This window comes from Xanthomonas hortorum (assembly GCF_011305375.1).
GTDB classification, from domain to species: domain Bacteria; phylum Pseudomonadota; class Gammaproteobacteria; order Xanthomonadales; family Xanthomonadaceae; genus Xanthomonas; species Xanthomonas hortorum_E.
The window spans coordinates 1-57671 of record NZ_VCME01000002.1 but is presented as its reverse complement, the minus strand read 5'-3'; the positions used below and the strand labels follow the sequence as shown (position 1 = coordinate 57671).

Annotated in this window: 38 protein-coding genes, 1 pseudogene and 1 riboswitch (1 of these 40 running past the window's edge); of the genes and pseudogenes, 17 read left to right on the top strand and 22 right to left on the bottom strand. The window is 63.9% G+C overall.

Going from position 1 to position 57671, the window contains the following annotated elements; genetic code table 11:
• A protein-coding gene (locus tag FFY45_RS01800) for an acetylornithine transaminase (protein WP_176339138.1) crosses the window boundary here: on the bottom strand, window positions 1-1110 show its 5' portion. Its footprint begins 117 nt before the window's first position; 1110 of the gene's 1227 nt are visible here — the first part of the coding sequence; its start codon is at window positions 1108-1110; the stop codon falls past the left edge of the window.
• A 72-nt stretch (window positions 1111-1182) separates the two neighbouring features.
• Here FFY45_RS01800 and FFY45_RS01795 point away from each other — a divergent pair, with 72 nt between their 5' ends.
• Window positions 1183-2055, top strand: coding sequence for an ion transporter (locus FFY45_RS01795; protein WP_176339137.1), 873 nt, complete (start codon window positions 1183-1185; stop codon window positions 2053-2055).
• Between the two features lie 524 nt (window positions 2056-2579).
• On the opposite strand, the gene FFY45_RS01790 is transcribed toward FFY45_RS01795, so the two are convergent.
• The 4 genes from FFY45_RS01790 to FFY45_RS01775 all read right to left on the bottom strand — a co-directional run bounded on the left by FFY45_RS01790 (window position 2580) and on the right by FFY45_RS01775 (window position 6435).
• On the bottom strand, window positions 2580-3521 hold the full coding sequence (locus FFY45_RS01790; protein WP_255171842.1) for a YiiG family protein: 942 nt from the start codon (window positions 3519-3521) through the stop codon (window positions 2580-2582).
• Window positions 3522-3630: 109 nt separating this feature from the next.
• Entirely contained in the window at window positions 3631-4611 is a 981-nt protein-coding gene (locus FFY45_RS01785) for a DUF3829 domain-containing protein (protein ID WP_176339135.1), read from the bottom strand.
• 220 nt (window positions 4612-4831) lie between these two features.
• Complete coding sequence (locus FFY45_RS01780; protein WP_176339134.1) at window positions 4832-5647, bottom strand: SDR family oxidoreductase; 816 nt, start codon at window positions 5645-5647, stop codon at window positions 4832-4834.
• Between the two features lie 128 nt (window positions 5648-5775).
• Window positions 5776-6435, bottom strand: a complete 660-nt coding sequence (locus FFY45_RS01775; protein WP_176339133.1) for a serine/threonine-protein kinase — start codon at window positions 6433-6435, stop codon at window positions 5776-5778.
• A gap of 162 nt (window positions 6436-6597) precedes the next feature.
• On the opposite strand from FFY45_RS01775, the gene FFY45_RS01770 reads away from it, so the two are divergent.
• Complete coding sequence (locus FFY45_RS01770; protein WP_176339132.1) at window positions 6598-8685, top strand: bifunctional DedA family/phosphatase PAP2 family protein; 2088 nt, start codon at window positions 6598-6600, stop codon at window positions 8683-8685.
• A gap of 752 nt (window positions 8686-9437) precedes the next feature.
• Here FFY45_RS01770 and FFY45_RS01765 read toward each other — a convergent pair.
• From FFY45_RS01765 to FFY45_RS01750, 4 genes are all read right to left on the bottom strand, one after another.
• Window positions 9438-10322, bottom strand: a complete 885-nt coding sequence (locus tag FFY45_RS01765; protein WP_176339131.1) for a bestrophin family protein — start codon at window positions 10320-10322, stop codon at window positions 9438-9440.
• 148 nt (window positions 10323-10470) lie between these two features.
• On the bottom strand, window positions 10471-11067 hold the full coding sequence (locus tag FFY45_RS01760; RefSeq protein WP_176339129.1) for an LON peptidase substrate-binding domain-containing protein: 597 nt from the start codon (window positions 11065-11067) through the stop codon (window positions 10471-10473).
• On the bottom strand, window positions 11067-12434 hold the full coding sequence (gene mpl / locus FFY45_RS01755; protein ID WP_176339127.1) for a UDP-N-acetylmuramate:L-alanyl-gamma-D-glutamyl-meso-diaminopimelate ligase: 1368 nt from the start codon (window positions 12432-12434) through the stop codon (window positions 11067-11069). Before mpl ends, FFY45_RS01760 begins: the two co-directional genes overlap by 1 nt.
• Window positions 12435-12795: 361 nt before the next feature.
• Complete coding sequence (locus FFY45_RS01750) at window positions 12796-13359, bottom strand: adenylate kinase (RefSeq protein WP_006451255.1); 564 nt, start codon at window positions 13357-13359, stop codon at window positions 12796-12798.
• Between the two features lie 156 nt (window positions 13360-13515).
• Here FFY45_RS01750 and FFY45_RS01745 point away from each other — a divergent pair, with 156 nt between their 5' ends.
• Window positions 13516-14772 carry a 6-phosphofructokinase gene (locus FFY45_RS01745; protein WP_176339125.1) on the top strand — a complete coding sequence of 419 codons (1257 nt, stop codon included), beginning with the start codon at window positions 13516-13518 and terminating at the stop codon, window positions 14770-14772.
• 288 nt (window positions 14773-15060) lie between these two features.
• Here the strand turns inward: FFY45_RS01745 and FFY45_RS01740 are convergent, their stop codons facing one another.
• The gene (locus FFY45_RS01740) at window positions 15061-15585 is read right to left on the bottom strand and encodes a hypothetical protein (RefSeq protein ID WP_176339123.1); all 525 of its coding nucleotides are present in this window, start codon (window positions 15583-15585) and stop codon (window positions 15061-15063) included.
• A 251-nt stretch (window positions 15586-15836) separates the two neighbouring features.
• Here FFY45_RS01740 and FFY45_RS01735 point away from each other — a divergent pair, with 251 nt between their 5' ends.
• Window positions 15837-17864 (top strand): sodium-translocating pyrophosphatase, encoded by a 2028-nt coding sequence (locus FFY45_RS01735; RefSeq protein WP_104549797.1) that lies wholly within the window; start codon window positions 15837-15839, stop codon window positions 17862-17864.
• Window positions 17865-18057: 193 nt separating this feature from the next.
• Here the strand turns inward: FFY45_RS01735 and FFY45_RS01730 are convergent, their stop codons facing one another.
• A complete protein-coding gene (locus tag FFY45_RS01730; RefSeq protein ID WP_176339122.1) occupies window positions 18058-18540 on the bottom strand; it encodes a hypothetical protein in 483 nt (160 codons plus the stop codon).
• Window positions 18541-18736: 196 nt separating this feature from the next.
• Here FFY45_RS01730 and ppa point away from each other — a divergent pair, with 196 nt between their 5' ends.
• Both ppa and FFY45_RS01720 read left to right on the top strand, forming a co-directional pair.
• On the top strand, window positions 18737-19273 hold the full coding sequence (ppa, locus tag FFY45_RS01725; RefSeq protein WP_006449843.1) for an inorganic diphosphatase: 537 nt from the start codon (window positions 18737-18739) through the stop codon (window positions 19271-19273).
• 113 nt (window positions 19274-19386) lie between these two features.
• A complete protein-coding gene (locus FFY45_RS01720; protein WP_043889416.1) occupies window positions 19387-20535 on the top strand; it encodes an HDOD domain-containing protein in 1149 nt (382 codons plus the stop codon).
• A gap of 325 nt (window positions 20536-20860) precedes the next feature.
• Here FFY45_RS01720 and FFY45_RS01715 read toward each other — a convergent pair whose 3' ends face one another.
• The 4 genes from FFY45_RS01715 to thiC all read right to left on the bottom strand — a co-directional run bounded on the left by FFY45_RS01715 (window position 20861) and on the right by thiC (window position 29440).
• Window positions 20861-23749: a TonB-dependent receptor plug domain-containing protein gene (locus tag FFY45_RS01715; RefSeq protein WP_023905020.1), complete on the bottom strand. Its 2889-nt coding sequence runs from the start codon at window positions 23747-23749 to the stop codon at window positions 20861-20863.
• Window positions 23750-23797: 48 nt separating this feature from the next.
• Complete coding sequence (locus tag FFY45_RS01710) at window positions 23798-24691, bottom strand: helix-turn-helix domain-containing protein (RefSeq protein ID WP_115040913.1); 894 nt, start codon at window positions 24689-24691, stop codon at window positions 23798-23800.
• A 110-nt stretch (window positions 24692-24801) separates the two neighbouring features.
• The gene (locus tag FFY45_RS01705; RefSeq protein WP_176339120.1) at window positions 24802-27138 is read right to left on the bottom strand and encodes a winged helix-turn-helix transcriptional regulator; all 2337 of its coding nucleotides are present in this window, start codon (window positions 27136-27138) and stop codon (window positions 24802-24804) included.
• A 424-nt stretch (window positions 27139-27562) separates the two neighbouring features.
• The gene (gene thiC, locus FFY45_RS01700) at window positions 27563-29440 is read right to left on the bottom strand and encodes a phosphomethylpyrimidine synthase ThiC (protein WP_176339118.1); all 1878 of its coding nucleotides are present in this window, start codon (window positions 29438-29440) and stop codon (window positions 27563-27565) included.
• 116 nt (window positions 29441-29556) lie between these two features.
• Window positions 29557-29654, bottom strand: a riboswitch (TPP riboswitch).
• Window positions 29655-29957: 303 nt separating this feature from the next.
• On the opposite strand from thiC, the gene FFY45_RS01695 reads away from it, so the two are divergent.
• Window positions 29958-32729, top strand: coding sequence for a TonB-dependent receptor (locus FFY45_RS01695; protein ID WP_176339300.1), 2772 nt, complete (start codon window positions 29958-29960; stop codon window positions 32727-32729).
• Window positions 32730-33034: 305 nt separating this feature from the next.
• A complete protein-coding gene (locus FFY45_RS01690) occupies window positions 33035-35008 on the top strand; it encodes a S9 family peptidase (protein ID WP_176339116.1) in 1974 nt (657 codons plus the stop codon).
• 9 nt (window positions 35009-35017) lie between these two features.
• On the opposite strand, the gene FFY45_RS01685 is transcribed toward FFY45_RS01690, so the two are convergent.
• Window positions 35018-36856 (bottom strand): methyl-accepting chemotaxis protein, encoded by a 1839-nt coding sequence (locus FFY45_RS01685; RefSeq protein ID WP_176339115.1) that lies wholly within the window; start codon window positions 36854-36856, stop codon window positions 35018-35020.
• An 80-nt stretch (window positions 36857-36936) separates the two neighbouring features.
• Window positions 36937-38645: pseudogene (gene ggt, locus FFY45_RS01680) on the bottom strand (gamma-glutamyltransferase).
• A 644-nt stretch (window positions 38646-39289) separates the two neighbouring features.
• Between ggt and ilvC the strand changes: the two are divergent.
• The 5 genes from ilvC (at window position 39290) to FFY45_RS01655 (ending at window position 45064) form a co-directional block, all read left to right on the top strand.
• A complete protein-coding gene (gene ilvC, locus FFY45_RS01675; RefSeq protein WP_115040918.1) occupies window positions 39290-40291 on the top strand; it encodes a ketol-acid reductoisomerase in 1002 nt (333 codons plus the stop codon).
• Between the two features lie 42 nt (window positions 40292-40333).
• Window positions 40334-42055, top strand: a complete 1722-nt coding sequence (gene ilvG / locus FFY45_RS01670; RefSeq protein ID WP_168958270.1) for an acetolactate synthase 2 catalytic subunit — start codon at window positions 40334-40336, stop codon at window positions 42053-42055.
• On the top strand, window positions 42039-42296 hold the full coding sequence (locus tag FFY45_RS01665; RefSeq protein WP_115040919.1) for an ACT domain-containing protein: 258 nt from the start codon (window positions 42039-42041) through the stop codon (window positions 42294-42296). Before ilvG ends, FFY45_RS01665 begins: the two co-directional genes overlap by 17 nt.
• Before the next feature lie 138 nt (window positions 42297-42434).
• Window positions 42435-43505: a threonine dehydratase gene (locus FFY45_RS01660; RefSeq protein WP_228996136.1), complete on the top strand. Its 1071-nt coding sequence runs from the start codon at window positions 42435-42437 to the stop codon at window positions 43503-43505.
• On the top strand, window positions 43502-45064 hold the full coding sequence (locus tag FFY45_RS01655) for a 2-isopropylmalate synthase (RefSeq protein WP_176339113.1): 1563 nt from the start codon (window positions 43502-43504) through the stop codon (window positions 45062-45064). The genes FFY45_RS01660 and FFY45_RS01655 overlap by 4 nt, the downstream gene beginning before the upstream one ends.
• Window positions 45065-45763: 699 nt before the next feature.
• On the opposite strand, the gene leuB is transcribed toward FFY45_RS01655, so the two are convergent.
• The 4 genes from leuB to leuC form a co-directional block, all read right to left on the bottom strand.
• Window positions 45764-46837: a 3-isopropylmalate dehydrogenase gene (leuB, locus tag FFY45_RS01650; RefSeq protein ID WP_176339111.1), complete on the bottom strand. Its 1074-nt coding sequence runs from the start codon at window positions 46835-46837 to the stop codon at window positions 45764-45766.
• 37 nt (window positions 46838-46874) lie between these two features.
• On the bottom strand, window positions 46875-47660 hold the full coding sequence (locus FFY45_RS01645; protein ID WP_176339109.1) for a methyltransferase domain-containing protein: 786 nt from the start codon (window positions 47658-47660) through the stop codon (window positions 46875-46877).
• Complete coding sequence (gene leuD / locus FFY45_RS01640; RefSeq protein WP_176339107.1) at window positions 47657-48304, bottom strand: 3-isopropylmalate dehydratase small subunit; 648 nt, start codon at window positions 48302-48304, stop codon at window positions 47657-47659. Before leuD ends, FFY45_RS01645 begins: the two co-directional genes overlap by 4 nt.
• A gap of 66 nt (window positions 48305-48370) precedes the next feature.
• Window positions 48371-49819 carry a 3-isopropylmalate dehydratase large subunit gene (gene leuC / locus FFY45_RS01635; RefSeq protein ID WP_176339106.1) on the bottom strand — a complete coding sequence of 483 codons (1449 nt, stop codon included), beginning with the start codon at window positions 49817-49819 and terminating at the stop codon, window positions 48371-48373.
• Between the two features lie 120 nt (window positions 49820-49939).
• Between leuC and FFY45_RS01630 the strand changes: the two genes are divergently transcribed.
• Complete coding sequence (locus tag FFY45_RS01630) at window positions 49940-50824, top strand: LysR family transcriptional regulator (RefSeq protein WP_176339104.1); 885 nt, start codon at window positions 49940-49942, stop codon at window positions 50822-50824.
• Between the two features lie 3 nt (window positions 50825-50827).
• Here the strand turns inward: FFY45_RS01630 and FFY45_RS01625 are convergent, their stop codons facing one another.
• Entirely contained in the window at window positions 50828-53842 is a 3015-nt protein-coding gene (locus tag FFY45_RS01625) for a two-component regulator propeller domain-containing protein (protein WP_176339102.1), read from the bottom strand.
• A gap of 286 nt (window positions 53843-54128) precedes the next feature.
• Here FFY45_RS01625 and FFY45_RS01620 point away from each other — a divergent pair, with 286 nt between their 5' ends.
• The 3 genes from FFY45_RS01620 (at window position 54129) to FFY45_RS01610 (ending at window position 56970) form a co-directional block, all read left to right on the top strand.
• A complete protein-coding gene (locus FFY45_RS01620; protein WP_006451155.1) occupies window positions 54129-54782 on the top strand; it encodes a TetR/AcrR family transcriptional regulator in 654 nt (217 codons plus the stop codon).
• Window positions 54783-54910: 128 nt separating this feature from the next.
• Window positions 54911-55567, top strand: coding sequence for a protein-L-isoaspartate O-methyltransferase family protein (locus FFY45_RS01615; protein WP_006451154.1), 657 nt, complete (start codon window positions 54911-54913; stop codon window positions 55565-55567).
• Window positions 55568-55587: 20 nt separating this feature from the next.
• Window positions 55588-56970, top strand: coding sequence for a TolC family outer membrane protein (locus FFY45_RS01610; protein WP_115040928.1), 1383 nt, complete (start codon window positions 55588-55590; stop codon window positions 56968-56970).
• Window positions 56971-57671: the final 701 nt, after the last annotated feature.

The following is a 57671-nucleotide window of genomic DNA, read 5'->3' as shown; positions in this document are numbered from 1 at the left end:
CAACAACAGCAAGCCATGCTTGGCTGCAAAATCCAGGATCGCCCCGGCCTGCCCGGCATGCGCCGGGGCCAGCACTGCGCCCAGCATCAAGCCGCGCCCGCGGATTTGCGCAAACACGCCGAACTCGTCGTTGAGCGCGTCCAGACCGGAACGCAACGCAGCCGACTGCCGCGCCACGTTCTCGGCGATCTGCGGCGATGCCAACTTGCGCAGCGCCACACGCGCCACCGCCGCGGCCAACGGATTGCCGCCGAAGGTGGTGCCATGCGCGCCGAACTGCATGGTCTCGGCCACCTTGGGGCCGGCCAGCATCGCACCGATCGGGAAGCCGCCACCCAGCGCCTTGGCCAGCGTCACGATGTCCGGGGTGACCTGCTCCTGCCAGTGCGCAAACAGCGTGCCGGTACGGCCCATGCCGCACTGGATCTCGTCCAGCACCAGCAGTGCATCGTGCTGATCGCACAGCGCGCGCACGCGGCTCAGAAAGCCCGGCTCAGCCGGCATCACTCCGCCCTCGCCCTGAATCGGCTCCAGCATCACCGCAGCGACATCGCCGGCCGCCATGGCCGTTTCCAGTGCCGCCACATCGTTGAAATCCACATAGCGAAAGCCGCCGGGCAGCGGCTCGTAGCCTTCCTGATACTTGGGCTGTGCGGTCGCAGTGACCGAGGCCAGGGTGCGCCCATGGAAGCTGCCGCGGAAGGTCACGATGACGCGCTTGTCGGCCGGGCGGCCCTGATTGCTGGCCCACTTGCGCACCAGCTTGATCGCCGCCTCGTTGGCCTCGGTGCCCGAGTTGCAGAGAAAAACCTTCTGCGCGAAACGCGAAGCAGTGACCAGTTCCTCGGCCAGCTTCAGCGGCGGTGCGCTGAAGAACACGTTGCTGGTGTGCCACAGCTTGCCGGCCTGCTCGGTGAGCGCTGCCATCAGATCCGGATCGTTATGGCCGAGCCCGCTGACCGCGATGCCGGCGGACAAATCCACATATTCGCGGCCCTGGTCGTCCCACACGCGACTGCCCTGTCCACGCTCCAGCACCACCTGGCGCGGGCGGTAGACCGGCAGGTAGTAATGCGCGAGGGACAGGGGCGAATCGGCAGCGGTGCTCATGATGGTGGGTCGCAGAAGCGGAGGGAGAACCCGCATTCTCGCGCATTCGCCGGCCTGCGGCACAATGCGCGCATGCGCCCTTTCTCCGATCCTCAGCTTACCCCTGCCACCGACGACGGCTGGCGCCGGCAATGGTTCGACATCATCTACCGGCACGACACCCGCCCATCGCGCAATTTCGATCTGATGCTGGTGGTGGCGATCCTGACCAGCGTGGTGGTGATCATGATCGACAGCGTGCCGCGCATCCACTCGCATTCGGCGCATTGGCTGGTGCCGCTGGAATGGGCGTTCACCGTGCTGTTCACCGTCGAGTACGCGTTGCGTCTGGCAGTGGTGCGGCGCCCGCTGCATTACGCGCTCAGCATCTGGGGGGTGATCGATTTATTGTCGATCCTGCCCAGCTATTTGTCGTTCTTCGTGCCCGGTGCGCAGACGCTGCTAGTCGTGCGCGTGCTGCGCATCCTGCGCCTGTTCCGCATCCTCAAGCTCACCCGCTATATCGAAGAGAGCGGGCAGTTAGTGGATGCGCTGTGGCGCAGCCGGCGCAAGGTGCTGGTGTTCCTGTTCAGCGTGCTCACCATCACCGTGATCGCCGGTGCCACCATGTATGTCATCGAAGGCCCGCAACACGGGTTCACCAGCATCCCGACCAGCATGTACTGGGCCATCGTGACCATGGCCACTGTGGGTTTTGGCGACTTGGTGCCGCAGACCACGCTGGGCCGCTTCGTCACTTCGGCCTTGATCCTGATCGGCTACAGCATCATCGCCGTGCCCACCGGTATCTACACCGCCGAACTGGCCAGCACGCTGCGCGAAGGCGGCCACGCCGGCAAGCGCGATGTCCGCAATTGCCCGCGTTGCGGGCTGGAAGGCCATGCGCCGGATGCGCGGTATTGCCGGCAATGTGCAGAGCCGCTGCCGGAACTCTCCAACGGCTAAAGTGTCTTGGAGTGGTTGGGCAGTGCGGGTGGATCAGGTGTGGAGCGGCTGATCTGTAGGTTGGCTGCAGGGTCCTTGCCCGCCCACCGGCGCGGGACACGCCGCAAGTACGTCCGTGTAGTGCCGCGTAAGGTCCCGCGACGGTGAGCGGGCAAGGACCCGTCGAGATGGTCGGTGTGTGTGGTCCAAGCAATGCATAGCGTGCGTTTTCTGATAACGGCGCATCCTGCCAACTTTCCAACACAACGCGATCAACAGGCTGGCTTTCATCCAGTCACCGACCAACTTTCTGGTGCGGTGTCCTCACCGATTGCGGGACCGTGTGGCGGCATGGATGCCGCCACCGAGCCTACATGGAGGTACTTGCGGCGTGTCCCGCGAGCGGTGAGGGCACCGCGCCCTCGATCAGTGAGCTTTTGACTACATCTGAATTCAGCTACTACTCGAAATAGCGGTGCCTTAGGAACTTGTACAATCACCTGTTCGATGCGCTTCCACAACGCGACAGAGATGCGTGCACAGCATCAATGCGACATGCGGTTACTCATGTCGATCAGATCGTTGTAGCTGGCCAGCACTGCCTGGCGTGTGCCACCTGGCGGCATCGAGCCGCTTTCCAGCAGCATCTGCTCGCTCTTGTTCAATGGTGTCTTGGTGCGGATACGCTCGACCAGCCGCCCCGACTCGCGCGCAAGCTTGTCGGCGGAACGTTCCATATGGCCCCACATCGCATCGCCCTGCCCGATCTTGGCCTTCTGCGCCTCTTCCAGAATGCCTTGGTAGCGCGCGAGCTGGGACTGCGCTGCGGCAAGGTCTGGCGCGTCGTTGTCGAGCACCTGCACCAGTTGCTTGCCTTCGCCGATGATCTTCAGGTGATACCAGGAGGCGCTGCGGCCTTCTTCCTTTTCGATCGCATCGATCTGGGCCTGGCGACGCGTATCTTCATTATGTTCAAGCGCGGTATTCATGGCTGCGCCGGCTTCGAAGAATGCCTGATAGGCCTGCATCAGCGGCGCGTGCAGCGCCTTCATGCCCTTGCCGTCGTCGCGCAGATAATCCTCGCGGTCGTAGTAGCGCACCGCTTCACCGATACGTTCGTTGAGCGTGGTGAAACGTTCTTGATAGGTCTTGGCCACCGGGTCGAGCTCGGGGTTGGCCGGCGTTTGCGCCAACGCCGCAGTCATCGGCGCGCCACAGTCGTCCACGTGATGCGACAGCACGGTGCCCGGCGCATGGATACCGCTTTCCTTGCCGGTCGGACCAGCCTCGGGGTCCTGCATCCAGCCGATATATTGCTGATAGCTCTCATGGATCGGCTGCTCGACGCCGTTGAAGCAGGTGATGTAGGCGTTGATCTTGTCGGCGCCTTCCACCGCGGCGGCGGGTGCGTTTTTCTGGCAGCCGGCAAGCAGCGCAGCGAAAGCCATCGCCGCGGCGAGCGGCGCATAACGAAGTTGATGGGTCATCTTGCGTTCCATTGATGGGTTGAAGAAGGTGGCGCCGCAGCGTGCGGCCGAATGACATCTGGCGCAGCCGATCGCCCGGCACACGAACGATGGCTTAGGACAGCAGTGCTTACTCACGATTGCTTTCGGACACCAGTGCGTTGTAAGTGTTGAGCAACTTGCGCGACGAGCCTTCGGGCGCCAGCGAGGGGCTATTCAACCAGCCCTGTTCCAGCTTGCTATAGGGCGTTTTTTCGACTACGCGTTTCACCCGCGCCTTGGCTTGTCTGCGGAAGGTTTCTGCAGCGGTTTCGAAGCTGTTCCAGGTCAGCCTGCCCGGCTCCTGGTCGGCCACCTTGGCATGCGCCTCATCGGAGAGACGGTTGAAGCCGTCCAGCAGCGCGGTGACACGTGGCACGTCGAACTGATCCTCTTCCAGCGCATCGGCGATCTTCTTGGCGTCGAGCATCATCGCCAGCCGGTAGTACTCGCGCGTGCGGCCCTCGCCCCGCTCCAGCATCTTGAGTTTTTCGCGTTGCGCCGCGTCGTTCTGCATGTCCAGTTCGGCGCTGAAGGTGGTACTGGCATCGGCGTAGGTCGCCAGCGCATCCATCAACTCCGGATGCAGCTGTTTGCCCTTGGCGAACTGGTCGTCTTCGTAGTCCTGCCGCGTGTAGTAATCGGCCACCGCGTGACTGATCGGCTGCAGCGCCTTCAATGCCGCGCGGTAGTCGCGTGCTGCCTTATCCAATGCGGACAGCGATGGTTTCGCCGCAGCGGCCGCACTGACCGGCGCATCGCACTGCTTCATGTCGTCGTGGTCGATGTCGTACGGACCGGTCATGCCGGATTCGCGACCGGTTGGGCCGGCGAACGGGTCCTGCATCCAGCCGGTGTAGTACCTGGCGCCGGCGTGCACTTTCGCGTTGACGCGGTTGAAGCAGTCGATGTAGGCGCCGAGCTTGGCGTTGACGCCTTGAAAGGAATCGAGCTGTCTTTCGGTCGTCTTGGTATCGGCACCGGTTACAGGCTGCTGCGACTTGCCGCCACAGGCGGTCGCCAGCACGGACACGCAAGCCACCAGGACAAGCACACGGAACTTCGGAGACACGCGCGGTACAACCCTGTTGGAAACGTTTTCAGCCGCGCACGATAGCAAACCCTACTGTGAACTTTTTGTGCTCACTGCAGGACGCGCATGCCTTGGCTGACACTCCAAAACGCGACCGCGTGTCTGCCACATCCACCATCCTTCGAATCGCGGTACCCCGCACGCCGATTCCCCGGCCGCCCTCCGTATCCAGCCAAGCGCGCTGCGATGTTCGCCGCCCTCAGTCGAGAAACAGATCCGGCAACAACGCACGCGACGGGTCGACCGCATAGCCGCTCAGGTCGGTGATGCCGGCCTGGGCCAGTACCTCGTCGTCGATCAGGAACTGGCCATGAAATCCTGCCGCCTCGCGCGTGAGCACTGCATGTGCGGCGTCGGCCATGATCTCCGGCCGGCGACACGCAGCGGCATCCACGCCATCGATCATGTTGATCGCATCGGTGGCGATCACGGTGCGTGGCCATAGCGCGTTGATCGCCACGCCTTGCGGGCCGAACTCGGCTGCCAGCCCCAGGGTCACCAGGCTCATCCCCATCTTGGCCAGGGTGTATCCGGTATGCGCGCCCCACCACGCCGGGTTCAAGGATGGTGGCGGCGCCAGGGTGAGGATGTGCGGATTGGCCGCCTGCAACAGATGTGGCAGGCACGCTTGCGCGCACAGAAAACTGCCCCGCGCATTGACCTGCTGCATCAGATCGAAGCGCTTCATCGGCGTGTCCAGCGTGCCGCGCAACCAGATCGCGCTGGCGTTATTGACCAGGATGTCGATACCGCCGAACGCCTCGACAGTCGCGGCCACCGCCGCACGCACCTGCTCCTCTTCGCGAATATCGCACTTGAGCGCCAGCGCCTGCCCACCGGCCGCCGTCACTGCCTCGGCCGCGCTATGGATGGTGCCCGGCAACTTGGGATTGGCCACCGCCGATTTGGCCGCAATCGCCACGTTGGCTCCATCGCGCGCCGCCCGCAGCGCAATCGCCAGGCCAATCCCGCGCGAGGCACCGGTGATCAACAGGGTTTTGCCGTTTAAGGTCATGGGAATCGGGAATCGAGAATGGGGAATCGCAAAAGCTTAGCGCCTTGAACGTTCAGCAGCCGACGCACGATCAGCTGCCGCGATGCGCCCTACCGATTCCCTACTCACGATTCCCGATTACCAGCACTTCAAGGCTTCGGCCCCTGCCCCTCGTTGTCTTCCCAATGCAACACGCGGCGGGTCACGAAGCGATAGACCGGTTTGCCAGTGGCGAACCACACCTCGCGCACCCAGGAGGTGCGCTTGAGCACGCGGCGTTCCACCGGGGTGATGGCGGCCGGGCAATACATGCGCTTGTGCTTGAGCAGATGGCGCAGATCCTCGCGTGCAAGCAGACGCATCCAGCGCGCGCGGGGATTGCCGCGCACCGCGAGCTGGAAATCGATCACCGCCGGGCTGCCGTCATCCTGCACCAGCCAGTTGGCCTCCTTGGCCAGGTCGTTGTGCGCCACCCCGCAGCGATGCAGCTGCTGCAACAACTTGCGCGCGCTGCGGAAGTAGGCCAGATCGCCTCGCGGCGGGCGCTGGTACATCGCATCGCCGGCCAGATAGCTGCGATCCAGTTGGCGTCCATCCCAGCGCAACAACCGCGGCGTCCGCGGCAATCCATCCAGCTGACGCAAGGCCAAGGCTTCGCGTCGCGCCAACCACCAGGCCACGCCGCGCAACAACCACGGCGCCACGCTCAGGTCGCGCCGCACGAACACGCGATCGCCTTCGCGGATCAACAGGATGCGCCCGAAGGTATCGGACTTCAGCGGCAGATGGCCGGCGGGATCGTCACTCATCCCCGCATTGTAGGCGGGCCGTCCGCATCCCCACACAGCGCGCGTTGCCTGCGTGTCACACAAGCGTGCAACGTTGTCCGCTCGCAACCCGAGGTGAAGCGGACAGGCCGATGTGACGACGGCGCAAGTCACCTCGTCGCCATGCCCACCTATAATCGCGGGATGAATTCATGGATCGACGCCACGCTGGAGTGGATCGGACAACACCCCACCCTGGCTGGCGTGGTGATCTTTGCCATCGCATTTTGCGATGCGGTGATCGTGCTCGGCGCCATCGTGCCGGCGCTGCCGTTGCTGTTCGCCATCGGCGTGCTGATCGGGCTCGGCCAGATCAACGGCCCGTATGCAATGGTGTGCGCGGCCTTGGGCGCCTTCGTCGGCGACGCGCTGAGCTTTTGGGTGGGCCATCGCTGGGGTCACCAGCTGCATACCTACTGGCCGTTTCGCCGCTACCCGCAATTGCTGGAACGCGGCGAGCTGCTGTTCCGGCGCAATGCCTTCAAGAGCATTTTGATCGCCCGCTACGTGGGCGCGGTGCGGCCGTTCGTGCCGGCCATCGCCGGCATGTCGCACATGCCGTTCAAGCGCTATCTGTTTGCCAGCGGCCTGGCCTGCATCTCGTGGGCGCTGCTATTTTTGGTGCCGGGCTGGGTGCTGGGCACTGCCTACGATGCGGTGGCGGCGGTGGCCGGGCGTTTGTTCGTCGTGGTTACGCTATTGGTCGCGGTGATCGGGCTGGCCTGGGCGGTGGTGCTGTACTCGTATCGCTGGTCGGCCGGCCATCTGGATGCGCTGCTTGCGCGGCTGCTGGAGTGGTCGCATCGGCATCCGGTGCTGGGCAACTGGTCGGTGGGCGTGTTCGACCCGCGCCGTCGCGAGTCGGTGCCGCTGGCGATGATGGCGTTGATGCTGCTGTTGCTGGGCTGGGGCTGGTTCGTGCTGCTGATGGTGGTGCTGGCGCATGGCGAGCCGCTGCGCGTGGACCTGGCCGTGCACGATCTGATGCTGGCGCTGCGCAACCCGTTGGCCGACTACCCGATGGTGGCGCTGGCCTCGCTGGGCGACTGGCAGGTGCTGCTGCCGGCGATCGCCGCAGCAATGGGCTACCTGGCCTGGCGCCGACGCTGGATGGCGGTGGCGCATTGGGTGATCGCGCTGGCCTTTGGCCTGGCGTTGACCCAGTTGCTGGGCGCCACCGTGCAGGTGGTGCGCCCGCCTGCGGCCAGCAGCGGATTCGGGTTCCCGTCGGTGGCCGTCACCATGGCCACGATTGGCTTCGGCTTCTTCGCATTGCTGATCGCGCGCGAGCTGCCCGGCCGGCGGCGGGTGTGGCCGTATCTGGTCAGCGGCGCAATCGTCTCGCTCATTGGCTTCGCACGGTTGTACCTGGGCGCGCACTGGCTGAGCGACGTGGTCGGCGGCATGTTGTTCGGCATTTTCTGGCTGCTGGTGCTGGGCATCGCTTACCGACGCCGCGCCACGCGCGCGTTCTGGGTCAAGCCGGTGTCGTGGATGTTCTACGGCGTGTTCCTGACCTGCGCGATCATCTTCGCGCCGCGCAATCTGGAAACCAAGCTGGCCAAGTTCGAACCGCCGCCGCCGTTGCTGATGGAGTTGCCCACCAGCGACTGGTGGGACGGCCAGTGGCGCCTGCTGCCGGCACGCCGCAACGAATTCGACGACGACCAGCGCTGGCCGCTGGACGTGCAACTGGCCGGCCCGCTCGCACCGCTGCAGCGCCAACTCGAAGCGCGCGGCTGGCGGGTGCAACCGCAGGCCGGTTGGGAGCAAGCGCTGCATCTGCTCGACGTCAGCGGCCGCCCGGACGAGGTGCCGATCCTGCCGGCCACCCTGGATACACAGGTCGAAGCCCTGCTGATGGTGCGTCATGCCGCACCCGGCCATGTGCATGTGCTGCGCCTGTGGCCGGCAGCGGCTCGCCTGCAACCAGACGCGCAACCACTGTGGGTGGGCAGCACCCAGACGCTGCGCTACAGCCGCCATTTCAGCCTGATCGGGCTGTGGTATCCGCTGCGTGGCGTGGACCCGGCGCTGAGCGCTTTGCGTGAAGCACTCGGCCCATTGCCGCATCGCGTCGAACAGCGTCGGCGCTCGCAGGTACCAGTGATCTTGATCGACAGCACTTCCGGAAATGCGGTGCGGCGAGAGGACAAAGACAACGCCGCACCGCAGACGGAAACCACTGGGTCCGATTCGACTGCATCGGATCCGTTACAACAGCGTCGTTGATCGATCGATTGATCAGCGGCGGCGAGCGGCCGGCAAACGCGCAGTCCTGTAGATAAGAGCTGCTAATAAAACGTCTTGAACGCTGTATCGATGGCGGCAACACGTTCGCGTCACTTGGACGCAGTCGAATGTTTAGGTCAACAGCCTGATTGGTCGAGTGCGCGGTGCCCTCACCGCTCGCGGGACACGCCGCAAGTACGTCCATGTAGGCTCGGTGGCGGCATCCATGCCGCCACACGGTCCCGCAAGCGGCGAGGACACCGCACCAGAGAGTTAATCGGTTGCTTTGTTCAAAACCATGCACACCGACCATCTTGATTGGTCCTTGCCCGCCCACCGTCGCGGGACCTTACGCGGCAAGGATGCCGCGTAAGAGCCTACACGGACGTACTTGCGGCGTGTCCCGCGAGGGTGGGCGGGCAAGGGCCCGGCAGCCAAACCGCAGATCAGCCGCTCTCCAATCGACTCGCAGTCTGCTTTGCTTAAAACCATGCACACCGACCATCTCGACTGGTCCTTGCCCGCTCACCGTCGCGGGACCTTACGCGGCATATGCCGCGTAAGAGCCTACACGGACGTACTTGCGGCGTGTCCCGCGAGGGTGGGCGGGCAAGGGCCCGGCAGCCAAACCGCAGATCAGCCGCTCCGCAAGTGATCTATCCACCCTGTCCAATCACTTCAAGATAAACAAGATTCCGGGTGTTTAGCGCCGTGGATGTGCACAGGCCGCATTGGTCAAGGACGCGATGCACTCACCACAACACACCATCCACCGGCTGCATCGGCTCCGGCGCCTGCTCGCCAATTGCCTGTAACGCATCGATTTCCACCGTGCGGCACATGCTGTCCAGCGGCAGATCGTGGATGGTGTTGGCGAAGGGATCGACCAACTCGTCGCCGATCTTGAGCACTGCCAAAAACATCAAGCCCGCAACGGTCGAACCCACCGGTGTGGCGTATTGCAGTGTCTCCACCAGGCCGATCGGCAGCAACACGCAGAACAGCCGCGTAAACAGGTTCGGATAGAAGCGATATTGATACGGCAGCGGCGTATTTTTCAGCCGTTCCATACCGCCTTGTGCGTTGGCGATGTCCACCAGAATGCGCTCGACACTGGCCTGCTGGATGCTGTCGATCCAGCCATCGCGACGCGCCTGCTCCACGCTGCGCCCGGTGTTATCGAGTAGCCCATTGGCGACATTGGTGCGCGTGATCACCGAGGCCACCTCATCGGCATCCAGCCGCGATTCCAGCACCGCATCCACTGGCAAACGACGTAGCTGACAGCGCAGCGCATGCACGTACGCGACCTGGCGCAACGCGATCGTGCGCCCCAGCGCCGCGGCTTCCGGCGCAGACAACACGCTGATGCTCAGACGTACCAGGTTGCGCGATGCATTGATCATCTGGCCCCACAGCACGCGCCCTTCCCACCAGCGTTGGTAGGTCGAATTGGCACGAAACCCCAGAAACAACGCCAATGCCGAACCGAAGATGGTCAACGGCAACGCCGGCGCGCGGAACGGCAGCACGTAGTAGATGATCGTGATTAACACATCCCAGACGAACAGCACCGCCAGGGTCCGCCAGACCTGGTCGAACACATCGGATACACGCGGTTTGACATCGATGATCAAGGCACACTCCATGGATCGATAACGAGTGACGCCGTTGCGCGCATCCAGTGCATGGATGCCATCGTCAGCGCACTCAAGCGTGGCGAGTGTGCCGCTGCAGCGGTGCAAGCGCGGTGATGGGTCTCACCCGCGCCACAGCATCACCGCGTTACGGCATCCACACCAGCAACTGATCCAGGCGCCGATGCGGATCGTCCTGCTGCAACAACGACAGGCGTTGTTGCTCGGTCAGCGGCAGCAACTCGGCCAACCGCCAACCCACCCAAGCCGCTTGATCCAGCAGGCCAGGTCCGGCCGATGCGAATTCGCCACCCACCTGTTCGAGCATGCGCTCGAGCACGGTGGCCAGCAGGCTGTGCTCGGGGCGCAACTCGTCATCGCTGTCAGGCTCGCACCAACTTACCTCGCCCACGACAAGCCCGTTGTCGCGGATGCGCGAACGCCGCACATGGAAGCGCCGCGTCCCGCGCAAACGCAGTACCAGCACACCGTCGGCACCAACGTCGAAATCCTCGATACGCACTTCGGTGCCGAACGCCGCCGGTGTCGCCGGTACGCCGACTTCTGCACCATCCAGTATCAGACACACCCCGAAACTGGTGCCGGTGCGGCCGCACTCGCGCACCAGATCCAGATAGCGCCGCTCGAACACGCGCAAGCCCATCGCAGCGCCCGGCAACAGCACGTTGTGCAGCGGAAACAGCGGCAGTGCGCCGCTGTCGGCAGTGGTGGTCATTTCGTTCATCAGGACAGCTGCGCCAGAAAGCGACGCGGCGCACCGTCGAAGCCGCCATTGGACATGAACACCACATGGTCGCCGGGCTGCGCAATCTCGCCCAGCGTCTGCAGCAATGCATCCACGTCGTGCGCCACATGTGCCTCACCGCGCACCTGCGCAATGATCGGCGTCGCATCCCAGGCCAATTCGGGCCGATGCAGGAACACCACCGCATCGGCATCTTGTAACGATGGCGCCAACGCCTGCGCATGCGCGCCCAGCCGCATCGAATTGCTGCGCGGCTCAATCGCCACCAGCACGCGTGCCGCGCCGACCTTCGCACGCAAGCCCTGCAGCGTGGTCGCAATCGCGGTGGGGTGATGCGCAAAATCGTCGTACACAGTGATGTCGCGTGCCTGTCCCAGCACTTCCAGTCGCCGTTTGACGCTTTGAAAGCGCGCCAGCGCCGGCATCACCGTTGCCGGATCCACGCCCACTGCATGCACGGCGGCCAGCGCCGCCAACCCGTTGAGTACGTTATGCCGACCGACCAGCGGCCAGTGCACCTGGCCGATCTCCACACCGCGATGCAACACTGCAAACGCACTGCCATCGGCCGCGATCAAGCGTGCGCTCCACTCCAGCGCCGCATCGAAACCGAAGCGCTCCACCGGCGTCCAGCAGCCCATCGCCAGCACCTCGGCTAGGCGAGCATCTTCGCCATTGACGATCAGGCGCCCGCGCGCCGGTACCGTGCGTACCAGATGATGAAACTGGCGCTGGATCGCCGCCACGTCCGGAAAGATGTCGGCGTGGTCGTATTCCAGGTTGTTGAGGATCGCCACCAGCGGCCGGTAGTGCACGAACTTGCTGCGCTTGTCGAAGAACGCAGTGTCGTACTCGTCGGCTTCCACCACGAATTCGCGCCCCTGCCCCAACCGCGCCGACACGCCGAAGTCTTCGGCCACCCCGCCGATCAAAAAGCCCGGCGCACGCCCGGCCGCCTCAAGCAAAAAGCTCAAAATGGTGGTGGTGGTCGTCTTGCCATGGGTACCGGCAACCGCCAGCGTGTCGCGGCCCGGCAGCACCTGCTCGGCCAGCCACTGCGCACCGGAGGTGTAGCGACGCCCCGCGTCCAGCACCGCTTCCACGGCGGGGTTGCCGCGCGACAAGGCATTGCCGATGACCACATCGGTGGTCTCGGCCGAAATATTGGACGGCGCGTAGCCCTGCGCCAGCGCGATGCCGAGCGTTTCCAGCTGCGTGGACATCGGCGGATAGATGGCTTGGTCGCTGCCCTCTACCGGCCAGCCCAGCTCGCGCGCGAGGGCGGCGACACCGCCCATGAAGGTCCCGGCGATGCCGAGGATGTGGAGTTTGGTCATGCCGCACATTGTCGCCGATCGCCGGAGTTGCGGGACATTCCGATCCATCGCCAACGGCGCTGTCAGGAAACCCCTACCGTACTGTCGGGAATTTCCCGATATGCGAACCTCGTCACATATCTCACTATGCTGAACGCCAGTCGCAGCACCCTTTTGGTCCTACTCCCCAAGTGGCCAAAATCCCCAGGGGGCTCATGCTGTCGGGGCTCTGAGCAAGCCCATCACTGGCGTTATTCCGCCCCGGCCGTCTAGTACGACCAGGGTTTTTCTTTTTGCGGCATCGCACATGCGAAAAAGCCGCGCAGCCTGATGGCGCGCGGCCTTGTCAACCAGGTGCGTGGGCCAGGCGTCGCGCCCGGCCCCAGCCGACTCAGCGGCCCAGCGCCTTGCTGATGCGCTCGAGCACTTCGTCCAGCGAACCCACGCCATCCACGCGCGCCAGCTTGCCGCGCTGCTCGTAGAAGCCGATCACCGGTGCGGTGGAATCGGTATAGACCTGCAGGCGCTTGCGTACCGACTCGGGGTTGTCGTCTTCGCGGCCCTCGGCCTTGGCACGACCAGCGATGCGCTCGACCAGCAACTCGCTGGCGACATCCAACTGCACCACTGCATCCAACGGCTGACCGATCTTGCCGAGCAATTCGTCCAGCGCATTGGCCTGCGCCACGTTGCGCGGATAGCCGTCGAGGATGAACCCCTTGGCGACATCGGCCTGACCGAGCCGCGCCTCCAGCATGCCGAGCAGAATTTCGTCGGACACCAGATCGCCGCGTGCCATCACTTCCTTGGCCTTCAGGCCAAGCGGTGAACCAGCGGCCACTTCGGCACGTAGCAGATCGCCGGTGGAAATATGCGGGATCTCAAACGTGTCTTTGAGCCGTGTCGCCTGGGTGCCCTTGCCCGAACCGGGCGGTCCCAACAGAACCAATCGCATCAGTGGACTCCACTTTCGAATAAAAACGCGTTGCGGTTGGCGGCGTTAGACTCAGGTCTTCGCCAGCGCTGACCGTATGGTCGTGCAGCTTACCGCATCCGGGGAATGTCCCGGCACTGTCCCCTGCGCCATGCCCCATTGAGGAGCCCGTCCCCTATGACCACTGGCAACTTGTTGTATGCCCAATCCGGCGGCGTCACCGCCGTCATCAACGCCACCGCCGCCGGTGTGATCACCGAAGCGCGCGCGCGCAAGATCAAGGTGCTGGCGGCACGCAACGGCATCCTGGGCGCATTGCGCGAGGAGCTGATCGACACCTCGAAAGAATCCGCCGCCGCGATCGCCGCACTGGCGCAGACCCCCGGCGGCGCATTCGGCTCGTGCCGCTACAAGCTCAAATCGCTGGAAGAAGACAGCGCCAAGTACGAGCGCCTGCTGGATGTGCTGCGTGCGCACGACGTGCGCTGGTTCCTCTACAACGGTGGCAACGACTCGGCCGATACCGCGTGGAAGGTCTCGCAACTGGCCAAGGCCTACGGCTACCCGCTGCACTGCATCGGCGTACCCAAGACCATCGACAACGATCTGGCGGTGACCGACACCTGCCCCGGATTCGGCTCGGCGGCCAAATACACCGCGGTCTCGGTGCGCGAGGCCGCGCTGGATGTCGCCGCGATGGCCGACACCTCCACCAAGGTCTTCATCTACGAAGCGATGGGCCGCCACGCCGGTTGGCTCGCCGCTGCGGCAGGCCTAGCCGGCCAAGGTCCGGACGATGCACCGCAGATCATCCTGTTGCCCGAGCGCGCCTACGACCAGGCCGTGTTCCTGGCCAAGGTGAAACAGGTAGTGGAAAAGGTCGGCTGGTGCGTGGTCGTCGCCAGCGAAGGCATCCAGGACGCACACGGCCGCTTCGTCGCCGACGCAGGCGGCGCAACCGACTCGTTCGGCCATGCCCAGCTCGGCGGCGTGGCCTCGTTTCTCGCCGCGCAGGTCAAGCAGGAACTCGGCTACAAGGTGCACTGGACGCTGCCCGATTACCTGCAACGCTCCGCACGTCACTTGGCCTCCAAAACCGACTGGGAGCAGGCGCAGGCCGTCGGCAAGGCGGCGGTGCAATACGCGCTCAAGGGCATGAACGCGGTGATCCCGGTGATCGAACGCGTCAGCGACGCACCGTACCGCTGGAAGATCGTGCCCGCCCCGCTGCACAAGGTGGCCAACCACGAAAAGAAGATGCCGCCCAGCTTCCTGCGCAAGGACGGCTTCGGCATCACCGAACGCGCCCGCCGCTATTTCGCCCCGCTGATCAAGGGCGAAGCGCCATTGGCTTACGGCAGCGACGGCCTGCCGAAGTACGTGACCTTGAAGAATGTGGCGGTGGCGAAGAAACTGTCGGCTTGGGAAGGCTGAGTTTCAGGTGTTGCCAGGCGGAAGAATCCATCGCTTCCATCGAGAGGACCGCATGCGCAACCTGCCCTAGCCTTCTCAGCATCCTGTTGCAGAAAGCCGAGAGCAAAAGGCATCGGTGGATTAACTGATTCCGCCAATGGAGCCTGGCAGCAAGACCTCGCTTGATTGCGCAATCACTTCAGCGCTACATCGTCGGCTTTCGAAGCCGACCAAAAGACAAAACAGCGCATCCCAACATTGCCGGGGTGCGCTGTTTTTAGTATCTCGAAACGAAACAGAATCGCTCGTTTACTGACAAGCCTTGCCTTCCACCGTCATCTGCGCAGCAAACATCGGCACCTGCGGCATCTTTCCGGCTGCGGCCTGTTGCTTGGCTTCTTCCAGATAGATACGTGACTGGCCTTGGCCATCGAGTTGCGGCTTTGCCTCCACCGGCTTGCGCCAGATGCGCACCACGGCCTGCTGCGCCGGGCAGGCGGCGCTCGGGACGCGGATCACGTCGTTGAAGATCCAACCCGATGCGACGCTGGGCGTGGCCTTGGCGAAATCCACGAAGCGTGCGCGCGGCTGGCAGGTCGGGCTGCTGCGTACGACCGAGAAGGTGTATGGCTGCGCGGCGTTACCTGTGAACACACCTTCCAGACGAGCGCAGGCTTCGGGAATCTGGCGCAAGGTATGCACGGCACCGACCGCTTGCGCGGTGCCCGCTGCACGCTGTTTCAACTCCGGCGTTGGCTCAGCAGCAAGCGCGTAGCTGGTGAGCAACAGGGCTGCAATCGTCACGGCAGACTTCGACGCGGCATAGTTCGACATACACACTCCTGGATCGGGTCGATCACGTTGGGCCGCAGGCTGTCACGCCGCGACTGAACAACATGCCAAAGCCGTGGTGGTGGCAGCCTCACAAGGTGCGGCGCATACTCGGCCGCGATCCGGCCACATGAACATCGCGACGCGCGTTACGGTCATTGTGGCCGTCGAGTCCGTATTCGCCAGTCCACTCGCTGCGTGCATCGCCCTTGGTTCGTCCCGACCGGACGACATCCATTCTCTTGGGAGGGGTCATGCTGGAACATTACGGATTACTGCTTGCACTGGGTTGTGCGGTCCTGGCAATCGTCTATGGAATTGTGTCGGCACGCTGGGTGATCGCGCAGCCGAGTGGTAATGCACGCATGCAGGAGATCGCTGCAGCGATCCAGGAAGGGGCGCGCGCTTATCTCAATCGACAGTACCTCACCATCTCGATCGCCGGCGGCGTGCTGTTCGTGTTGGTCGGGCTGTTTCTAAGCTGGTACACCGCGGTGGGTTTTGCGATCGGCGCGGTGCTGTCGGGGCTGGCCGGCTATATCGGCATGAGCGTGTCGGTACGCGCCAATGTGCGCACCGCCGAGGCCGCGCGGCATGGTATCGGCAAGGCAATGGATGTGGCCTTCCGCGGCGGCGCCATCACCGGCATGCTGGTGGTGGGCTTGGGATTGCTCGGCGTGGCAGGTTATTACGCGGTGCTGCAGGCGATGGGCCTGCCGTTGGAGCAAAACCTCCACGCACTGGTGGGGCTGGCATTCGGGTCTTCGCTGATCTCGATTTTCGCGCGCCTGGGTGGCGGCATCTTCACCAAAGGTGCGGACGTGGGTGCGGATCTGGTCGGCAAGGTCGAAGCCGGCATTCCCGAGGACGACCCGCGTAATCCAGCAGTCATCGCAGACAACGTTGGCGACAACGTCGGTGACTGCGCAGGCATGGCAGCGGATCTTTTCGAAACCTATGCCGTCACCGTGATCGCCACGATGTTGCTGGGCAGTCTGACGCTGGCCGACACCGGGCCGCATGCGGTGCTGTATCCGCTGGTACTCGGTGGCGTGTCGATCATCGCCTCGATCGTGGGCGCGGGCTTCGTCAAGGTCAAAGCCGGCGGCTCGATCATGGGCGCGCTCTATAAAGGCGTGATCGTCTCAGGCGTACTGGCCGCACTCGCCTACTGGCCAATCACCCAGACGCTGATGCGCGACAACATCCATGGCGCGACGTCGTTGTATGTATGCGCATTGATCGGCCTGGTGCTCACCGGCCTGATCGTCTGGATCACCGAGTACTACACCGGCACCCAATACAAGCCTGTGCAGCACGTGGCAGCGGCGAGCACCACCGGCCATGGCACCAACATCATCGCCGGGCTTGGCATCTCGATGAAATCCACTGCGCTGCCGGTGATTGCGGTGTGTGCGGCGATCTGGGGTGCGTTTTATTTCGGCGGGCTGTACGGCATTGCGACCGCCGCCACCGCGATGTTGTCGATGGCCGGCATGATCGTCGCGCTGGATGCGTACGGGCCGATCACCGACAACGCCGGCGGCATCGCCGAAATGGCCGAGTTGCCACCGGAAGTGCGCAACATCACCGACCCGCTGGATGCGGTGGGCAACACCACCAAAGCGGTGACCAAAGGCTATGCGATCGGCTCGGCAGCGCTGGCCGCCTTGGTGCTGTTTGCCGACTACACCCACAACCTGCAGGCGGCCAATCCCGGCGAAGTCTTCGCCTTCGATCTGTCCGACCACACGGTGATCATCGGCTTGTTGATCGGCGGGCTGATCCCCTACCTGTTCGCGGCGATGGCGATGGAAGCGGTGGGACGCGCGGCAGGCGCAGTGGTGGAAGAAGTACGCCGCCAGTTCCGCGAGATCCCGGGAATCATGGCCGGCACTGCCAAACCCCAATACGACCGCGCAGTCGACATGCTGACCCGCTCGGCGATCCGCGAAATGATCGTGCCTTCGCTGTTGCCGGTCGTGGTGCCGATCGTGATCGGCCTACTGCTCGGGCCACGTGCGCTGGGCGGGCTGTTGATCGGCACGATCGTCACCGGCCTGTTCCTGGCGATCTCGATGACCACCGGCGGCGGTGCCTGGGACAACGCAAAGAAGTACATCGAAGACGGCCACTTTGGCGGCAAGGGCAGTGAGGCCCACAAGGCCGCGATCACCGGCGACACAGTGGGAGACCCCTACAAGGACACCGCAGGGCCGGCGATCAATCCGTTGATCAAGATCATCAACATCGTGGCCTTGCTGCTGGTGCCTTTGCTTTAGTGCGTTCCATGCCTTCTGAACGTGTGCAACCCGGCGTCAAGCACGCAGGCCTCCAGCATCTTGGCCGGTGACGACGGATGACGGAGTAGAGCGCGGCTGATGCGGTCATCGCAGCACTCCGCTGCCATTGGCATGCGACCGGGCCGGCGACAGATGGAGCTGTGCGAGATGCGCAGCTCCACCTGTCACATGCTCAGAGGCAGCCGATCAGGCCGTCATAGATCGGCGGCGCGCCGTTCGGCAGCGGCTCGAACAGCGGGTTGGTCACCGCCAGCGTGCTGTACATCTCGTCCAGCCGGGTCCCGGCCTTCAGAGGCGCCGTGCAGCGCCAGACCCGGCTGTCCGAACGCAAGTATCCGCTGCGGGGATCGACGCTGATCTCGCTGGCGCCGAAGGTCCAGATGCAGCTGCGCACCACGCCGGTCAGCCGATGCACCGAGCAGCGGAAGCGTAGCGGCTGGTAGTCGCTGAATTCGCCACCGCAAAAGGTGTCGCCGCAAATATTGTCGAAATCGCGTTCCAGCCGCTGCTCCAGATCGACGAACGCCTCCCAGCCTTCGCCATTGGCGGGCCAGTCCACCGCGTCGACGAAGGTCGGCGGCGGTGTTGCCGCGGCGGCAACCTGGGCGAACACAGACAGCAGCAGGACAACGAGCAAACGTGCGAGCTTGGACATGGCAATTCCCTTGCAGTGGATGAGCCTGCAGCGTGCGCCGCGCCTTTGGCCGCAACGATCGGGGAGCTGCTCATGATGAATGCGGACTATGCCGCGTGACGGGGTCGGCGCATTGCCCATTCAGTGTCGCTGCACCGCAACAGCCGAACGCGTAGAATCGCGCTCCACACACTGCTGAAGCCTCGGAGCTACGCGCATGGGACTGGAACTGGTCACCGCCGGCAAGAATCTGCCGGACGAAATCAATGTCGTCATCGAGATCCCCAAGGATTCCGAGCCGGTCAAGTACGAAGTGGACAAGGCCAGCGGCGCGATCTTCGTCGACCGCATCCTGTCGACCCCGATGCGTTACCCCTGCAACTACGGCTACGTGCCCAACACCTTGTGTGGCGATGGCGACCCGGCCGATGTGCTGGTGGTGCTGCCGCTGCCGCTGGTGCCTGGCTCGGTGGTGCGTTGCCGTCCGGTGGGCGTGCTGCGCATGAGCGACGAAGCCGGTAGCGACGAAAAAATCCTGGCCGTGCCGATCGAGAAGATCTTCTCCGGCTATGCGCACATCGAGGACATCAATCAGGTGTCCAGCCACTGGATGGAGCGCATCGGCCACTTCTTCGAGCATTACAAGGACTTGGAGAAGGGCAAGTGGGTCAAGCTGGATGGCTGGGGCGGCGCGGCCGAGGCCAAACGCATCCTGGTGGAGTCGGTGGAACGCTACAATTCCGACGCAGCCTGATCGATCGAGCGTGATGCAGCCCTGCAGATGCAGGGCGATCGGGATCACGCTTTTCGCGTGATCCCGGTGACCGCAGTCGGCAGATTGGGTACATTGCCGACAGCGTATGACCGGTGTCTGTCGCCGGTGACTCTTGGGGAAGTGTCTTGCGTATTCTGTTTGTTGGGGACGAAGCCAGCCTTCCGTCCGACCTGAGCGACTATGTCTCTGATCTGGGCGATCAGTGGCAGGCGCAGCAAGTGGCCGACGGAAATTCGGCGATCGAAGCTGCAGCGTTATCGCCGTTCGATGCCGTCATCGTTGCACCGGTGCTGCCGGATCTCACTGCCGCCACGTTACTGGGGCAAATCCGTACGTTGCGCCCGGACACCATTCGTATTGCGTTGATCGATGCGCAGGATGGTCAGCGCACCCCGCCGGCCCGCATCATCGGGGTGGCACATCGCTTCCTGCCGATGCCGCTGGCGCCGGAAGTCCTGCTTGAGGCGGTCACCAGCCTGGAAGAGCTGCGCGATCTGCTCACCAATCCGCGCTTACGCGCCGCGATCGGGCGGATCGAGAAGCTACCGTCGCCGCCGCATCTGTATCTGAGCCTGATGCACGCGCTGGAAGAAGACGAAGGCGCCGATGCGGCCGATATCGCCAAGCTGATCGCCGGCGACCCGGCGATTGCGGCAAAAGTGCTGCAGCTGTGCAATTCGGCATTTTTCTCCGGTGGCCGCAGCATCACCGATCTGCGCACGGCGGTAACCCGTCTGGGCGTGGCGACGCTGCGCGATCTGGTGCTGGCCAGCGAAGTATTTTCGGTGCAGACCTTGACCCCGGCCGAGCGCAATGCGATGCAACGCCGCGCCCTGCTCTCTTCGCGTCTGGCTGCAAAAGTGTTGCCACCGACCAGTGCAGAACTCGGCTCCACCGCCGCGCTGCTGGCCGATATCGGCCTGTTGCTGCCCGGCGTGCGCGACGAGCGCGAACCGCCGGCCGAAGGCGGCGACGAGCGCCTGGGCCACACAGAAGCGGGCGCGTACCTGCTCGGTCTGTGGGGCCTGCCGATGCCTATCATCGAAGCGGTGGCCTTCCATCGCCACCCGCAGCGCTCCAGCCTGCGCAGCTTCTGGGTGACCGGCGCGGTGCATGTCGCCACGGCCCTGGCCAGCGGCGAAGCTGTGGACGAAGAGTATCTGTCCAAGGTGGGCGTGATCACGCGCCTGCCGAAGTGGCGCGAGCAGGCCGAGACGTTGTTGGGGCTTGCCGAGGCTTGAAACCAAGGCGCTACTGCTGATGTAGCAAGCCGATATAACAAGAAGGGCGCGACACGGTCGTGCCCTTTTTCTTTGGCTATTTCCAGCTGTTTTTCTACGCCATTTTCTTGAACAACTGGCTACAAAACACAGCGAATATAGCTGTCGCTCGCCATGCATTACTCGCGCATCGAAGCACATCCATACGCACTCCATCATGACTCACGTAGTTGCCTGCATCGCAGGCCTCACCCTACCTGCAGTCAAGGCAAGGCGATCAATAAACGATAGACAAAAAAACGGGCCTTTCGGCCCGTCTTTTTTTCACCTTACGACGCTTCGATGATCAGAAGCGCTGGTTGTACTGCACGAACAGGAAGCGGTCGTAATCCAGCATCGGATCGATGGCCGCAGTGCTGCTGTTGGTGATCGAGTAGGTCACCGGCGGCTGCTTGTTCCAGATGTTGCGGGCACCGACGGTCACGCTGCCATCCCACGGAGCCTGCCAGGTGACAGAGACGTCCTGGTAGGAGATCGAGCCCTTCTTGTTGGAACCGGTGCCACCGCCCCAGCCCGGATTCGGGGTCTGGTAGTTCGGGTTGTTGCACTCGATGCCTGCCGCTGCATCCCAGCAGTAATCACGGAAACCGCCGTAGTAACGCAGGTTCCAGTTGGCCGACAACGCGCCCAACGACCAGTCCAGACCCAAGGTGGCACGCACGCGCGGGAAGTTCCAGTAGCCGGCGGAGTTTGCCCACTCGGCACCGGCTTCTGCCTGCGACTTGTAGGTCGCCAGGTAGTTGGTGTCCAGGTTGACAGCGAACTTGCCGTACGCGGTTTCCGGCATGCGATAACGCACACCGAAGTTGTAGCCTTCGGTTTCCAGACGGCCCAGGTTGACGTTGCCGCGGCTCAGCGTGGTGACCTGCCCGGTGACCGCGTCGCGACCGTAGTCGGCGCAGTAGCTGGCCAGGCTGTTGAGGTAGCAGTTGTTCAACACATCATTGGCCGTCAGCGACGTGATGATGTTGGAGATCGAAATGCGGTACCAATCCAGCGAGAAGTCCAGGCCCTGCACCCAATGCGGGCTGTACACCATGCCCACGGTGCGGGTGATGCTGTATTCCGGCTCAAGCTCGGCATTACCCACGCCCGAATTGAACGGCGCATTGCCCTGCACGTCGCGGCGGGTGACCGGATTGCCTGCGGTGTCGGTCTGACGGAAACCAGCCGGCAGGCCTTCGCCGGCGCAGCGTGCTGCCACACCCGCATTGCCCAACGAACCGAAGGTCGCATCGCACGGATCGGTGAAGGTATCGAACGTCTGCGAGCCGCCACCGAAGGTGTCCGACAGCGTCGGCGCACGGAACCCGGTGCCGTAGGTACCGCGCACAAGCAGGTCGTCGATCGGCTTCCAGGTGAAGCTGAACTTGCTGTTGGTGGTATCGCCGAAGCGGCTGTAGTTGCTGTAACGCGCGGCCACGTCGAACGACAGTTCCTTAGCGCCCGGCAGATCCTTCAACACCGGGATCAACAGCTCCAGATAGGCTTCGTTGGTCTGGTAGCGACCTTCGGTGGCCTGCGCAGCCAGGTCGGTGGTGTAACCAGCGCTGGACAGCTGATCCGGGTAGTCGTAGCCACTGATTTCGCGGTGCTCGACGCCTGCGGCGAAGCCCAGCTCACCGGCCGGCAGATCGAACAGACCACCGGTGACGTTGGCGGTCCACTGCTTGCTCAGGCTTTGCTGCGTCGACTGGCCCAATGCATTGATGTACTGCAGCGCGTTCGGTGTGGAGGCCGACGGGCCACCCAGGATGTTGAACGGGGTGCACTGGCCCAACGCGTTGCTGGTGCCCAGCGGCAGCGGGCTGGCAGCCGTACCGCACTGCACCTGACCCTGTGCATTGAGGAACGAGGGGCCCAGCGCCTTCTGCAACGCCAACAGGTTGATGTTGCCGCGCGAAACCTGCGTCACATCGTACTTGTTGTAGTTGAAGCCCACGTCCCAGTTCCAGCCGTGGCTACCCACGTCGAACACGCCTTCCAGCGCTGCATCGAAATGCAGGGTCTTGACGTTGCTTTCGGTGGTGCGCGGCAGTTCGACCGTGCGGCGGAACCAGCTGGTGATGTCCTGGCCGACCGGGTTGTAGTAGCTGCTGCCGCTGATCGCCACCGGGAACTGCGGCTGCGAAGAGGCCTGCAGCGGGTAGCCGGCGATCTGACGGTTCGAGTCGCGCTCGGAGTACATCGCCGTCGACTTGAAGGTGATGCTGTCGGTGATGTTGTAGCTGCCGGTGGTGAAGATCGACTTGTTGCGGCTGGACTGCTGCAACATCATCTGGTCGACGGAGTTGTAATAGTCGTCGGTGGTGATGTCGTTGTGGTAGTTAGCGATGTTGCGCGAATCCGCACCAACGCCACGGCCGTCGAACGAACCGGTGTGGTTGAGGATGTAGGTTTCACCATTGGAGGTGAAACGACCCCACGGGCCGGTCGCGCTCAGGCTGTCTTCGATGTGGTTCGGGCCGGCCGAGTAACGGGTCAGCGCGCGATCCTTGGCCCACACCGGATCTTCGTTGGTGTAGTTGGCGCCGAACACCAGCGACGCACGGTCGGTGGTGGTGCCGGCGGTGAAGGAGTACTGCTCCTTGGAACCGTCGCCACGACCGTTCTGGCCAAAATACGCCGAGGCTTCTGCACCGTCGTAGTTCTGGCGCAGGATGATGTTGACCACACCGGCCACGGCGTCGGAGCCGTAGATCGCCGAGGCGCCGTCCTTCAGGACTTCGATGCGCTCGATCAACGAGCTCGGGATGGTGGACATGTCGGTCAGGCCGTTCAGGCTACTGGTCCAACGCTTGCCGTTCACCAGCACCAAGGTGCGGTTCTCGTTCAGGTTATACAGGTTGACGTATTGGCCGCCCTGCTCCGGGTCGGAGGTCAGCACTGCAGCCTTGCTGTAGGTCTGGGTGCCGGCAATCGACAGGTTCTGGAGGATGTCACCAACGCTGACCAGACCCGACTTCTGAATGTCCTGCTGGGTGACGGTGAACACCGGCTGCGCGGTTTCAACGTCGACCGAGCGGATGCGCGAGCCGGTGATTTCAATGCGGTCCAGCGTCGTGGTCGACGGGGCGGACTGCTCTTGTGCATTGGCGGCAAAAGCCGGCGTCAACGCGATCGCAATACCGGCGGGCAACAGGCCCAGCCGCACTGCGGAGGTGCGAAGGTTCATCAATCTCTCCAGGGTTCGTTAGTGGCGCGTTAAGCGCCCCCGTGCAAATTACGATTGCGTGAACATCGTCGCTTTGCGCGTCACGTTCCGTGGCTTTGCCGAATCTGGCGGATTTGTCGTTTGGTCGCGATAACGCGATGCGGAGACACCGAAGCGCGCACGAAACGCACGTGCGAAGCTGCAGCAATTGTCGAAGCCGCTTGCCGCCGCAACCTCGCCGATCATCATCGAGGTATCGCGCAACAAATCGGATGCACGCTCCAGGCGCAGACGTGCCGACAAGGCCTGGGGACTCTCTTCGTACAGGCTCTGAAACGTCTTGGAGACATACCAACTGGAGAAGTTGGTCAGCTGCGCCAACTCGGCAATGCGCACCACGCGGTCGCTGTTGCCTTCCAGATACATGCGTGCGCGCTGCATGCGGCCAAACACCTGACGGCGACGGCTACGCGAGCGGCCCGGGCAGCGCTGCTCCTGTTCGATGAAATCGCGTTGCATTGCCGCCAAGTGCAGCAGCAACGGGCGCGCTGGCGCACTGCCACTTTGTGCGGACGCATTGCGCCATAGACGCAATGCAATGCGCAGATCGCTACGCGAGAGCTGGCTGCGACCTGGATACAAGGTCGCATCGGTCAACTCGGACAACGATTGCAGGCTTTCACTATCTAGGCTGACTCCGACACAGAGTGCGTTGCGGTCCGCTTGTACCGTGGGATGGGAGTCCTTGTCGAAGGCGATCCAGTCGCCGGCACGCAGACGGAAGCGCCCTTCCTTGGATTCCACCCATGCGCGGCCACGCAACTGCACCCACAACGTAAAGGTGGTGGCCATGGTGCGGATGCTGCCCAGACGCGAGACCGCCAGACAGGTCGTGGATGTCGACTCGCTGGCACCATCCAGTGAAAGTGCGAGCCCGCGATCTGCGGTGATGACCTGTTGCATGCTGGCAGCCCCCTGTACGAAAGAGGGCGTAGTGTTTTGCCGAATCTGGCGCGAGTCAGGAAGTTATGACGAAGGTGTGCCGAAATTGACACGAAGCCTTTCCGAAAAACTTACGAAGCCAATTTCCTGAGTAAGAACAACGCGTTGGAGATGAAACCGGTGGTCACCGCCATACGTTGCGGCAATGGCATGAAGGCAATCGCGCTGCCGTCTTCTTCTGCCAACGTCACGTACATCGCGCCACTGCGCTGGTCCACGCTGAAGCCGTTGATGGTGGTGAACTTGCTCACATCCAGACACTGCCCGTGCCCGCTGCGCAAGTCGCTGTCATGCGTGGCACAGCTGTCGTTGGAGGACAGGTAATGCAGTTGTCCGTGCGCTCCCGGTGCCCAACTGCGATAACGCCAGCGCGATGGCTGTCGGGGATCGATCGACTGCAGGGTCTGGGCTGCCAAGGTGGGCGCGATCTGCCATAAGCCGCCACCGGTCAGGCGCGTCAGCAGCACCTGCCCGGTGATGCGGTCCAGGCGCAGCTGCGAGACATCCTGCAGCGGTGCGATCGCACGCCACGGACTGCTGCGTCTGTCGTACAGGGTGGCGAAGGTGTGCCCGTCTTCTGCCGCAGCGAGCACCAGCAATTGATTGGGATCGGGAAGGTGGATTGCCTGCAACGGCCGCGGTTGCGGCACCGGCAGACGCACCACCTTGCCGCTGCTCGGGGTGACCTCGAACAACGCCGCATGCCCGTCCGCATCGCTACCGCTGACCAGCACGCGTTGCGAATCGGCCGACCAATCGGCGGCCTGGCGCGAATCCGGCCGCAGCCCTTCGATCAAACGCACCGAACCGGGCTTGCCGACATCGCCCCACCACAGCCCATACGCACCAGAACGATTGGAGGCGAAGATCAGCTGGCGCCCGTCCGGCGCGATCATCGGCTGGTCGTCGCGACCGCTGGAGGGGAACAGGCGGCGCCGGATGTAACCGCCATTCATCGGGTCGCGAATGACCTGGTAGACGCCGAACTGCGGTTTGCGTTGCACGAACACCAGATGGTTGTGTGCCACGTCCGGCGCCTGGGCATCGTCCACGCCCAGGTCGTGCAGGCTGCGGTCGCGCAGGTCGAGTCGATACAAGCGCGCCTCGCTGTCCACACGGCGCCCGAAAATCAATCCGCTCCCATCCGGCAACCAGCTCCAGCCGCGGATATCGGCGTTGTCGTGAGTGAGGCGCTCGGCGGTGCCGCCGGTTGCAGGGATGCGCCATAGATCGCCCAGTTGTGGATTACGCAGGAACACGATCCAGTGCCCGTCCGGCGAATAGCGCGGTGCGTAATCGAAATCCTGCGGCTGCGCGCTGTAGACCAGTGGCTGCCACTGCCCGGTTTCCAGATCCAGGCGGCGAATGCGCGGTGCGCCGTGCGCGCCGGTCATGCTGCCGAACAACAAGCCGCGGCCATCTGGCGACCAGCTGAAACTCAGCATGTCGGCACCATCGCAACGCACCACTTCACGTGCGTCAGCCGGGCCGTTTGCGGCGGCGATCATGATGCGACAGCTGCCATCCGGCGCCTGCCGTGAGAAGGCGATTTCGCGACCATCCGGCGACCAGGCCGGCAGTCGATCGGAGATGCCCGCCGCTGGCGTGTCCAGCACCCGCGGATAGGCGTTATTGGTGGTCTTGACCAGGATCGAGGTGCCGGCGCGGTCGCTCGTCAGCGAGGCGTATGCCACCATCGCCCCATCCGGCGACAAGCTTGGTGTGAGATCGAAACCGCCACCTGCGGTGATGATCTGGTACGGGCGCTTTGGGCTGCCCAGCACTGCAGACGCCGCCGTGGCAACCTCCACTGGCGCTCGCAGCCACAGCGTGTGCGCAACCAGTCCAAGCAGCACCAGCACGGCCACCGCGGCGATCACCAACGCTATCCGGCGGCGTTTGCGCGATGCATCTGGCGTTATGGCCGACGGTGCTGCGTAGCGCTCGCTGATAGCCTCAGGTTGCCGCGACGAGGCCATGTCATTGACCGCAGGGGACGCATCGACATCGGTCTGTAGACCGCTCGACGGCACTGCAGCAAGCGCGCTTGCAACCGCATGCCTTGAAACATCGGCCGGCGCTTCCCACGCCACCGGCGCCATCAGGCGATAGCCGGTCTTGGCGATGGTCTCGATATGCTCGGAGCGCTGCCCCCCGTGACTGGCGAGTGCCTTGCGCAATTGGGTGACTGCCTGGGTCACCACATCGTTGCTCGGCAAGGTGTTGGGCCAGACCTCGGCGAGCAACTGCTCGCGCGTCACCACCTGCCCTGGCTGCCGGGCCAGGGTCAGCAACACCGCCAAGGATTTCGGCGCCAGCCGTGGCGGCCTCTTCGCACCAGGAGCGTGCACTTCGCGCGAGGCGATATCGACCACGCACTGACCGACACGCAGCCGGCCCGATGACATTGCATTAGCGGGAGAAACACTCATCGGCAACAGAACGCATCGGCATGCAAGGACGACAAAGAACGCATCGCGCACATTGCGCGAAACGCCAAATTCAGCAAAGGACCACGACCAACTGTGTCATGCATCCAATTGGTGCAAATTTTACGCTATGCCTCGTTGCTTCCTACGACAGGTGGCGACGTCAGGCTCTCTCTCTCTCGCCGACGAATTCAAATAATTACGACGTTCCCCTTCGCGCCTCTGGCGCGATTTTTTTATCTGCGATTCAGGTAAATGCCCTGAAATGTTGATGCGCTGTAACCGTTTGCAGGCAGGGCGCGCCACGGCACTTGCGCACCGCGACGGGTTCTGTCTAATGCGAAGCTGAATTTTTCTTAAGCAGCCTTCAGATTACGCCGCCGAAACTCACTGCACAGAGGTGTCACAAAGCGCGATACACCTGCGCGCCCTGCGCGAGAAACTGCACCGACTTCTCTTCCATGCCAGCAGACAAGGCATGCGCTTCGCCCATGCCATGCTCGGCCGCGTAATCGCGCACGTCCTGGGTGATCTTCATCGAACAGAAGTGCGGGCCGCACATCGAACAGAAATGCGCCAGCTTGTGCGCATCCTTGGGCAAGGTCTCGTCGTGAAACTCCTTGGCCTTTTCGGGATCCAGGCCAAGATGGAACTGGTCGTCCCAACGGAATTCGAACCGCGCCTTGCTCAAGGCGTTGTCGCGCACCTGCGCACCGGGATGGCCCTTGGCCAGGTCGGCCGCATGCGCGGCGATCTTGTAGGCCATGATGCCGTCGCGCACGTCCTGGCGGTTGGGCAGGCCCAGATGCTCTTTGGGCGTGACATAGCAGAGCATCGCGGTGCCGAACCAGCCGATCATCGCCGCGCCGATCGCGCTGGTGATGTGGTCGTAGCCGGGCGCGATATCGGTGGTCAGCGGCCCCAGGGTGTAGAACGGCGCTTCGCCGCATTCGCGCAGCTGCTTGTCCATGTTCTCCTTGATCAGCTGCATCGGCACATGCCCAGGCCCTTCGATCATGGTCTGCACGTCGTGCTTCCACGCCAGTTTGGTCAGCTCGCCCAGCGTTTCCAGCTCGCCGAACTGCGCCGCATCGTTGGCATCGGCAATGCAGCCCGGGCGCAAGCCATCGCCCAGCGAAAACGCCACGTCGTAGGCCTTCATGATCTGGCAGATGTCTTCGAAGTGGGTGTAAAGAAAGTTTTCCTTGTGATGGGCCAGGCACCACTTGGCCAGGATCGACCCGCCGCGCGAGACGATACCGGTGACACGCTTGGCCGTCAGCGGCACGTAGCGCAACAGCACACCGGCGTGGATGGTGAAGTAATCCACGCCTTGTTCGGCCTGCTCGATCAAGGTGTCGCGAAAGATCTCCCAGGTGAGTTCTTCGGCGCGCCCGTCGACTTTTTCCAGCGCCTGATAGATCGGCACCGTGCCGATCGGCACCGGCGAGTTGCGGATGATCCACTCGCGCGTTTCATGGATGTGCTTGCCGGTGGACAGGTCCATCACCGTGTCGCCGCCCCAGCGGATCGACCACACCAGTTTCTCCACTTCTTCGGCAATACCCGAAGACACCGCGCTGTTGCCGATGTTGGCGTTGATCTTGGTCAGGAAATTGCGACCGATGATCATCGGCTCGCTTTCCGGGTGATTGATGTTGTTGGGCAGGATCGCGCGACCACGTGCGATTTCGTCGCGCACGAATTCCGGTGTGATGCGTTGCTGGATCGCCGCACCGAAGGCTTCGCCTGGATGCTGCTTGCGCAGGATCGCGTCGGTCACCGCTTCCAGCCGCTGGTTTTCTCGAATCGCCACGAACTCCATCTCCGGGGTGATGATGCCGCGCCGCGCATAATGCATCTGGGTGACGTTGGCGCCTTCGCGCGCCACCCGCGGCAAGTGCCGCGCAGGAAAGCGCACTGCATCCAGGCGCGCATCGTGCTCACGGCCGCGCCCGAAGCTGGAACTCAGGTCATCCAGCGCCACGGTATCGCCGCGTTCGGCGATCCAGCGCGCGCGTAGCGGCGCCAGACCGGCGGCAAGATCGATCGCGGCGTGCGGGTCGGTATACGGACCGGAGGTGTCGTAGACACTGAGCGGCACGTTGTCTTCGCCACCGAACAGCGTCGGTGTGCGGGTCAATGCGATCTCGCGCATCGGTACCTGCAGGTCGGCGCGCGAGCCCTGCACGAAGATCTTGCGGGACCCGGGAATCGGCTGGGTCACAGCCTCGGACAGCGACTGGGCTTGTTGCTGCAAAACGGTGGGCGCGGCATTCATGGCGTTCGTCCTGTGTGCTGGAAAACCAGCACCAACGGCGCTGGCTCTGCGAAGGATTCGCAGTGCGGACGAAGCGGCGGCGCTCAATGGCAGAGTGCCCGTGCAACGCACGGACCATCGCATCTAACGAAGCTTCCCTACGCCGGTATCAACCGGATCAGGTTCGAAGGGACTATCTCAACCGCAGCGCGCTGCGGTACCCCCACTTCGGCGGCGATTAAACCACATCGCACCCGCTCGCGGCATGTGTCCGCGCACGTCATCGCAGGTCAATGCGGCACACGCGCATCGATGCGCCGGCACTGCATGGCGCGTCCACGCATTGCGCGCGTTGCGCCGCAACAAGGCGCCGATTCGCGAAAAACCGTGGTGATACCCGCTCGTTAAATTCCCGCTAAGCCTTCGTGTCATGCAGATGAAATCGCATGACACGGCGGTGTCATTCAACGGGAATCGCCTCGCTCCTCCTCTACCGGGAACCGCCGTACACATGAATATGCCCATGCTCCACCCGACCCTGCGTCGGGGCTCGCTCGCGATCGCCATTGGCCTGTGCGTCACCAATAGTGCTGTGGCCCAGGAAGAGACCGATAAGAGTCCGACCAACCTGGACAAGATCGAAGTCACCGGCTCGCGCATCCGCTCGGTCGATGTGGAAAATTCGCAACCGGTGCTGGTGCTCACGCGCCAGGACATCGAAAAGCAGGGCCTGACCTCGGTGGCCGACGTGCTCAAGCGCATCCCCTCCAACGGCGCGACGATGAACTCCACCGTCAATAACGGCGGCGATGGCTCGGCCACGGTGAGCCTGCGCAATCTCGGCGCATCGCGCACCTTGGTGCTGGTCAACGGGCGGCGCTGGGTGTCGGGACTGTCCGGCTCGGTGGATCTCAACACCATTCCCTCGGCAATCGTCGAACGCGTGGAGGTGCTCAAGGACGGTGCCTCGTCGATCTATGGCTCCGATGCGATCGCCGGCGTGGTCAACATCATCACGCGCAGCGATTTCGATGGTGCCGAAGTCAACGCCTATGTCGGCCAGTATGGTCAGGGCGACGGGCAGCGCACCTCGTTCGATGCCACTGTGGGCGCCACCAGCGAGCGCGGCAATCTGGTGATCGGTTTATCCAGCGTCACCGAAGATGCGGTGATGGCAGGCGACCGCGAGATCTCGGCCGAGCCGGTGTACGGCGCCGGTTCGTCGGCCTACAGCACCTACTCGGCCAGCGGCCGTCTACGTGCAGATGGCAACAGCGGTGCGTGGACGGTGCTGCCCGGCAGCGCAACCGCCAGCGGCGACAGCAACTACCCACGCTACGGACTGGATCAATACACCGCCTTCAACACCTCCGAGTACGGCTACAACTACGCCAAGGACAATTATCTGGTCACGCCGCAGAAGCGCGATGCGCTCTATGTGCAAGGCAACTACGCACTCACCGACAACGTGCGTTTCAAGTTCGACGGGCTCTACAACCGCCGCCAATCCTCGCAACAGTTGGCCGGCTTTCCGCTGGCCTCGGTCAACACCGGCATCCTGATGAGCGGCGACAGTTACTACAACCCGTACAATAGCGCCTATGGCGGCGATGGCCGCGATGTGGGTTGGTCGCACCGGTTGACCGAGTTCGCGCGCACCTACCAGCAGGACGCCAAGACCTCGCACGTCTATACCGGGCTGGAAGGCGACTTCCAATTCGCGGACAGGCAGTTCAGTTGGGACGTCGGCTTTGCGCACAACCAGACCGACCAGACCGAAACGCAATACGGCGATGTCAATCTGCTCAACCTCGGCAATGCACTCGGTGCATCCGGCATCGTCAACGGCACCTTGTCGTGCCTGGACAGTGGCGGCGCGGTGATCACCGGCTGCGTGCCGTTCAATCCCTTGTCGCCGGCCGGTGGCGTGACCCAGGAAATGCTGGACTACATCCTGTTCACCGCGCACAACACCTATCAGTACAAGAACAGCAGCGTGATCGCCAACATCACCGGCGACTTGTTCGAACTTCCCGCCGGTTGGATGCGCTTTGCGGCCGGCGTCGAACACCGCGAAGAGAGCGGCTTCTCCTCGCCCGATGCGTTGATCTCAGCCGGCTATACCTCGGGCAACTCGTTCACCCCGACTTCCGGCGCATACACGCTCAACGACTACTACACCGAAGTGGCGATTCCGCTATTGAAAGATATGGCCGGTGCGCAATTGCTGGAGTTGAGCGCAGCGGTGCGTTACTCCGACTACAACACCTTCGGCAGCACCACCAACAGCAAATTTGGTTTCAAGTGGAAACCTGTCGCCGACCTGTTGATTCGCGGCAACTACGCCACCGGCTTCCGTGCACCATCGATCGAAAATCTGTATCTGGGCGCGTCGGACAGCTTCGATACGTATTCGGATCCCTGCTCGACCAACAGCACGTCCTATACCAGCGCGATTGCCGCGGCATGTGCAAGCAGTGGCGTACCAGCGAACTACGTCGCCGAATACAACAGCGCCAACGGCAACTCCGGCCAGACCATCTATCCGTTCACCTACACCAGCAACGCCAACCTGCAGCCGGAAAAATCCAAGAACACCACACTCGGTTTCGTCTACAGCCCCGCCGCGGTACAAGGCCTGGATCTGTCACTGGACTGGTGGAAGATCAAGATCGCCGATGCCATCACCGAATTCAGCGCCAACCAGATCCTGTCGCAGTGCTATGAGTTCAATGTATCTGCGTTCTGCGATCTGGTCACACGCGATGCCACCGGCGCCATCACCGGCCTGGTGATCCAGCCGGTGAACGTTGGCGAGCAGCGCATGCAAGGCTACGACTTCACCGTGCGCTACAAGTTGCCGGAAACGGCGATCGGCCAGTTCATGCTCACGCTGGATTCGACCTACGTGGCCGTCAACGAGCAGAAGCAGGACGACACCTCGGCGTGGGAAAGCTACAACGGCATCTACCACACCGACAACCCGAACTGGCGCACGCGCGGCACGCTCACCCTGGACTGGAGCTACGGCAATCTGGCTGCCAACTGGGCCGTGCGTTACTACTCCGGCATGAGGGACGACGACTCGGAGCTGGATGACAACGGCAACTATCGCCACGTCGCGGCGACTGCCTTCAACGACATGCAGGTGTCTTATCAATTGCCGTGGAATGCCACCGTGCGTGTGGGCCTGAATAACGTCTTCGACCGCGACCCGCCGGTAGCGCTCAGCGCCTCTGCCAACTCGTTCGATTCGGCCTATGCCATTCCGGGGCGCTACAGCTACCTGCAGTACACCCAGCGCTTCTGATTCGCGGCCTTTGACTGGCTGATCCACTGTCTGGACATGTGTGTCGTCACAACGGCCGCCTTCGGGCGTCGTTGTGTTTATGCCAGCGCTGACACGTAGCGGGTCGCTTGGCACGCAGCACGGCGATGGCGGCATGCGAGGACATTTCCACGGCACATCGCACCGCTAGCCTGCAGTCACTAAAACAAGAAACCTGCTCTCTCTCTCTCCCCTGCCGCCGATCTTCGGCGGCTTTTTTTCGTCTCCCACTTGTCACCGCCAGTGCCGTTTCGTTATCGTTCAGTGAAATAAAACGGACGACGCAAATGCAACGGATGCAATGGTGTGCCTGGGCAGCGGCGATGCTGCTGGGAGTGCTGGGAGTGCTGGGCGGTGGCGCACTGGCTGCGTCCCCGCCGCCAGTGGAAGCTTTCGTCGAGTCGGGCCCGATCTCCTCGCCCTCCATGTCGCCCGATGGCAAGCATCTGGCGGTCAGTGCGGATCTAGGGGACGGCAATTACGCGTTGGTGGTTTACCGCATCGCCGACATGCAATCCACCACGATGCTGCGCCTGCCACGCTACGAACTGCCGGTGCGCATCGCCTGGGTCAGTGAGCGTCGTCTGGTGATCGGCAAGGGGCGCAAACTCGGCTCGCTGGAAGAGCCCATGCCGATGGGCGAGATCATCGCCACCGACCTGGACGGCAGCAATCAGCGCTATGTCTACGGCTATCTGCAGAGCACCCGCAACGCGGGGCTGGAGCGCGGGTTCGGCTACATCGAGGGCCTGCCCAGTCGTCGCAACGGCCATTTCTACATGCGGCGTCTGTCGCTGGATTCGCGCCACTCGATGCTCTACGACGTCGACGCTACCACGACCACGCATCGCTTGATGGCCGACATCGACGTGCCCGATTTGAGGTTTGTCCTCGACCACGATGGCGTGCCGCAGTACGCATATGGCACCGACGACAACGACAACTCGCTGTTGTTCCGGCGTGCGGGCAATGGCTGGTCGCCGATGCCCCAGGTGCAGGCGAGCTGGCGCCCGATCGCCTTTGCGCGACAGCCGGGGCGCGTCTATGGCTGGTACAACGAGGCTGGTGGCCCTACGGCTCTGGTCGCCAGCGACCCCGATGGCCAGCAACGCAGCGTGCTCGCCTCGGACCCGTTCTACGACGTGGACGACCTGCAATGGGGCTCGGCGCCGCAAACGCCGTTTGCCGCACGGCTGGGACCGGGGCGTCCAACGCTGCGGTATGTCGAGCAGGACGCTGCCGAAGCACAGCTGCACCGTAGCCTGAGCCAGACCTTGTCCGGTCAGTACGTGGATTTCATCAACTTCACCGAGGACGGCAATGGCCTGTTGCTCAAGGCCTACAGCGATCGCGATGCAGGAGCGTGGTACGTGTTCGACCGGCCGAGCAACACGCTCAAACTCGTCATCAGGGCACGCAACGCATTGCAGCCGGCGCAGATGAGCGAGCGTCGCATGGTGACGTTTCAGGCCAGCGACGGCCTGACCCTGGACGGCGTACTCACCGTGCCCGGCGCTGCCGCCAAGGGTGTGCCATTGCCGATGATCCTGCTGCCGCACGGCGGCCCGCATGCCGAGGGAGATGGCTGGGCCTTCGATACCGACGCCCAGTTCCTGGCCAGCCGCGGATATCTGGTGCTGCAGGTCAATTACCGCGGCGGCCTTGGCCGCGGCAATCGGTTCGAGCGTGCTGGTTATCGCCAGTGGGGCGAACGTATCCAGGACGACCTGATCGACGGCGTGCGCTGGGCGGTTGCCCAGGGGCTCGCCGATCAGTCGCGCATCTGCAGCTATGGCGCCAGCTTCGGTGCGTATGCGGCAATGATGGTGCAGGTCAAGGCACCGGCGTTGTTCCGCTGCGCTGTCGGTGTTGCCGGCATCTACGATCTGCAGATGATGTACAGCAAGGGCGACATCAATCGCAGCGACTACGGCATGCATTATCTGGAACGCGCCATCGGCCGCGACGTTTCCGAGCTGGCCGCGCACTCGCCGGTGATGCTGGCCGATCGCATCAAGGTGCCGGTGCTGCTGGTGCACGGCGAAGAAGACGAGCGCGCACCATTCGCCCAGGCCAAGAGCTTGCGCGCGGCGCTGACCCGCAGCGGCAACGCTCCGCAATGGATGGCTGTTCCCAAGGAAGGACACGGTTTCTACAAAGACGCCAACCAGGTGACGTTCTATCGCACTCTCGAACGCTTTCTCGGCGAGCAATTGGGTGACGCGGCAGCGGCTTCCGCTGTTTCGGCCGCGCCCCAGTAGCGAGGCGAGCTATTCCAGCGTGTAGCCCACCCGCAGACCGCCCCAGTGCTTGCGGCCGACGAAGATCGGTGCCGACAGGTCGAACATGATCTGGCCGGTGTCGCGGCGATACACCTGCAGGCGATATGGGTCGGTGTGCGCGCCGACGCTGCGGCCGACGCGGTCGGTGAATTTGCGTTTGGTGCGGTTGCCGACCAGATCGCACTTGGGATCGCCGGTCAGCGGCTGGGTGAAGCGCAGATTGTGCGTGGGCACGTAACCGTCGGGATTGGCGCAGATGGCGAACACGATCCACGGATGCGCATCCAGCAGCGGCTCCTGCAAGGCCGGCAATACCTCGTCGCACAGCGCGTCGAAATCGGTACTGAACTTGGGCGGCTCCACGCCGGCAATCGGGGTGTAGGTGCGTGCGAATAGCGACGCTTCATCGATCTGGCCGCGTGCGATGGCCTGCGCCAATGCGGTACCGATGCGGCCAGCCGTTGCCACGGCGAGTTCCTTGACGCGGGCGTGCCTGGGCACCTTCAGCGGGTCGGCCGGCAAGCGGAACAGGCCCACGCAATCGCGCAGGGTTTCGGTACCGCGCTCCAACGCTTCGCTGCGTTCGGCCACATGTGCGGCGTGCTGCAAGTTGCTGCGACCCAACGCGACAACGCCATCCACGGCGCTTTCGATCCCGCGAATCTCGCTGTCCTGCGCCTGGATGCGCCCGGCCACCGTGGTCATCGCGCTGCTGGCCTGGCCGAGCACGCGGGTGATGCCATCGAGCACCGCTTCGGTGCCGCGTGCGGAGGCGGCACCCTCGCCCACTGCGGCGCTGGTTTCGGCCAGGATCGCGCGCACATCGCGCGCTGCAGCGGCGGCGCGTTCGGCCAGGCGGCGGATCTCGGTGGCGACCACCGCAAACCCGCGTCCGGCATCGCCGGCATGCGCCGCTTCGATGCTGGCGTTGATCGACAGGATATTGGTCTGGAATGCCACCGAGTCGATGACTTCGATGACCTCGCCGGCACGCGCGGCGCGGCGCTCCACTTCGTGCATGGCCTGGCCCAGCGCATGTGCGGCGGCCACGCCCTGACGTGCGCTTTCGTCGGCGCTGGCGGCCAGCGCGATGACCTGTGCCAGATCGGCGTTGACGTCCTGCAGGCTAGCCGACAGCCGTTCCACTGCGGTGCGGGCGCCGTCCAATGCTTCGGTCTGTGCCTGCGACTGGCGCACCATCTCGTCGTTCTCGGCCACCAGCGGCGGCACTTCGGCAGCGATCTGCACCGACAACGCCACTGCCTGACGGATCGCCTCGGCCAGATTGCCGAAGCCCGCCTGCAGCCGGCGACCCATGTCGGTCTCTGCCAAACCGGGCGGCAACAACAGTTCCAGCTCGCAGCCAGCCAGCGCCTGTGCGGTGCGCTCCAGCACGGTGCGGTCTTCGTGTTCGGCCTGCAGGCGTGCCACCAACGGCTGCAGCAGTGGCGAGATCGGCACCGGCCGGCTGTCTTCGGCCAGGCGGGTGGCTTCGCGCAGCAAGATCGCGGTTTCCACATGCGGCAGCGACAGCATCCAGCCGCCATGCTCGCGGTCGCGCACATAGCGCACGCGCCGGGCCGGATCGTCCCCTGGGGCGGCCCACACACCCTCTTCGCCGACCAGATCGGCTGCACTCAAGCCCCACAATACCGACGCCGGCACGCCTTGCAGCTCGCTGGCGGTCTTGCCCAGGACGTCCAGGCCGGCGCGGTTGCAGGCCACCACGCACGCCTCGGCCGATAGCCGCAGCAAGGCGACCGGCGCATCGGGGAGCAGCGCCGCGCGGGTTTGCGACGGCAGGTCAGGCGGTTGCATCGAGCTCATGGGAATTCCTAATCCATCACGATCATTAGCGGCCCGCTGCGGCTGGAGTTGAGCGGCGCGGCGCACCAGCAAGCGCTTGCTCAGTAACCGGCAGCCTGCCCGTCCTTGCGGCTTTCCGAGGCGCCGTAATACACCCCGTTGGCCGGGTCGCGCGCAATCGCCTGATAGCCGCCGTACGGCCCGTCGGCAAAGATCACCCGGGGCCTTTGCGCATCAACCCGCGAATGGTGTCGTAGGAGAAGCCGGTTTCCAGATTGACCTCGCCGCCGTCGCTCATCGCGGTGGCCTGGCCGGTCGGCTCGGTGGAACCTTCATGCTGGATGCGCGGCGCATCGCCGGCTTCCTGCAGATTCATATGGAAGTCCACCAGGTTCATCACGATCTGCACGTGCCCCTGCGGCTGCATCGCCCCGCCCATCACGCCGAAGCTCAGCCATGGCTTGCCGTCCTTGGTGACGAAGGCGGGGATGATGGTCTGGAAAGGGCGCTTGCCCGGCGCGTAGCCGTTCGGGTGGTCCTTCTTCAGCACGAACATCTCGCCGCGGTCCTGCAGGATGAAGCCCAGCCCAGGCGGGGCCATGCCGCTGCCCATGCCGCGGTAGTTGGACTGGATCAGCGACACCATCATGCCGTCGGCATCGGCCACGGTCATGTAGATGGTGTCGCCCTCTTCCAGTTGTTTAGGCGTGCCCGGCTGCACTTCCTTAAGCGCCTTGTCCATGGAAATCAGCGCGCGGCGCTGGGCGGCGTAGTCCTTGGAGACCAGCCTGGCCAGCGGCGCCGGCTGGAACGCCGGGTCGGCATAGAAACGCGCGCGATCAGCGAACGCCAGCTTCTTGGCCTCGGTGAACAGGTGCACATGCTCGGCCGAACCGAAGGGAATCTTGGAAAAATCGTAGCCTTCCAGGATGTTGAGCATCTGCAACGCGGCGATGCCCTGGCTGTTGGGCGGCAACTCCCACACATCGTAGCCGCGATAGTTGGTGGACACCGGCTCCACCCACTCGCCGGTGTGGCTGGCCAGATCCTCGTAACTCAGATAGCCGCCATTGGCCTTGAAATAGGCGCCGATGGTGCGCGCGATGTCGCCCTTGTAGAACGCATCGCGGCCGCCGTCGGCGATCTGCTGCAGCGTGTTCGCGAGGTTCGGGTTCTTCCACAGCTCGCCCTTGCGCGGGGCGTGGCCGTCGATGGTGAACTGCTCCTTGAAGCCGGGGTATTGCGACAGCCGCGGCACCGAGCGGTCCCAGTAATAGGCGATGGTCTCGGCCACCGGATGGCCCTCGCGGGCATAGCGGATCGCCGGGGCCAGGTTCTGCGCCATCGGCTTGCGCCCAAAGCGCTCGTGCAGCGCGAACCAGCCATCCACCGCGCCCGGCACCGAGACCGGCAACGGGCCGGTCGGCGGGATGTCCTTCAGCCCGCGACGCTGCAACTCGGCCAGGGTCAGCGATTTGGGCGAGCGGCCCGAGCCGTTGTAGCCATACAGCTTGCTGGTCTTGGGGTCCCAGACGATGGCGAACAGATCCCCGCCCACCCCGTTGCCGGTCGGCTCCATCAGGCCCAGCGCGGCGTTGGCGGCAATCGCCGCATCCACCGCCGAGCCGCCGTTCTTCATCACATCCAGCGCGATCTGGGTAGCCAGCGGTTGCGAGGTGGCCGCCATCGCATGCGGGGCGATGACTTCCGAACGGGTCGCAAACGGCTGCCCGGTGATGCGGTCCGCGGCGATGAGAGGCGGCGCGAGCAGCACCAGAGCAGACACCAATAGAACAGGTACGCGACGCATGACAGGCGGCCTCCATGACACGGCAGAATGAGTCGCCAACCATACCAGCGGCGCATGCCGCCTCGTCGATCACCATCGCGCGGCAGCGCGAATGCCGCGCATTTAGTGACCCGCATCGATCCTCACTGCCCTGCATCGATCAGGTTTCAGCGGTAACCATGCTGCTGCCATGGGGTTTCCCACGGCAACTTGCACATGGACGCGGCCGTTTCACGCGCAAGGGTTGACACCCCACCGGTGGCGATGGTTATCTCAGTCCATGCCGCACCGCCACACCACCTCGAACGCCCCAGTGTCCGCGCCCTCCGGCGCGTTGGCAGCGTCGCTTCTCGTGCTCGTACTTATTACCTCGCCAACCGCTGCGGGACGAGACTTCGTGTAGGCAACAGACACACAAGGCTTCGATCAGACCCCGCACCGGCAACGGCGCGGGGTTTCGCGTTTCAGGGACCACCAAAAGTTTCGAATGACATGAACGACATCACTGACATCGCCGCCATCTGCACCACCCGCGCCGGCAATTGCGCCGGTGCATGTGCCTGCATGGCCAGTGCCATCGTCCATCCCCGCTTTGTTCGGCCGGCCAGTGTCTCCACTGCCGGCTGATTCTTTTTTCACTGCCAACCCCGCAAGGACTTAACTCCATGAGCAACGACATCCAACCGAAAATCGCGATCATCGGCTACGGCAGCCAGGGCCGCGCGCATGCGCTGAACCTGCGCGATTCCGGCTTCGACGTCACTGTCGGCCTGCGTGCCGGTGGCCCGACCGAATCTAAGGCCCAGGCCGACGGCTTCACCGTCGTGGCGCCGGCCGAGGCGGTGAAAAGCGCCGATCTGGTTGCGATCCTGACCCCGGACATGGTGCAGAAGAAGCTCTACGAAGAGGTCATCGCACCGAACATGAAGCAAGGCGCCTGCCTGCTGTTCGCGCATGGACTGAACGTGCATTTCGACATGATCAAGCCGCGCGCCGATCTGGACGTGGTGCTGGTCGCGCCCAAGGGCCCCGGCGCGCTGGTGCGTCGCGAATATGAAATCGGCCGCGGCGTGCCGTGCATCTATGCGGTGTATCAGGACACCAGCGGCAAGGCCGAGCAGTTCGCGTTGACCTATGCCGGCGGCCTGGGCGGCGCGCGCGCCAACATCATCAAAACCACCTTCAAGGAAGAGACCGAGACCGATCTGTTCGGCGAGCAGGCAGTGCTGTGCGGCGGCGCCTCGTCGCTGGTGCAGGCCGGTTTCGAAGTGTTGGTGGAAGCCGGCTACCAGCCGGAGATCGCGTACTACGAAGTGCTGCACGAACTGAAGTTGATCGTGGACCTGTTTTACGAAGGCGGCATCACCCGCATGCTGGAATTCGTGTCCGAAACCGCGCAATACGGCGACTATGTCAGCGGCCCGCGCGTGATCGACGCCAGCACCAAGGCGCGCATGAAGGACGTGCTGACCGATATCCAGAACGGCACCTTCACCAAGAACTGGGTGGCCGAATACGAAGCCGGCCTGCCGAACTACACCAAATTCAAGCAGGCCGATCTGGAGCATCCGATCGAGGAAGTGGGCAAGAAGCTGCGCGCCAAGATGGTGTGGCTCAACGGCGAACAGCAAGCCGCTGCCGCACCTGCGAATCAACAAGCGGCGTAATGCCGCCGCACCCCCACCGCTAACACCGAAGGTCCGCAACGCATGAACACCTCCGCACACAGCACGCCCCGCAATGGCGCGCGCTGGCTGACGCAGGCCCTGGAAGCCGAGGGCGTGGAAACGCTGTTCGGTTATCCGGGCGGCACCATCATGCCGTTCTACGACGCCCTGGTGGATTCCAGGCTCAAGCACATCCTGGTCCGTCACGAACAGGGCGCCGCCCTGGCCGCCAACGGGTACGCCCGTGCCAGCGGCCGGGTCGGCGTGTGCGTGGCCACCTCCGGCCCGGGCGCCTCCAATCTGGTCACCGGCATCGCCGATGCGATGCTCGATTCGGTGCCGATGGTGTGCCTGACCGGCCAGGTCGCCACGCCCCTGCTGGGCACCGATGCATTCCAGGAACTGGACGTGTTCGGCATGACCATGCCGATCGTCAAGCACAGCTTTCTGGTACGGCGGGTGGAGGAACTTCCGCAGATCGTGCGCGAAGCGTTTCGCATCGCGCGCGAGGGACGCCCCGGGCCGGTCCTGATCGACCTGCCCAAGGACGTGCAGATTGCCGATGCGTCGCATCTGCCTGATCACGTGCCGGCAGCGGTGTTGCCGCCGCCGGCACCGGCGGATGCGAAATTGGCCGAAGCGCTGGCGGCCATCGCCAGCGCCGAACGCCCGGTGGTGTACGGCGGTGGCGGGATTGCATTGGCAGGCGCGGTGGACGCGTTCCGGCGGTTTGTCGAAGCCACCGGCATCCCGACCGCACTGACCTTGCGCGGTCTGGGCGCGTTGCCGCATGCGCATCCGGATTATCTGGGCATGCTGGGCATGCACGGCACCCGTGCGGCCAATATGGCGATCCAGGAATGCGATCTGTTGGTTGTCGTTGGCGCACGTTTCGACGACCGCGCCACCGGCAAATTGAGCGAGTTCGCTCCGTTTGCGCGCGTCATCCATCTGGATGCCGACGCCTATGAAATTTCCAAGCTGCGCACTGCCGACATCGCAGTGCCCGGCGATGTGGCACTGAGTCTGAAAGCCTTGAGTGCGGCACGCGGCAACTGCCAGGCCTGGCGCACCCGCTGCTTTGCCAACCGCGAAAAATTCGGTGCGCGCTACGACGCGCCCGGCACCGACATCTACGCACCGGCGTTGCTGAAGCGTCTGAGCGAAGTGGCCCCGGCCGACACCATCATCGCCTGCGATGTGGGCCAGCATCAGATGTGGGTGGCCCAGCATTGCCGCTTCAACGACCCGCGCAATCACCTCACCAGCGGCGCGCTCGGCACCATGGGCTTCGGCCTGCCGGCGGCGATGGGCGCGCAGTTCGCCTGCCCGGACCGCACCGTGGTGCTGGTTTCCGGCGACGGCAGTTTCATGATGAACGTGCAGGAGCTGGTGACGATCGCGCGCTGCAAGCTGCCGGTGAAGATCGTGCTGCTGGACAACAGCTCGCTGGGCATGGTGCGGCAGTGGCAGGAGTTGTTCTTTGCCGAGCGCTACAGCGAAATCGACCTGTCCGACAACCCGGATTTTGCGGCGTTGGCGCAGGTGTTCGGCATCCCGGCCAAGCGCATCATCGCGCGCGGCGATGTGGATGGCGCACTGGCCGAGCTGCTGGCGCAGCCCGGCCCCGGCCTGTTGCATGTGAGCATCGACGCGCGTGCCAATGTGTGGCCGCTGGTGCCGCCCAACAATGCCAACAGCACCATGCTGGACAGCAATCCCGCACATGCGGTCAAGGAGACGCCACATGCGTTACCGGCTTGATCTGGTGCTGAAGCCGGCCGAAGGCGCGCTGGTGCGCGTGCTCGGCATGACCGAGCGACGCGGCTTCCGCCCGTACGCCATCCAGGGCGCCGCCGCGCCCGACGATGCCGGCCGCTGGCATCTGCAGTTGGACGTGGACAGCACGCGCCCACCGGAAACGCTGCGCCTGCAGTTGGAAAAGGTGTACGACTGCGAGTCGGTGGTGATCACCGCGCTGGAATCGGTCGAGGCTGCGGCATGACCATGCAGACCTCGAGCACGCAGACCTCGCGTGACCATCAGATCGCTGTCCGGAGGTGTCTTCTTCCGGATTGGCCGCGCGCGTGCCGCAATGCCTGATTCCGGCCGCCCTTCTTCGCAGGAGCCAGACGTAAGCGACGTGGCCATCAGCGTGGCCGACGTGCTGGCTGCGCAGGCACGCCTGCGCAAATACCTGTCGCCCACGCCGCTGCATTACGCCGAGCGTTTCGGTGTGTGGCTGAAGCTGGAAAACCTGCAACGCACCGGCTCCTACAAGGTGCGCGGTGCATTGAACGCGTTGCTGGCCGGGCTGGAACGCGGCGACGAGCGTCCGGTGATCTGCGCCTCGGCCGGTAACCATGCGCAAGGCGTGGCGTGGTCGGCGTATCGGCTGGGCGTGCAGGCCATCACGGTGATGCCATACGGCGCGCCGCAGACCAAGATTGCCGGTGTCGCGCACTGGGGCGCCACTGTGCGGCAACACGGCAATAGCTATGACGAGGCGTTTGCGTTTGCGCGCGAGCTGGCCGATCAGAACGGCTACCGCTTTCTCTCGGCCTTCGACGACCCGGATGTGATCGCCGGGCAAGGCACGGTCGGCATCGAACTGGCCGCGCATGCGCCGGATGTGGTGATCGTGCCGATCGGCGGCGGCGGGCTGGCCTCCGGGGTGGCGCTGGCACTGAAATCGCAAGGCGTGCGCATCGTCGGCGCGCAGGTGGAAGGCGTGGATTCGATGGCCCGCGCCGTACGCGGCGACTTCCGCGAAATCACCCCGGTGCCCACGCTGGCCGACGGCGTGAAGGTCAAGATTCCCGGCTTCCTGACCCGCCGTTTATGCGCGAGTCTGCTCGACGATGTGGTGATCGTGCGCGAGGCCGAATTACGCGAAACCCTGGTGCGTCTGGCGCTGGAAGAACACGTCATCGCCGAGGGCGCCGGGGCACTCGCCTTGGCCGCCGGTCGTCGCGTTTCAGGCAAACGCAAATGTGCAGTGGTCTCTGGCGGTAATATCGACGCAACTGTGCTGGCCACCCTCTTGTCCGAGGTGCGGCCGCGTCCGCCACGCAAGCCGCGCCGTCGCAATACCGAGCGACTGCGCAACGAACGCAGCGCCAAGTCACTTCCCGAAACACCCGTTCTTTCCCGCCCATCCGCAGTCGCTCCAACGCCTGTCACCGCCATCGCCGTAGAGGAGTCTTCCTGGTGAACACGACCGTATCCAACCAGACCCCGCGTATCCGAATTTTCGACACCACCCTGCGCGACGGCGAGCAATCCCCCGGCTGCAGCATGACGCCCCAGCAAAAGCTGGTGATGGCGCGCGCGCTGGACGAGCTCGGCGTGGACATCATCGAAACCGGCTTCCCGGCCAGCTCGCATTCCGACCGCGAAGCCGTCGCGATGATCGGCCGCGAGTTGCGTCGCCCCACGCTGGCGGTGCTGTCGCGCTGCCTGCAGGCCGATATCGAAACCTCCGCACGTGCACTGGAAGCAGCCGCCAATCCGCGCCTGCATGTGTTCCTGTCCACCAGCCCATTGCACCGCGAGCACAAGCTGCGCATGAGCCGCGAGCAGGTGCTGGAATCGGTGCACAGGCATGTGACGCTGGCGCGTGGCTACATCGACGATGTCGAGTTCTCCGCCGAAGATGCCACCCGTACCGAAGAGGATTTCCTGGCCGAGGTCACCCGCGTGGCGATCGCCGCCGGTGCCACCACGATCAATCTGCCGGACACGGTGGGCTTCACCACGCCGGAAGAAATCCGCGGCATGTTCGCGCGCCTGATCGCCAGCGTGGAAGGGGCCGACACCGTCATCTTCAGCGCGCACTGCCATAACGATCTGGGTCTGGCAGTGGCAAATTCGCTGGCGGCGATCGAAGGCGGCGCGCGTCAGGTCGAATGCACCATCAACGGCATCGGCGAACGTGCGGGCAACTGCGCGCTGGAAGAAATCACCATGGCACTGAAGGTGCGCGGTGCGTTCTACAACATCGATACCGAGATCAACACGCCGCGCATCGTGTCCACTTCGCAGTTGCTGCAGCGCCTGGTCGGCATGCCGGTGCAGCGCAACAAGGCGGTGGTGGGCGGCAACGCGTTTGCGCACGAGTCGGGCATCCACCAGCACGGCATGCTGCGCCATCGCGGCACTTACGAAATCATGCGCCCGGAAGACGTGGGCTGGGAGTCCTCGCAGATGGTGCTGGGCCGTCACAGTGGCCGTGCGGCTGTGGAGCAGCGTCTGCGCGCGTTGGGCTATTTGCTGGAAGAAGACGAGGTCAAGCTGGTCTTCGAGCAGTTCAAGGCATTGTGCGAGAAGCAGCGCGTGGTCACCGACGCCGATCTGCAAACATTGATGCAGGATGCCACCGTGCAGGAAGGCTACCGTCTGGCTTCGATGACCATCAGCGATGTCGGCAGCCGCGCGAACGCGCTGGTGGAGTTGTCCGATCCGGAAGGCAATCGTGTTGCCGAAACTGCGCAAGGCAATGGCCCGGTCGATGCCCTATTCGGTGCGCTGGCCTCGGCCACCGGTGTGAAGCTGGAGCTGGACAGCTATCAAGTCCACAGCGTGGGCATCGGAGCGGACGCACGCGGCGAAGCCAGCCTGAGCGTGCGCCACGACGGCGTGGAGTACGAAGGCACCGGCACCAGCAAGGACATCATCGAAGCCAGCGCGCTGGCGTGGTTGGACGTGGCCAACCGCCTGTTGCGTCAGCGCCAGCGTGGCGTGGTTGCTGGTAAGACGGCTGCGGTGGCGTAGCGCTGTCATCTGCTAAACGATGTAGATCTGACGGCCGGCGGAGTGATCTGCTGGCCGTCTTGCTTTTTGGTGGTTGGTGATTTGAACGTTTTCTAAGAATGCATTGCTTGCCGATCAGCAGCCGCGAAGAGTTGGAGCGCGGCGCCGCATCGACCAATCCCACGCACGACGTCTGCCGGTTTCGCGTAAACGCCTCGATCACTGAGGGCGCTTGCGCGCGTACCGGCGTGGGACACGCCGCAAGTACGTCCGTGTAGGCTCTTACGCGGCATCCATGCCGCGTAAGGTCCCACGCCGGTACGCGCACAAGCGCCTCCGAATATTGTTGGTGGCTGAAGGAAAGCGTTACTTGATTGATTGATCATGCTTTGGAGCGCGCCCTTCGCTGGCGGAATCATGACAAAGCGATAGACGAAAAGCTGCATCGACTATCGACTGCGGAATCCGTAGGCATTACGCCTACAAAAAGCATTGCTTGCCCCTCAGCAACCGCAAAGAGTGGGAGCGCGGTGTCGCGTCCAGGGGCGGGACCATGTGGCGGCATGGATGCCGCCACTGAGCCTCCACGGACGGATTCACGGCGTGTCCTGCCACTGGATGCGGCACCGCGCCATCGATAAGCCCAAAACGCAAGCGGCCATCGCCAAATAGAGCAATGACCGCTGTTATCTCAACAAAAGACAAACCGAACGATCACGCTTACAGCGCAGCAACCACCGCATCACCCATCGCGACCGTGCCGACCTTGGTAGTGCCTTCCGACCAGATGTCGGCGGTGCGCAGGCCCTGGTCGAGCACCTCGCCGACAGCGCGCTCGATCGCATCGGCAGCGGCGGCCTGCGCGAAGGTGTAACGCAACATCATCGCCACCGACAGGATGGTCGCCAACGGATTGGCAATGCCCTGCCCTGCGATATCCGGTGCCGAGCCATGACACGGCTCGTACATGCCTTTGTTGTTGGCATCCAGCGAGGCCGAGGGCAGCATGCCGATCGAGCCGGTGAGCATCGATGCTTGATCGGACAGGATGTCGCCGAACATGTTGTCGGTCACGATCACGTCGAACTGCTTTGGTGCGCGCACCAGCTGCATCGCCGCGTTGTCCACATACATGTGCGACAGCGCAATGTCCGGATAATCCTTCGCGACTTCCTCCACCACCGCACGCCATAGCTGGCTCGATGCCAACACGTTGGCTTTGTCGACCGAACACAGCTTCTTGCCGCGCAAACGCGCCATCTCGAAGCCGGCCTTGGCGATGCGACGGATTTCGCTTTCGCTGTACGGCAAGGTGTCGTAAGCCTGACGCTCACCATTTTCCAGCGTGCGCGTACCACGCGGTTGACCAAAGTAAATGCCGCCAGTGAGTTCACGCAGAATCAGTAGATCCAGCCCCGCAACGACCTCCGGCTTGAGTGTGGAGGCATCGGCCAGCTGCGGATACAACAGCGCCGGACGCAGGTTGGCGAACAAACCCAGCTGCGAGCGGATCTTGAGCAACCCACGTTCCGGACGCAGCGATGGATCGATGGTGTCCCATTGCGGCCCGCCGACCGCGCCCAGCAGCACCGCGTCGGCAGCGCGCGCGCGCTCCAGCGTTTCGTCGGCCAGCGGGCTGCCGTACTTGTCGTAGGCCGCGCCACCCAGTTCGTCGTACACCAGGGTGAAACCCAGGCCATGTTGCGCATCGATCCGCGTCAGCACCTTGACCGCCTCGGCCATGATCTCCGGACCAATGCCGTCGCCGGGAAGAATCAGAATCTGCTTGCTCATGCAATCCTCGTGAGTTGGCGCCGTAGCGCCCTGAAAATCAACGTGTGGCCCATACCACCAGCACATCAGTGCTGAAGGAACCATCGGCGGCAATCTGAAAATAGTCGCGGACCTCGTTCACCGCCGCGTCCTGCAATACGCGAATGGCCGCGCGCAACACCTCCGGCGTGCGCATGCGGTCTACCCAGCTCAGATAGTCCAGCTGCAGCCGTTGGCAATGATGACGCTGCACCCGCAAGCCGGCATCGCCCACCATCTGCAACCACTGCGCCACACTGTAGTCGCGCACATGGCTGGTATCGCGCAGCAGCTCGATCGCCTGCAGGTGCGTGTCCAGCAATGGCAGCCCAGGCGCCACCACGTCGATAAAGGCAGCGATCCCGCCTGGACGTAGCACGCGCCGCACTTCGCGCATTGCCTGTCCCAGGTCGCTCCAATGGTGCGCCGAGTAGCGGCTGACCACTGCATCCATGCTGCCGCTCTCGAACGGCAAGCGCTCGGCGATACCTTGCATGGTGCGCACCTGCGTCAGCCCACGCTCGGCGGCGGTGGCCGCCACAACGGTGAGCATGTCGGCAGACAGATCATAGGCCACCACCTCGGCCATCAACGGCGCCAGCTGGAAACTCACATGCCCGGCACCGCAGCCCAGGTCGAGCAATCGGCCGTTGCGATGACCGGCCAGACCAGCGCGGAGTTCGGCGAACTCTGCGCCTTGCGCATGCACGTCGCTATGCAGATAGGCCTGCGCCTGCGGCCCGAACTGCGCAGCAACATGCGCACTCTGCGCTCCCGCATCGGTGGCGTTGGCAACCGAGTTCACTGCAGTGCGCCGAACAACCACGGTTGACGCGCGCGATGGCCTTGTTCGAAGCGACCAATCGCATCGGCGTCCTGCAAGGTCAGGCCGATGTCGTCCAGCCCGTTGAGCAGGCAGTGCTTGCGGAAGGCGTCGATGTCGAAGCTGTATTCCACGCCATCGGGCCGGCGCACGCGCTGCGCGTCCAGATCCACGGTGAGTTGGTAGCCCTCGGTCGCCAGGCATTGTTGGAACAACGCATCCACTTCCGCTTCGGCCAGCACGATCGGCAGCAGGCCGTTCTTGAAACTGTTGTTGAAGAAGATGTCGGCAAAGCTCGATGCAATCACTGCGCGAAAGCCGTATTCGTCCAGCGCCCACGGCGCGTGCTCGCGCGAGGAACCGCAGCCGAAGTTTTCGCGTGCCAGCAACACACTGGCGCCTTGATAGCGGGGGAAATTGAGCACGAACTCCGGGTTGATCGGGCGCTGGCTGTTGTCGCGACCAGGTTCGCCGATATCCAGATACCGCCACTCGTCGAACAGGTTCGGACCGAAGCCGGTGCGCTTGATCGACTTGAGGAATTGTTTGGGAATGATCTGGTCGGTATCGACGTTGGCGCGATCCAGCGGCGCGACCAGTCCGGTGTGTTGAGTGAAAGGGGTCATTAGGAGTGCCGGGATTAGGGATTGGTAATTGAGGATTCGAAAAAGCTGGAATGCGCAGACCGGTCTTTACGAATCCCGAATCCCCACTCCCAAATCCCCAAGCTCACGCACATCAACGAAGTGACCACTGATCGCAGCAGCCGCTGCCATCGCCGGGCTGACCAGATGGGTGCGACCACCGGCGCCCTGGCGGCCTTCGAAATTGCGGTTGGAAGTGGAAGCGCAATGCTCGCCGCTGCCCAGCTTGTCCGGGTTCATCGCCAGACACATCGAACAACCCGGCTCGCGCCATTCGAAGCCGGCGTCCAGAAACACCTTGTCCAGGCCTTCGGCTTCGGCCTGCGCCTTGACCAGACCCGAGCCCGGCACCACCAATGCTTGCTTGATGGTGGAAGCAACCTTGCGGCCCTTGGCAACTGCAGCGGCGGCACGCAGGTCTTCGATGCGCGAGTTGGTGCACGAGCCGATGAACACGCGATCCAGATGGATCTCGGTGATCGGCTGATTGGCGCGCAAACCCATGTATTTCAGCGCGCGCTCGATCGAATCACGCCTGGTCGGATCCTGTTCGGCGGCCGGATCCGGCACGTGCTGGTCCACCGCCAGCACCATCTCCGGCGAGGTACCCCAGCTGACCTGCGGCTTGATGTCTTCCGCGCGCAATTCCACCACTGTGTCGAAGTGCGCATCGGCATCGGACACCAGCGTGCTCCACAACGCGACCGCCGCGTCCCAGTCGGCGCCCTTGGGCGCGAATGGGCGACCTTTGACGTAGGCAATCGTCTTGTCGTCAACCGCCACCATGCCCACGCGCGCGCCGGCTTCGATCGACATGTTGCAGATGGTCATGCGGCCTTCGATCGACAAATCGCGGATCGCGCTGCCTGCAAATTCCAGCGCATGGCCGTTGCCGCCAGCGGTGCCGATCTTGCCGATCACCGCCAGCACGATGTCCTTGGCGGTCACGCCGAACGGCAGCGTGCCCTCCACCCGCACCTGCATGTTCTTCATCTTCTTGGCGATCAGGCATTGCGTGGCCAGCACATGCTCGACCTCAGAGGTGCCGATGCCGTGCGCCAGCGCGCCGAACGCGCCGTGCGTGGAGGTATGCGAATCGCCGCAGACCACGGTCATGCCCGGCAAGGTGGCGCCCTGCTCCGGCCCGACTACATGCACGATGCCCTGACGCGCGTCGTTCATCTTGAACTCGAGGATGCCGAAGTCGTCGCAGTTCTCGTCCAGGGTCTGCACCTGCAGGCGGGAGACTGCGTCGGTGATCGACTCCAGCCCGCCCTGACGCTCGGCACGCGTGGTCGGCACGTTGTGATCGGGCGTGGCGATGTTGGCGTCGATGCGCCACGGCTTGCGCCCGGCCAGGCGCAGGCCTTCGAAGGCTTGCGGCGAGGTCACTTCGTGCAGGATGTGGCGGTCGATATAGATCAGCGACGAACCATCGTCACGGCGCGTGACCTCGTGCAGTTCCCACAACTTGTCGTACAGCGTCTTGGCAGTCATTGCAGCAACCCAATTGGCGGATGGTGGGTGCGCCCACCTGGCTGAGTTCGATGCTAGGAGCTTGCCTTGGATAACGCAAATTCATATTGTTTATTCAACAAATGAATTTCAGGAATAGTAATGGACCTGGGCAGCCTCAGCGCGTTCGTGGCAATTGCCGAGAGCGGTAGCTTCTCTGCCGCCGGCGAGGCGCTGCACCTCACCCAGCCGGCGGTGAGCAAACGCATCGCCTTGCTGGAAGGGCAATTGTCGGCGCGATTGTTTGATCGCCTCGGCCGCCAGGTGGTGCTGACCGAAGCCGGCCAGGCCCTGCTGCCACGCGCGCAACGTATCCTGGCAGAGCTGCAGGACACCCGCCGCGTGCTGGAACACCTTGGTGCGTCGGTCGGCGGGCGCCTGAGCCTGGCCACCAGCCACCACGTGGGCCTGCATCGCCTGCCCGCCCTGCTGCGCCGCTTTGCTGCAGAACATCCGCAGGCGGCGCTGGACATCCAGTTCCTGGATTCGGAACTGGCCTATGCAGCCGTGCTGCGCGGGGAGGTGGAACTGGCGGTGACCACGCTGGCACCGGACACGCGTGCGCCGCTGCGCGCGCAGCCGATCTGGCACGACCGCCTGCAGTTCGTGGTGGCGCCGGATCATCCATTGGCGTCACTGCGCGCAGTGACACTGGAGGATGTGGTGGCGCACCCTGCGGTGCTGCCGGACCCGGGCACCTTCACCCATCGCATCGTCGCCGGCCTGTTCGCCGAGCGCGGGCTGGTGCCGAGCCTGCGCATGACCACCAACTATCTGGAGACGATCAAGATGCTGGTGTCGGTGGGCCTGGCCTGGAGCGTGTTGCCGGAGCGCATGATCGATCATCAGATCGTGGCGCTGCCGCTGGCCGATGTCGCGCTGTCGCGCGAGCTCGGCTGCGTGACGCATGGCGGGCGCACCTTGTCGCGTGCGGCGCAGGCATTTGTTGCGCTGTTGCATGCGCAGGCGGATCAGGGGCAGCTGTAAACATCATCGCCCCACCAAGCGATCCCGCCCCTGCCGCTTGGCCTGATACAGACGGCGATCGGCCAAGGCCAGCAATTCGCGCCGGCTCGGGGCTTCATCGCTCATCGCCATGCCCATGCTGGCGGTGCAACGCACGGTGGTGCCTTGCGCGTCGACATCGATCGTTGCAAGCCGTTGGCGCATGCGCTCGAACAGCGCGTGCGCCTGCGCCGCGTCCAGCCCGATGGCCGCCAGCAGGAACTCTTCGCCCCCGTGACGGGCGGCAAAGCACTGCGCCTGATCGTGTTCGCTCAACGCCTCGCCAATCGCAGACAACACCGCATCGCCGACCTCATGGCCGTAGGCATCGTTGATGCGTTTGAAGTGATCGATATCCATCAGCGCCAACGCCAATGCCGCACCACCGGCGCGCGCTTCGTCGAACCATTGCTGCAGCACACGCTCGGCCTCGCGCCGGTTGGGCAGCGCGGTGAGCACGTCGTGGCTTGCGCGATACTCCAGCTGACGCATCAACGCTTCGCGCTCCTGGCTGGCCCGCTGCAGCGCGAGGTTCTTGTCGCTCAACTCGCGTGTGCGCCGGTCGATCACCGTGTTGAGCTGACGCTGGCGTCGGCGGTAACTGGCCGTGCGCCATAAGTAAAACATGTAGATCACACTGCCCAGGCCAAGGATGCCCAGCGCGATCACTTCGCCACGCCGCCACCACGGCGGCGCCAGTTCGATGACCAGGCTGGATTCGCCCAGCAACGCGGTCTGCCGCCAGTCCACCGGCAGCGACATCGCCTGCACACGGAAACGAAAACGGCCCGGCGGCAGATTGGTGTAGATCGCTTCGATGGCGCTGTCGGCATCCACCCACTCCGGATCGAAGCCTTCCAGCCGGTAGCGATAACGCACCTTGTCCGGCCCACGAAAATTCAACCCGGCATAGCCAATGGCGATACGCCGGGTGTCTGCGCCGAATCGATGCGGGTCGTTCAATGGCTGCACCATGCCATCGACCAGCAAGCGCTCGAACACGATCGGCAAGCGATGGCCTTGCAAGGTGCCCACACGCGCCGGATCGATCACCCCCAGACCGGCTGCGGTGGGAAACAACAGCTGCCCGGACTGTGTCATCCAGCCGGCCGGCGCGCTGCTGCCGTTGCCCTGATTGCCAGGCATGCCGTCGCTGCGATCCACCACTTCCACACTCAACTGGTCGCGCGTGCCCGCATCGAGCTGGTCGAAATCGCTGCGCGCGATGCGGAACACGCCATGGTTGCTCGACAACCAGAAATAGCCGCGGCCGTCGTCGATCACCCGAAACACCTTGTCGCGCGGCAGCCCGACCCGGTGGTCGTAGACGCGGAACGTTTCTCCGCGCAAGCGCAACAGGCCGCGATCGCTGGCGATCCACAGATCGCCATTGGCATCGCGCAGGAAGTCGAACGCGTTCTGCCCGGGGAAATCCTGCTCGCCCAGCCATGCGCGCGTGCTGCCGTCAGGCGACAGCGCAGTCATGCCGCGATCGGTGCCGCTCCACACAATCCCCTGCGCATCGCGATACAGCACCTGCACCGAACCGTCCGGCACGCCGTCGGCGGCGGTGTAGTGACGCGCCTTGCCATTGCGCCAACGCACCAGCCCCGCGGTGGTGCCGATCCACAGATCCTCGCCATCGGGCAGCACCGCGCGCACCGACATCGACGGCAAGCCCTCGGCTGCACCGATGCGCACCAGCACGCGGCCTTGCGCATCCAGACGCACCACGCCCTGGCTATAGGTGCCGGCCCACACACCGCCGTCGCCGGCGTCGGCCAGCGCCAGCACCGACTGTTCCAGCACGCGCCCGCCCTCGCTGGGCGACAACGACACCCGGCTGATCTGCTCGCCGCGCCAGCGGTCCAGGCCCACCGCGCTGCCCACCCACACCGTGCCATTGGGCGTCTGCAGCACGCTGCGCACGTAATCGGAGGTGAGGCCGTCCTCGTGGGTGACGCCATGCGCGGCGCCTTCGGCAACCCGGAACAAACCGTGTGTGCTGCCGACCCAGATCAGGCCTTCGGCGTCTTCCAGCAAGGCCGGACTGGCCACACCGGAAATGGCGATCTGCTCGTCCGGATCGTCCGCCCCGCTGTGCACCACCAGTAGCCCGGTCGACAGACTCATCCATAGATGCCCGCGTCGATCCAGCAACAACGAATCCACGCGCTGGCCCTGACGGAAGCGTTGCAGGCCGCCGCCGCGGCTCCACCACCACACCCCGTCGTCGCCAGCCACCAGCAACCCACCTTCGCGGTCGCTGGCCAGCCGTCGCACCGGCGCATCGCGCATGCCATGCGCCTTGCCCCAGGCGGTTGCCTGGCTGCCATCGTGCGGCAGGCGATACAGCCCGACCTCGGTGCCGACCCACAGATCGCCGTCGTCGTCGGCCGAGAGCGCGGTGACGCGTGCACGCGGCAGCCCGGCCTGGCGGCCCACATCGACCACCCGCCCATCGGCCTCGATCCGGTACAGCGTCTGCGGGGTGCCCACCCACAACGCGCCATCGGCACGCCGCAGCAATGCGCTCACCGCCAGATGCCGCGCGGAGGCATCGCCCAGTTGCTGCCAGTGGCCGTCCTGATAGTGGTAGACCCCATCGAACGCAGTGCCGAACAACATGCCGCCGGTGCTGTCGCGCACCACCACGAACACACCGCCCAGCTCGACGCCCGGGGTATTCTGCCGGTCGTAGACCGTGAAATCGCGGCCGTTGAAGCGCGCCACGCCTTCCCAGGTGCCGAGCCAGATCAGGCCGTCTTCGCCCTGCGCCACCGCATGCACCAGGTTGTGCGGCAGGCCGTCGTCCATGCTCCAGCGGGTGACGGTGTGATACGCGATGTGTTTGAGCGGCTGGGCGAAGGCCGGCCAGGCGCCGAGCAGCACGCAGCACAGCAACGCGCATCGCCACAGCGACGGCCACAACGGCCCGATCCGCAGCACGTACCTGCTGCGGACGCAGCCTGTATGCGTTTGCGCCCCGACCCTGTCCACGCTTTCGTCCCTCGTCCGTCCCGTCTGAAGGTCGCCGACATACGCCGACGTACCGTCAGTCAATCTATCACCGGGGTTTTTTCAGCGCCCTAGGGGGATCCCCTACAGCGGCCAGGCGGGCGATGACACCGGGAGGCATTCAGATGAAACAATTAACGGCAATAAGCAAGCTGGTGCGCGACGCTCAGCATCGGTGGCGGGGCAGACGCCACAATTTATGAGCGCTTCAATGCATTCCATAGGCGCCGAGTATAAATATAGAACCCGATGGTCTAGTATTGGCGATATGTCCAGTTCGCCCCCCCTCAAGTCCAAGACCAAGAGCAACGGTCCTGGGCGTCCCAAGGATCTTGGGAAACGCGCCGCCATCCTGGGCGCCGCCCGCACCATGTTCATGGAGCAGGGCTTTGCAGGGGTCAGCATGGACGGCATCGCCGCAGCCGCCGGCGTCTCCAAACTGACCGTTTACAGTCACTTTGGCGACAAAGAAAGCCTGTTTTCTGAAGCGATCCGCGCACAATGCCAACACATGATGCCGGACGATCTGTTCGACCACGCCCCCAAAGGCAACTTGCGCGACCAGTTGATCGAAATCGCCAATGCCTTCTTTACGATGGTCAGCGCCGACTCTGCAATCGCCACCCATCGCATGATGATGGCGCCCGGTACCGGCGACGTGCATGTGCGCGAAATGTTCTGGGATGCCGGTCCCAAGCGCACCCAACAGGCACTGGCGGATTTCCTGTCGGCACGGGTCGCCGATGGCCAATTGGAAATCCCCGAGCTGGAGCGCGCTGCTTCACAGTTTTTCTGCCTGCTCAAGGGCGAGCTGTATGCGCTGATGATGTGCGGCCTGCATGGTCAGCCCACCCGCGCACAGGTGGATGAGCACATTCAGGCCAGCGTGGATTTCTTTTTGAGGGCGTATGCGCCGCGCTGATTGCACCGAGACGTTGGTGGCGATGACTTCCGGCACTGCGTGCTTTGGCCGCGCGCGGCGATGCTAGATGCGCCAGTTGCCTCGCGCACCGGTAAAATGCCTGCCCCACTGCGTTGGATAGCCGCACCATGACGATCGATTTCTCCCAAGCCCGCGAAAAAATGGTCGAACAGCAGATCCGGCCGTGGGACGTGCTGGACCTGCGCGTGCTCGACGTGCTGGCGCGCCTGCCGCGCGAGGCCTTCGTGCCGGAGGCTTACAAGACCCTGGCCTATGTCGATGTGGAAATTCCGCTCTCGGCCGGGCACAAGATGATGAAGCCGGTGGTCGAAGGCCGCATGCTGCAGGCGCTAGATCTGCAGCCGGGCGAAGACGTGCTGGAAATCGGCACCGGCAGTGGCTTTTCCACCGCCTGCCTGGCCGCACTGGCCCGCGAAGTGGTGAGCCTGGAGATCGATCCGGCACTGGCCACCGCCGCACGCGCCAATCTGGACAGCACCGGCCTGGGCAGCAACGTACGCATTGAAACCGCCGACGCATTCGGCTGGCAGAGCGAGCGTCGTTTCGATGCCATCTGCATCACCGGCGCAGTCGACACGCTACCGACCCAGTGGCTGCAGTGGTTGCGCCCGAATGGCCGGCTGTTTGTCGTGCGTGGTCACGAACCGGTGATGGAAGCAGTCCTGGTGCGTGGCGACGTCAACGCTCCGCGCATCGAATCGTTATTCGAAACCGACCTCGCCTATCTTCAGGGCGCCGCACCGACGCCCCGATTCCAATTCTGATTCCCAAGGAAGCTTCCCCGATGATCCGCCGATCCCTCGTTCTGGCCCTGGCCGCCGCCCTGTCTCCGATGGCAGCACATGCCACCGATCTGCTGCAGGTCTACGAAATGGCCCGCAACGGCGATCCGCAGCTGGCCGTGGCCGAGTCCACTCGCCTGGTCAATCGGGAGGGACAGGTACAGGCGCGTGCGGCGTTGCTGCCGCAGTTGGATGGTAGCGCTGGTTTTACCCAGTCGCACCGCGAACTAGAAGGCGTGGACGGCCGCTCCACCACCAAGCAACGCCAATATTCGATTCAGGGCAGCCAGACCATCTTCAACTGGGCGCAGTTCGCCAACCTGCGCGCACAGCGCGAAGTGGCCAAGGCAGCCGACTTCACGCTGGAATCGGCCAACAACGACCTGATTACCCGCAGCTCGGCGGCGTATTTCCAGGTGCTGGTGGGGATCGAATCGCTGGCCGCAGCCGAGACCAACGAAGCCGCCGCCAAGAAGCAGTTCGACTACGCCGACAAGCGCCTGGAAGTGGGCCTGGCGCCGATCACCGACGTGCACGAAGCCCGCGCCCAGTACGACCAGGCGCGTGCCGACACCATCAATGCGCGCAACACGCTGAAGGATTACTACCAGGCGCTGACCGAGCTCACCGGCCAGCCGGTGGTGGGCCTGCGTGCGTTGCCGGAAGAGTTCCGCCCGGAAGTGCCGGCCGCCTACGCCAACGTCGATCAGCTGGTGTCCACCGCCATTGCCGACAATCCGGCGTTGAAGGCGCAGCAGCTGCAGGTCAGCGCAGCCGAAGCACAGGTCAATGCGGCGCGTGCAGGGCATTATCCGACCTTGAACCTCGGTGCCAACGTCGGCCGCAGCAATAGCTGGGGCGGCGCGAGCACTGTCGATCAGGCGGCCGGCAACTTCACCACAAACGGCCGCGACATCGATACCGATTCGATCGGCATCACGCTGTCGGTTCCGATCTTCGCCGGCGGTGCAACGCAGTCCGCCGTGCGTCAGGCGCTGTCGCGTCGCGATATCCAGCAGGACACCTACGAGCAGCAGAAGCGCGCGCTGGATCGCAACACGCGCAATGCCTATCAGACCGTGGTCGCCGGCATCAGCGAAGTGGAAGCTCGCCGTCTGGCCGTAGTGTCTGCGCAGGCCGCATACGATGCCTCGCAGGTGGGTCTGGAAGTCGGCACGCGCACCGTGCTGGACGTGGTGCAGAACCAGCGCACGCTGTTCCAGGCGCAGCTGAACTACGCGCAGTCGCGCTACAACTTCCTGCAGAACCGTTTGCTGCTGGGCCAGGCGATCGGCAAGCTCGATATCACTGATCTGCAGGACGTCAATCGCCTGCTGTCGCAGGATGCCGAGTCCAAGCTGCAAGGCAGTGGTTCACTACAGTAATGCGAGCGGATAGGTAACTAAAAAAGGCGGGCGTAGGCCCGCCTTTTTTATGTCCGATGCAAGCGCGTACCTGGCTGCATGCGATACCTGCGATGACTGCCGCATCAGCGGGTGATCTGCTGCTTTGCTGCAGGGCCCCTTCCTTGCCCGCCTACCATCGCGGGATACGCTGCAAGGCAGAGCATCTGCGGCTTCGCTGCAGGGCCCTTACCCGCCCACCATCGCGGGACACGCTGCAAGGCAGAGCGGCTGATCTGCGGCTTCGCTGCAGGGCCCTTGCCCGCCCCACCATCGCGGGACACGCTGCAAAGCAGAGCGGCTGATCTGCGGCTTCGCTGCAGGGCCCTTGCCCGCCCCACCATCGCGGGACACGCTGCAAGGCAGAGCGGCTGATCTGCGGCTTGGCTGCAGGGTCCTTGCCCGCCCACCATCGCGGGACACGCCGCAAGTACGTCCCTGTAGGCTCTTACGCGGCATCCATGCCGCGTAAGGTCCCGCGACGGTGGGCGGGCAAGGACCAGTCGAGATGGTCGGTGGGCATGGTGGAAGCAATGTCTTACGTGGGTTGTTTAGATAACGGCACGCCTGATTCATTTTCTCAATGCAAGCCGAGCGATGGACAAGCTTTAAGAAAGCAACCGACAAACTCTTTGGTGCGGTGTCCTCACCGCTTGCGGGACCGTGTGGCGGCATGGATGCCG

What these genes read in the sequence shown, in the direction of transcription:
- FFY45_RS01795 (WP_176339137.1), top strand. Translation starts at nt 1,183, where the DNA reads ATGCGCCCTTTCTCCGATCCTCAGCTTACCCCTGCCACCGACGACGGC.
- FFY45_RS01790 (WP_255171842.1), bottom strand. Translation starts at nt 3,521, where the DNA reads ATGACCCATCAACTTCGTTATGCGCCGCTCGCCGCGGCGATGGCTTTC.
- FFY45_RS01780 (WP_176339134.1), bottom strand. Translation starts at nt 5,647, where the DNA reads ATGACCTTAAACGGCAAAACCCTGTTGATCACCGGTGCCTCGCGCGGG.
- FFY45_RS01775 (WP_176339133.1), bottom strand. Translation starts at nt 6,435, where the DNA reads ATGAGTGACGATCCCGCCGGCCATCTGCCGCTGAAGTCCGATACCTTC.
- FFY45_RS01770 (WP_176339132.1), top strand. Translation starts at nt 6,598, where the DNA reads ATGAATTCATGGATCGACGCCACGCTGGAGTGGATCGGACAACACCCC.
- FFY45_RS01760 (WP_176339129.1), bottom strand. Translation starts at nt 11,067, where the DNA reads ATGAACGAAATGACCACCACTGCCGACAGCGGCGCACTGCCGCTGTTT.
- mpl (WP_176339127.1), bottom strand. Translation starts at nt 12,434, where the DNA reads ATGTGCGGCATGACCAAACTCCACATCCTCGGCATCGCCGGGACCTTC.
- FFY45_RS01750 (WP_006451255.1), bottom strand. Translation starts at nt 13,359, where the DNA reads ATGCGATTGGTTCTGTTGGGACCGCCCGGTTCGGGCAAGGGCACCCAG.
- FFY45_RS01745 (WP_176339125.1), top strand. Translation starts at nt 13,516, where the DNA reads ATGACCACTGGCAACTTGTTGTATGCCCAATCCGGCGGCGTCACCGCC.
- FFY45_RS01740 (WP_176339123.1), bottom strand. Translation starts at nt 15,585, where the DNA reads ATGTCGAACTATGCCGCGTCGAAGTCTGCCGTGACGATTGCAGCCCTG.
- FFY45_RS01735 (WP_104549797.1), top strand. Translation starts at nt 15,837, where the DNA reads ATGCTGGAACATTACGGATTACTGCTTGCACTGGGTTGTGCGGTCCTG.
- FFY45_RS01730 (WP_176339122.1), bottom strand. Translation starts at nt 18,540, where the DNA reads ATGTCCAAGCTCGCACGTTTGCTCGTTGTCCTGCTGCTGTCTGTGTTC.
- ppa (WP_006449843.1), top strand. Translation starts at nt 18,737, where the DNA reads ATGGGACTGGAACTGGTCACCGCCGGCAAGAATCTGCCGGACGAAATC.
- FFY45_RS01715 (WP_023905020.1), bottom strand. Translation starts at nt 23,749, where the DNA reads ATGAACCTTCGCACCTCCGCAGTGCGGCTGGGCCTGTTGCCCGCCGGT.
- FFY45_RS01710 (WP_115040913.1), bottom strand. Translation starts at nt 24,691, where the DNA reads ATGCAACAGGTCATCACCGCAGATCGCGGGCTCGCACTTTCACTGGAT.
- FFY45_RS01705 (WP_176339120.1), bottom strand. Translation starts at nt 27,138, where the DNA reads ATGTCATCGGGCCGGCTGCGTGTCGGTCAGTGCGTGGTCGATATCGCC.
- thiC (WP_176339118.1), bottom strand. Translation starts at nt 29,440, where the DNA reads ATGAATGCCGCGCCCACCGTTTTGCAGCAACAAGCCCAGTCGCTGTCC.
- FFY45_RS01690 (WP_176339116.1), top strand. Translation starts at nt 33,035, where the DNA reads ATGCAACGGATGCAATGGTGTGCCTGGGCAGCGGCGATGCTGCTGGGA.
- FFY45_RS01685 (WP_176339115.1), bottom strand. Translation starts at nt 36,856, where the DNA reads ATGAGCTCGATGCAACCGCCTGACCTGCCGTCGCAAACCCGCGCGGCG.
- ilvC (WP_115040918.1), top strand. Translation starts at nt 39,290, where the DNA reads ATGAGCAACGACATCCAACCGAAAATCGCGATCATCGGCTACGGCAGC.
- ilvG (WP_168958270.1), top strand. Translation starts at nt 40,334, where the DNA reads ATGAACACCTCCGCACACAGCACGCCCCGCAATGGCGCGCGCTGGCTG.
- FFY45_RS01665 (WP_115040919.1), top strand. Translation starts at nt 42,039, where the DNA reads ATGCGTTACCGGCTTGATCTGGTGCTGAAGCCGGCCGAAGGCGCGCTG.
- leuB (WP_176339111.1), bottom strand. Translation starts at nt 46,837, where the DNA reads ATGAGCAAGCAGATTCTGATTCTTCCCGGCGACGGCATTGGTCCGGAG.
- leuD (WP_176339107.1), bottom strand. Translation starts at nt 48,304, where the DNA reads ATGACCCCTTTCACTCAACACACCGGACTGGTCGCGCCGCTGGATCGC.
- leuC (WP_176339106.1), bottom strand. Translation starts at nt 49,819, where the DNA reads ATGACTGCCAAGACGCTGTACGACAAGTTGTGGGAACTGCACGAGGTC.
- FFY45_RS01630 (WP_176339104.1), top strand. Translation starts at nt 49,940, where the DNA reads ATGGACCTGGGCAGCCTCAGCGCGTTCGTGGCAATTGCCGAGAGCGGT.
- FFY45_RS01620 (WP_006451155.1), top strand. Translation starts at nt 54,129, where the DNA reads ATGTCCAGTTCGCCCCCCCTCAAGTCCAAGACCAAGAGCAACGGTCCT.
- FFY45_RS01615 (WP_006451154.1), top strand. Translation starts at nt 54,911, where the DNA reads ATGACGATCGATTTCTCCCAAGCCCGCGAAAAAATGGTCGAACAGCAG.
- FFY45_RS01610 (WP_115040928.1), top strand. Translation starts at nt 55,588, where the DNA reads ATGATCCGCCGATCCCTCGTTCTGGCCCTGGCCGCCGCCCTGTCTCCG.